The 57,671-nt window shown below is 31.4% G+C and carries 53 protein-coding genes (1 of these 53 running past the window's edge); 25 read left to right on the top strand and 28 right to left on the bottom strand.

Annotation, left to right across the window (positions count from 1 at the left end; all coding sequences use genetic code 11):
• Both F553_RS11750 and F553_RS0106755 read right to left on the bottom strand, forming a co-directional pair.
• Positions 1-96 carry part of the coding region annotated (locus F553_RS11750) for a beta strand repeat-containing protein (protein ID WP_018999506.1) on the bottom strand (this coding region is incomplete at its 3' end). 2,697 nt of the annotated region lie to the left of the window's left edge, so 96 of the 2,793 annotated nt are shown.
• Positions 97-269: 173 nt separating this feature from the next.
• Entirely contained in the window at positions 270-1,217 is a 948-nt protein-coding gene (locus tag F553_RS0106755) for an NAD(P)-dependent oxidoreductase (protein WP_018999505.1), read from the bottom strand.
• 141 nt (positions 1,218-1,358) lie between these two features.
• Between F553_RS0106755 and F553_RS0106750 the strand changes: the two genes are divergently transcribed.
• The 11 genes from F553_RS0106750 to F553_RS0106700 all read left to right on the top strand — a co-directional run bounded on the left by F553_RS0106750 (position 1,359) and on the right by F553_RS0106700 (position 9,571).
• Positions 1,359-2,228 (top strand): LysR family transcriptional regulator, encoded by an 870-nt coding sequence (locus tag F553_RS0106750; RefSeq protein ID WP_018999504.1) that lies wholly within the window; start codon positions 1,359-1,361, stop codon positions 2,226-2,228.
• 156 nt (positions 2,229-2,384) lie between these two features.
• Entirely contained in the window at positions 2,385-2,741 is a 357-nt protein-coding gene (locus tag F553_RS0106745) for a helix-turn-helix domain-containing protein (RefSeq protein ID WP_018999503.1), read from the top strand.
• 71 nt (positions 2,742-2,812) lie between these two features.
• Positions 2,813-3,664, top strand: a complete 852-nt coding sequence (locus F553_RS0106740; RefSeq protein ID WP_018999502.1) for an aldo/keto reductase — start codon at positions 2,813-2,815, stop codon at positions 3,662-3,664.
• Positions 3,665-3,694: 30 nt separating this feature from the next.
• Complete coding sequence (locus F553_RS0106735) at positions 3,695-4,696, top strand: aldo/keto reductase (protein WP_018999501.1); 1,002 nt, start codon at positions 3,695-3,697, stop codon at positions 4,694-4,696.
• A gap of 37 nt (positions 4,697-4,733) precedes the next feature.
• Positions 4,734-5,213, top strand: a complete 480-nt coding sequence (locus tag F553_RS0106730) for a flavodoxin (protein ID WP_018999500.1) — start codon at positions 4,734-4,736, stop codon at positions 5,211-5,213.
• Positions 5,214-5,259: 46 nt separating this feature from the next.
• Positions 5,260-5,976: a DUF4405 domain-containing protein gene (locus tag F553_RS0106725; RefSeq protein WP_018999499.1), complete on the top strand. Its 717-nt coding sequence runs from the start codon at positions 5,260-5,262 to the stop codon at positions 5,974-5,976.
• 20 nt (positions 5,977-5,996) lie between these two features.
• Positions 5,997-6,506 carry a cyclophilin-like fold protein gene (locus F553_RS0106720; protein WP_018999498.1) on the top strand — a complete coding sequence of 170 codons (510 nt, stop codon included), beginning with the start codon at positions 5,997-5,999 and terminating at the stop codon, positions 6,504-6,506.
• Between the two features lie 11 nt (positions 6,507-6,517).
• Positions 6,518-7,183, top strand: coding sequence for a flavodoxin family protein (locus tag F553_RS0106715; RefSeq protein ID WP_018999497.1), 666 nt, complete (start codon positions 6,518-6,520; stop codon positions 7,181-7,183).
• A 29-nt stretch (positions 7,184-7,212) separates the two neighbouring features.
• The gene (locus F553_RS0106710) at positions 7,213-7,917 is read left to right on the top strand and encodes a carboxymuconolactone decarboxylase family protein (RefSeq protein WP_018999496.1); all 705 of its coding nucleotides are present in this window, start codon (positions 7,213-7,215) and stop codon (positions 7,915-7,917) included.
• 133 nt (positions 7,918-8,050) lie between these two features.
• Entirely contained in the window at positions 8,051-8,455 is a 405-nt protein-coding gene (locus F553_RS0106705) for a P-loop NTPase fold protein (protein ID WP_018999495.1), read from the top strand.
• A gap of 171 nt (positions 8,456-8,626) precedes the next feature.
• Positions 8,627-9,571, top strand: coding sequence for a hypothetical protein (locus F553_RS0106700; RefSeq protein ID WP_018999494.1), 945 nt, complete (start codon positions 8,627-8,629; stop codon positions 9,569-9,571).
• 549 nt (positions 9,572-10,120) lie between these two features.
• On the opposite strand, the gene F553_RS0106690 is transcribed toward F553_RS0106700, so the two are convergent.
• A complete protein-coding gene (locus tag F553_RS0106690; RefSeq protein WP_018999492.1) occupies positions 10,121-11,065 on the bottom strand; it encodes an AEC family transporter in 945 nt (314 codons plus the stop codon).
• A 169-nt stretch (positions 11,066-11,234) separates the two neighbouring features.
• On the opposite strand from F553_RS0106690, the gene mqnE (F553_RS0106685) reads away from it, so the two are divergent.
• From mqnE (F553_RS0106685) to F553_RS0106670, 4 genes are read left to right on the top strand one after another with little or no spacing between them, the layout of a single operon-like run.
• Positions 11,235-12,320 (top strand): aminofutalosine synthase MqnE, encoded by a 1,086-nt coding sequence (gene mqnE, locus F553_RS0106685; protein WP_018999491.1) that lies wholly within the window; start codon positions 11,235-11,237, stop codon positions 12,318-12,320.
• A 29-nt stretch (positions 12,321-12,349) separates the two neighbouring features.
• The gene (mqnE, locus tag F553_RS0106680; protein ID WP_018999490.1) at positions 12,350-13,426 is read left to right on the top strand and encodes an aminofutalosine synthase MqnE; all 1,077 of its coding nucleotides are present in this window, start codon (positions 12,350-12,352) and stop codon (positions 13,424-13,426) included.
• Between the two features lie 16 nt (positions 13,427-13,442).
• A complete protein-coding gene (gene mqnC / locus F553_RS0106675; protein WP_018999489.1) occupies positions 13,443-14,474 on the top strand; it encodes a cyclic dehypoxanthinyl futalosine synthase in 1,032 nt (343 codons plus the stop codon).
• 25 nt (positions 14,475-14,499) lie between these two features.
• A complete protein-coding gene (locus tag F553_RS0106670) occupies positions 14,500-15,333 on the top strand; it encodes a phosphorylase family protein (protein ID WP_018999488.1) in 834 nt (277 codons plus the stop codon).
• Positions 15,334-15,401: 68 nt separating this feature from the next.
• Here F553_RS0106670 and F553_RS0106665 read toward each other — a convergent pair whose 3' ends face one another.
• Positions 15,402-16,292 carry a zinc-ribbon domain-containing protein gene (locus F553_RS0106665; protein WP_018999487.1) on the bottom strand — a complete coding sequence of 297 codons (891 nt, stop codon included), beginning with the start codon at positions 16,290-16,292 and terminating at the stop codon, positions 15,402-15,404.
• 260 nt (positions 16,293-16,552) lie between these two features.
• Here F553_RS0106665 and rsmB point away from each other — a divergent pair, with 260 nt between their 5' ends.
• From rsmB to F553_RS0106650, 3 genes are read left to right on the top strand one after another with little or no spacing between them, the layout of a single operon-like run.
• Positions 16,553-17,881, top strand: coding sequence for a 16S rRNA (cytosine(967)-C(5))-methyltransferase RsmB (rsmB, locus tag F553_RS0106660; protein ID WP_018999486.1), 1,329 nt, complete (start codon positions 16,553-16,555; stop codon positions 17,879-17,881).
• A 45-nt stretch (positions 17,882-17,926) separates the two neighbouring features.
• A complete protein-coding gene (rlmN, locus tag F553_RS0106655; protein ID WP_018999485.1) occupies positions 17,927-18,964 on the top strand; it encodes a dual-specificity RNA methyltransferase RlmN in 1,038 nt (345 codons plus the stop codon).
• Positions 18,965-18,986: 22 nt separating this feature from the next.
• On the top strand, positions 18,987-19,751 hold the full coding sequence (locus F553_RS0106650) for an FhaA domain-containing protein (protein WP_018999484.1): 765 nt from the start codon (positions 18,987-18,989) through the stop codon (positions 19,749-19,751).
• 65 nt (positions 19,752-19,816) lie between these two features.
• Here the strand turns inward: F553_RS0106650 and eno are convergent, their stop codons facing one another.
• The 23 genes from eno to F553_RS0106530 form a co-directional block, all read right to left on the bottom strand.
• Complete coding sequence (gene eno, locus F553_RS0106645; protein WP_018999483.1) at positions 19,817-21,118, bottom strand: phosphopyruvate hydratase; 1,302 nt, start codon at positions 21,116-21,118, stop codon at positions 19,817-19,819.
• Positions 21,119-21,331: 213 nt separating this feature from the next.
• Positions 21,332-22,750, bottom strand: a complete 1,419-nt coding sequence (pyk, locus tag F553_RS0106640; protein ID WP_018999482.1) for a pyruvate kinase — start codon at positions 22,748-22,750, stop codon at positions 21,332-21,334.
• Between the two features lie 39 nt (positions 22,751-22,789).
• Complete coding sequence (locus F553_RS0106635; RefSeq protein ID WP_008537945.1) at positions 22,790-23,791, bottom strand: GGGtGRT protein; 1,002 nt, start codon at positions 23,789-23,791, stop codon at positions 22,790-22,792.
• Between the two features lie 29 nt (positions 23,792-23,820).
• Positions 23,821-24,519 (bottom strand): iron-sulfur cluster assembly scaffold protein, encoded by a 699-nt coding sequence (locus tag F553_RS0106630; protein ID WP_008537946.1) that lies wholly within the window; start codon positions 24,517-24,519, stop codon positions 23,821-23,823.
• Between the two features lie 165 nt (positions 24,520-24,684).
• Positions 24,685-26,208, bottom strand: coding sequence for a 2,3-bisphosphoglycerate-independent phosphoglycerate mutase (gpmI, locus tag F553_RS0106625; protein WP_008537947.1), 1,524 nt, complete (start codon positions 26,206-26,208; stop codon positions 24,685-24,687).
• A 137-nt stretch (positions 26,209-26,345) separates the two neighbouring features.
• On the bottom strand, positions 26,346-27,098 hold the full coding sequence (tpiA, locus tag F553_RS0106615) for a triose-phosphate isomerase (protein ID WP_018999481.1): 753 nt from the start codon (positions 27,096-27,098) through the stop codon (positions 26,346-26,348).
• 32 nt (positions 27,099-27,130) lie between these two features.
• The gene (locus F553_RS0106610; protein ID WP_008537949.1) at positions 27,131-28,309 is read right to left on the bottom strand and encodes a phosphoglycerate kinase; all 1,179 of its coding nucleotides are present in this window, start codon (positions 28,307-28,309) and stop codon (positions 27,131-27,133) included.
• A gap of 76 nt (positions 28,310-28,385) precedes the next feature.
• Positions 28,386-29,399 carry a type I glyceraldehyde-3-phosphate dehydrogenase gene (gene gap, locus F553_RS0106605; protein ID WP_018999480.1) on the bottom strand — a complete coding sequence of 338 codons (1,014 nt, stop codon included), beginning with the start codon at positions 29,397-29,399 and terminating at the stop codon, positions 28,386-28,388.
• A 414-nt stretch (positions 29,400-29,813) separates the two neighbouring features.
• Positions 29,814-31,169, bottom strand: a complete 1,356-nt coding sequence (gene scfB, locus F553_RS0106600; RefSeq protein WP_026296953.1) for a thioether cross-link-forming SCIFF peptide maturase — start codon at positions 31,167-31,169, stop codon at positions 29,814-29,816.
• 156 nt (positions 31,170-31,325) lie between these two features.
• On the bottom strand, positions 31,326-31,466 hold the full coding sequence (scfA, locus tag F553_RS12310; protein WP_008537952.1) for a six-cysteine ranthipeptide SCIFF: 141 nt from the start codon (positions 31,464-31,466) through the stop codon (positions 31,326-31,328).
• Positions 31,467-31,595: 129 nt separating this feature from the next.
• Positions 31,596-32,711 (bottom strand): hypothetical protein, encoded by a 1,116-nt coding sequence (locus tag F553_RS0106590; RefSeq protein WP_018999478.1) that lies wholly within the window; start codon positions 32,709-32,711, stop codon positions 31,596-31,598.
• A 25-nt stretch (positions 32,712-32,736) separates the two neighbouring features.
• Entirely contained in the window at positions 32,737-33,468 is a 732-nt protein-coding gene (locus F553_RS0106585) for a polysaccharide deacetylase family protein (protein ID WP_015563396.1), read from the bottom strand.
• 47 nt (positions 33,469-33,515) lie between these two features.
• Positions 33,516-34,475 (bottom strand): DNA-binding protein WhiA, encoded by a 960-nt coding sequence (gene whiA / locus F553_RS0106580; protein WP_018999477.1) that lies wholly within the window; start codon positions 34,473-34,475, stop codon positions 33,516-33,518.
• A 39-nt stretch (positions 34,476-34,514) separates the two neighbouring features.
• Positions 34,515-35,807 carry a gluconeogenesis morphogenetic factor MgfK gene (yvcK, locus tag F553_RS0106575; protein ID WP_018999476.1) on the bottom strand — a complete coding sequence of 431 codons (1,293 nt, stop codon included), beginning with the start codon at positions 35,805-35,807 and terminating at the stop codon, positions 34,515-34,517.
• A 30-nt stretch (positions 35,808-35,837) separates the two neighbouring features.
• On the bottom strand, positions 35,838-36,725 hold the full coding sequence (rapZ, locus tag F553_RS0106570) for an RNase adapter RapZ (protein WP_008537958.1): 888 nt from the start codon (positions 36,723-36,725) through the stop codon (positions 35,838-35,840).
• Positions 36,726-36,782: 57 nt separating this feature from the next.
• On the bottom strand, positions 36,783-37,589 hold the full coding sequence (locus F553_RS0106565; RefSeq protein WP_018999475.1) for a Cof-type HAD-IIB family hydrolase: 807 nt from the start codon (positions 37,587-37,589) through the stop codon (positions 36,783-36,785).
• 72 nt (positions 37,590-37,661) lie between these two features.
• Entirely contained in the window at positions 37,662-39,071 is a 1,410-nt protein-coding gene (locus F553_RS0106560) for a TIGR00341 family protein (RefSeq protein ID WP_018999474.1), read from the bottom strand.
• A 156-nt stretch (positions 39,072-39,227) separates the two neighbouring features.
• Positions 39,228-40,709, bottom strand: a complete 1,482-nt coding sequence (locus F553_RS0106555) for a glycoside hydrolase family 32 protein (RefSeq protein WP_018999473.1) — start codon at positions 40,707-40,709, stop codon at positions 39,228-39,230.
• A 245-nt stretch (positions 40,710-40,954) separates the two neighbouring features.
• On the bottom strand, positions 40,955-42,289 hold the full coding sequence (locus F553_RS0106550) for an S-layer homology domain-containing protein (protein ID WP_018999472.1): 1,335 nt from the start codon (positions 42,287-42,289) through the stop codon (positions 40,955-40,957).
• A 61-nt stretch (positions 42,290-42,350) separates the two neighbouring features.
• A complete protein-coding gene (locus tag F553_RS0106545; protein WP_018999471.1) occupies positions 42,351-42,965 on the bottom strand; it encodes a cytidylate kinase-like family protein in 615 nt (204 codons plus the stop codon).
• Positions 42,966-42,974: 9 nt separating this feature from the next.
• Positions 42,975-44,216: an oligosaccharide MFS transporter gene (locus tag F553_RS0106540; RefSeq protein ID WP_018999470.1), complete on the bottom strand. Its 1,242-nt coding sequence runs from the start codon at positions 44,214-44,216 to the stop codon at positions 42,975-42,977.
• 12 nt (positions 44,217-44,228) lie between these two features.
• Entirely contained in the window at positions 44,229-45,710 is a 1,482-nt protein-coding gene (locus F553_RS0106535) for a glycoside hydrolase family 32 protein (protein ID WP_244263941.1), read from the bottom strand.
• Between the two features lie 206 nt (positions 45,711-45,916).
• Complete coding sequence (locus tag F553_RS0106530) at positions 45,917-46,891, bottom strand: LacI family DNA-binding transcriptional regulator (RefSeq protein WP_018999468.1); 975 nt, start codon at positions 46,889-46,891, stop codon at positions 45,917-45,919.
• 344 nt (positions 46,892-47,235) lie between these two features.
• Between F553_RS0106530 and groES the strand changes: the two genes are divergently transcribed.
• From groES to F553_RS0106495, 7 genes are all read left to right on the top strand, one after another.
• Positions 47,236-47,517, top strand: a complete 282-nt coding sequence (gene groES / locus F553_RS0106525) for a co-chaperone GroES (RefSeq protein ID WP_008538046.1) — start codon at positions 47,236-47,238, stop codon at positions 47,515-47,517.
• A gap of 57 nt (positions 47,518-47,574) precedes the next feature.
• On the top strand, positions 47,575-49,206 hold the full coding sequence (gene groL, locus F553_RS0106520; protein ID WP_018999467.1) for a chaperonin GroEL: 1,632 nt from the start codon (positions 47,575-47,577) through the stop codon (positions 49,204-49,206).
• Between the two features lie 140 nt (positions 49,207-49,346).
• Positions 49,347-50,105 carry a sulfite exporter TauE/SafE family protein gene (locus F553_RS0106515; protein WP_018999466.1) on the top strand — a complete coding sequence of 253 codons (759 nt, stop codon included), beginning with the start codon at positions 49,347-49,349 and terminating at the stop codon, positions 50,103-50,105.
• A gap of 103 nt (positions 50,106-50,208) precedes the next feature.
• A complete protein-coding gene (locus F553_RS0106510; RefSeq protein ID WP_018999465.1) occupies positions 50,209-50,586 on the top strand; it encodes a MerR family transcriptional regulator in 378 nt (125 codons plus the stop codon).
• A 103-nt stretch (positions 50,587-50,689) separates the two neighbouring features.
• Positions 50,690-51,307 carry a DUF4337 domain-containing protein gene (locus F553_RS0106505; protein ID WP_018999464.1) on the top strand — a complete coding sequence of 206 codons (618 nt, stop codon included), beginning with the start codon at positions 50,690-50,692 and terminating at the stop codon, positions 51,305-51,307.
• Positions 51,308-51,390: 83 nt separating this feature from the next.
• On the top strand, positions 51,391-53,991 hold the full coding sequence (locus F553_RS0106500; protein ID WP_018999463.1) for a 3'-5' exonuclease: 2,601 nt from the start codon (positions 51,391-51,393) through the stop codon (positions 53,989-53,991).
• A gap of 174 nt (positions 53,992-54,165) precedes the next feature.
• Positions 54,166-56,748 carry an FAD-dependent oxidoreductase gene (locus F553_RS0106495; RefSeq protein WP_018999462.1) on the top strand — a complete coding sequence of 861 codons (2,583 nt, stop codon included), beginning with the start codon at positions 54,166-54,168 and terminating at the stop codon, positions 56,746-56,748.
• A 104-nt stretch (positions 56,749-56,852) separates the two neighbouring features.
• On the opposite strand, the gene F553_RS0106490 is transcribed toward F553_RS0106495, so the two are convergent.
• Positions 56,853-57,533, bottom strand: coding sequence for a glucose PTS transporter subunit IIA (locus F553_RS0106490; RefSeq protein WP_018999461.1), 681 nt, complete (start codon positions 57,531-57,533; stop codon positions 56,853-56,855).
• Positions 57,534-57,671 lie beyond the last annotated feature (138 nt).

Below are 57,671 nucleotides of genomic sequence, written 5' to 3'. Positions count from 1 at the left end.
ATTTTTTATTTCTTGGCTTGCCCATGTTGGTGTAAAAACAACCATATTACAACTTATCATAAAAAAAATTGCTCTTTTTATTAATTTCTTTTTCATAATAAGTCCTCCTATCTTTTTTAGTATTAATTCATGAAGACTTTTTATGAAAATAATAAAAAGAACAATTTTATTATCGTCATACAAAATTCATCATTATTTAATTCTTCTATATTAATTATACCATAAATACTATAAATAAGATATAGTTCTTATTATTTATTTTAATTATTTTACATAATATTTTGTGGTTTTCCCTCAATCCATTTTGCAATGTTTTCTAAAGCTATAATAGCTCTTTTCTGCATAGCTTCTTGCGTATCAAATCCAATATGTGGAGATAACACAACATTTTTAGCAGTCAACAATGGGTTTTCTGCTCCAATAGGTGGTTCTGTATCAAAAACATCAATGCCTGCACCAGCAATTTTCCCCTTATTTAAAGCATCAGCTAAAGCTTGCGTATCGATAACTTTTCCTCTAGCTGTATTGATTAAAATAGCATTTTTCTTCATTAAAGCAATTTTTTCTGCATTTATCATACATGTAGTTTCTTTTGTAAGTGGCATATGAAGTGAAATAATATCGCATTCTTTTAAAATAGTATCCATATCCACAAATTTAAATTTGCTATTTTCAGGAATATGTCTACGATAACAATACACTTCACAACCAAAAGCTTTAGCTAATTTTGCTACTTTTAACCCAATAGCACCTGCTCCAATAATACCGAATTTTTTACGACAAAGTTCTAACCCGCGAAGACCATTACTTGTTTCATGATTTTTTGTAGCCATACCACACTCAGCTAATTTTCTATATAGACTTATACACATACCGATTACAAGCTCGCTAACAGCTTCATTTGCATATCCTGAACAATTAGAAACTAATATATTATGTTCATGACAATAATCCATATCTACATGGTCTACACCAGTAAAAGCAACAGAGAGCATTTTTAAATTACTACATGCTTTTAAAACATTTTCTCTATATGGTTTATTAGCTATTATCACTGCATCAGCATCTTTACAGCGTTTAATTTTTTCTTCATCGCTATCTGCTAAAGAATTATAATACTTGATTTCTACATCTTGAGGCAAAATATCTTTTGCTAATTCATTCAAGGTTTTTTCATCTATACCTATTGTTTCGGCTATAACTAATTTTAAACTCATAAATCCACTTCCTAACCATAAATTTATCCACTATAAAAATTTATTCGCTATTAAATAATAAATACCTGCAAATTAAATTCTAGCCAAATATATTTATATATCCTATAATTACATCAAATAAAAATTTTAGAAGGTGCTTTTATGGAATTTCGTTTATTAAAATATTTTTTAATGGTAGCTCGCGAAGAAAATATAACAAAAGCAGCTAATTTGTTGCATATTACACAGCCCACTTTATCTAGACAACTTATCCAATTAGAAGAAGAACTTGGAGTAACTTTATTTCAACGAAGTAAACATCGCATTATTTTAACTGAAGATGGTATGTTATTGCGTCGTCGTGCCAAAGAAATAATTTCTCTGATGGAAAAAACACAGCAGGAATTAACAAAAGAATACGATGATTTAGTTGGAGAAATTTCTATAGGTTGTGGGGAAACTCAAAACATGTCATATTTATCTCAAAAAATAAAGGATTTCCATAGAGTTCATCCATTAGTAAAATTCCATATTCATAGTACTACTGCAGATGAAATTAAAGAACGTATAGAAAATGGTCTTTTAGATATGGGATTAGTAACTGAACCAGTTGATATCAGTAAATATAATTTCTTCCGTTTACCTCAAAAAGAACAATGGGGCATTTTAGTCCATGAAAAACATAGATTAGCTCAAAAAACATTTATTACACCTGACGATTTAATCAATGAACCACTAATCATTGCTAAACGCACAGCCGTACAAAATGAATTAATTAATTGGTTTAATAATTCTCCAGAAAAATTAAACATTGTAGCAACGTATAACTTAATTTTAAATGCTGCTAATATGGTAAAACATCAAATAGGTATAGCCCTTTGTTTTAATCTTAATCTTGGTGATTTTTACCATGAATTAAAATTTATACCTTTATACCCAGAAATAAAAACTGGTGCTGTACTCATTTGGAAGAAAAATCATATATATTCACAAACTATGTCTCATTTTATCCAAAGTATTAAAAATGCTTAAAAAGCATTATTTATTATTAAATATAAGTATTAGTCATAATTAAATAAATATATTAAAATGTAGGTGTTCAAAGAAATAGAATACCTACATTTTTATTTTGCAAAATAAAATACTTAATTATTAAATTCAATAAAAACAAAATAAGGAAGTATTAAAATGACAATTGATGAAGCAAGTAAACATTATAATATTCCCCTAGAAATCTTACACGAATATGAAAAATGGGGGTTATGTAATGCAGTAAAAAAAGTCATGGGTTCATGGCAATATGATGATAGTGATTTAGAAAATCTAAGTTTAATCATGACCTTACATGATATAGGTTTTAATATTGAAGAAATTGAAAATTACATGCGTCTATTGCTCGATAAAAACAATCATAGTGATAAATTACAACTATATAGTTTAAATAAAAAACGCAATGAACTTCTTGATGAAATCCATTTTCGTGAAAAACAATTAGAACGCTTAAATTATCTTCGTTACAAAATCGAACATAAATATACTAAATAATTTGAAAAATCTTATTGACTTGGAGTTAGCTACAAGGATTAAGATTAAATTATAAACTGAGGTACTTACAAATGGATAAACTTGCATTAAATAACCAAGTAACAATACCACTTACAGGATTAGGTGTATATCAAATAAACAATCTTGATGAATGTGAACATACTGTATTAAATGCTTTAAAAATGGGTTATCGCTTAATAGATACAGCCGCTTGTTATGGCAATGAAAAAGCCGTTGGCAAGGCAATCAAAAAAAGTCAAATTCCTCGTGAAGATATTTTTATATCGTCTAAAGTTTGGATACAAGATGCTGGTTACCAAAAGACAAAACAATCATTTGCTAAAACATTAGAAAATTTGCAAACAGATTATTTAGATTTATATCTTATTCATATGCCTTTTGGTGATTACCATGGTAGTTGGCAAGCTATGGAAGAATTATATGCTTCTGGAAAAATAAAAGCTATTGGTGTTTGCAATTTTCTACCAGATAGATTAATTGATTTGATTTTAAGTCATAATATTATACCAGCAATTAATCAAATAGAATTTCATTTACTTTGTCAACAACAAGAATTATTAAAACTCATGAAAAAATATGATATAAAACCTATGGCATGGGCTCCATTTATTGAAGGCAAAGAAAAAATTTTTGAAAATCCTTTATTGATTTCTTTAGCTAAAAAATATAACAAAACTACAGCACAGATTATTTTAAAATGGCTAAGACAAAATAATATCATCAGTATTCCAAAATCTACAAATTATACACATCTTCAAGAAAATATACAACTAAATAATTTTACTTTAACAGCAGAAGAATTAGATGCTCTTACTCAATTAGATAAAAAACATAGCATTATTCTTGATTTACACGATATAAACGAAGTTTATCGCTTACACAATATTAAATTTATTCAATAATAGATAATCTACAATAAAGGAGAAATAATTATGCACTATAGATATTTAGGTAAAGATAAATTAAAAGTATCTGCTTTGGGCTTAGGTTGTATGGGATTTACTCAAAGTTATCCGCCATATCTTCCTGAAAATGAAGCTATCTTCGTATTACAGCAGGCCGTTGATTTAGGCATTAACTTTTTTGATACAGCTGAAGTATATGGCCCATATACAAATGAAGAATTATTAGGCAAAGCATTAAAACCATATCGTTCCCAAATTGTTCTCGCTACAAAATTCGGTTTTGATTTAGCTCATAAAATGGATAATGCTAATCGACCAGTGGCGCTTTCTAGTAAACCTAAAGATATTCGCAATGCACTTGAAGGCTCTTTAAAACGATTGCAAACAGATTACATTGATTTATATTATCAACATCGTGTTGACCCGCAAACTCCAATTGAAGAAGTAGCAGAAACTATGAAAGATTTAATCAAAGAAGGCAAGATTTTACATTGGGGATTATCTGAAGCTAGTGTAAAGACTATCCGTAAAGCTCATGCTATCTGCCCTGTAACTGCTGTACAAAGTGAATATTCCATGTGGTATCGTGAAGTTGAAAAAGAATTATTACCTACTCTTGAGGAACTTAATATCGGTTTTGTTCCTTTCAGTCCTTTAGGTAAAGCTATTTTAACAGGACGATTTAATAAAGATACTCATTTTGTTAAAGATGATTTTCGCAGTCAAATACCTCGTTTCAATAGCGAAAATTTAAATCACAATTATATTTTAATAGAATATGTACAAAAATTAGCACAAGAAAAACAAGTTTCACCTGCACAAATTGCTCTTGGTTGGCTTTTAGCTCAAAAACCTTGGATAGTACCTATTCCTGGAACTAAAAAAGTTTCTCGACTACAAGAAAATATCAATAGTATAAATGTAAAATTCTCTGCTGAAGAATTATCCATGATTAACAAACATTTAAATTCAATCAATCTTCAAGGTGCAAGATATCCTCAATCACAAGAAAATTTAATAGATAAATAAATTTATATTAAAAATTTTTATAAAAGAAGGTATTTATATGTCTAATACATTAATAGTTTATTATTCTCATTCTGGTAATACACGCAAAATGGCAAAAATTATTGCCGAACAACTTCATGCTGACTGTTTAGAAATTATTCCACAAAAACCTTATCCCCAAGCCTATAATGCAGTTGTCAATCAAGCTAAACATGAAATTTCTCAAAACTATCAACCTGACATCAAAGATATTCAAATAGATTTAAATAAATATTCCACTATTTTTATTGGCTCACCTAATTGGTGGAGTACTATTGCACCACCTATACTCACTTTCATTATGCAAAATCAAAATCATTTAATAAATAAAGAAGTCATTCCATTCTGTACTCATGGTGGAGGTGGCTTCGGTCATATTCCTCAAGATATAAAGAAATTATGTCCTCAATCAAAAATTCTCACAGGATTAGCTTCTTATGATAGCACTGCTTCAAATACAGATATTCATAAATGGTTAACTAAAATAAATATTTTATAATCATTTTAATTAAATTATCACTTGAATTCTAAGAAAGGAGTAGCTTATGACTTTAAAATTTAAATCAAAAATCGTCTTAGATATCATCATGTTCATACTACTATTATTATGTATGTCATATTCATTAATAGGCACAAAGTGGCATGAATATTTAGGCATTATCCTTTGCATAGGATTTATAATTCATTGTATATTACAAAAAAATTACTTTGCCAAGATAATATCTTTAAAATACACACTTTATAATTCATTTATTTTAATAATTAATCTACTCACTTTCTTAACTATGTTTGGATTAATTATCAGTAGTCTTATATTTTTAGATTATATCCCGCTATTTCTAAAAACCTCTTTTCCAAATTTAATTAGTTTTGCTCGTACATTGCATCTACTGTCAGCTTATTGGGGTTTTATTTTAATATCTATGCATATAGGATTACATTGGCAAATTTTTTATAATCTAATAACTAAACATACAAAAAATAAATTATCTTATTTGCTAAATTCTAAATTAATTTTATGGATAATTTTCCTCTATGGATTAAATAACTTTATGCATTATGATTTAATTTCATATATGTTATTACAAAATAATTTCGTATATTTTAATCCATCTCAATCTTTACTATCATTTTTTGTGGATTACTTATCTATCGTAGCTACTTTCATAATTTTAGCTAACTATTTACGAAAAAGCTTTCTAAATCTTCAAACAAAAGATTGTATTTTATCACATATTTTATATAAATTAGATAAAAAATAAACATACAGGAGGTTATTATCATGAAAAAAATCTTTTTACTGCTAAGTTTATTATTAATGACCTTTTCTCTAACAGCTTGCAATGCTCAAGTAGAACCAACTCAAGATAATACTACAGCTAATACTAATGTAAAAACAACAACTGAAACTACATCGTCATCAACTTCAACACAAACTAAAATTATAAAATTAACAACTACTAATAATCAAACTATTGAAATCGAATTAAATAATAGTCCAGCTGCTAATGATTTATATAATCAATTACCACTATCCATAGATTTAGAAGATTATAGTACAAATGAAAAAATATTCTATCCACCTAATAAATTAAATACAGAAAGCACACCTAAAGCCACACCTAAAATCGGAACTTTAGCTTATTATGAGCCATGGGGAGATGTTGTTATTTTCTATGATGATTTCCGTGCTAACAATGATTTATATGAATTAGGCCATGTTATTTCTGGTGAAGATATAGTATCCGAGCTATCAGGTACAGTAACTATTGAAACTATGCCTAATCAATGAGGTTATTTATCATGAACCGTAGAGATTTTATCAAATTAAGTGGCTCAGGTTTATTGACTCTATTTTTGAGTGGTTGTGGATTATCTGCATTGACAAATAAACCTGAAACAACAGCTAATGCTAATGATCATATAGGAGAAAATAAAATGAAAATTGTAGTTATTACAGGTAGTCCTCATAAAGCAGGAACTTCGGCTCTATTAGCTGATAAATTTATCGAAGGAGCAACAAGTGTTGGACATGAAGTCTTTCGTTTTAATTCTGCATTTGAAGATATTCATCCTTGCCAAGGTTGTGACCATTGTGGTATGAATGGGCCTTGTATTCAAAACGATGCTATTGAACAAACACTCATGCCAAAATTAATTGGTGCTGATTTAATTGTTTTAATTACACCGCTTTATTATTATGGTATGTCTGCACAAATAAAAACTGTTGTTGACAGATTTTATTCACGTACAGGCTCCTTACATCGTAAAAAATCAATTTTAATGGCAACTGCTTATAATAGTGCTGATTGGACTATGGAAGCTTTAGTTCACCATTATGAAACGCTAGTGCGTTATATGGAATGGCAAGATATCGGCAAAGTCTTATCCATTGGTTGTGGCTCTCGTCCTATCATTGAACGTACAGAATTCCCTAATCAAGCATATCAAATAGGCTATAATCTTTAATAAAATTCATTTAAAAGTGAGGGATATTTATGAAATACTTACTATCTATATTGACCTTTTGTTGTGTTTTATTCTTAGGCCTAAATTCTAGTTTTGCTAATTATCAAGCTGGTTCTTTGACAACAAAACAGCAAGCTATCATTCCTATTGCTTCTTATACAGCTACTGGAGATTTAAATAATTTAAAAACAGCTGTAAATGAAGGCTTAGATAGTGGATTAACTATTAATGAAACAAAAGAAATAATGGTTCATCTCTATGCTTATTGTGGTTTTCCTCGTGCTTTAAATGGTCTTGCTACTGTAGATGAAGTTTTATCTGAACGACAAAGCAAAAATATTCATGATACTATAGGCAATGATGCAACACCATTACCAGCAAATACAGATATTTTAGCTCTAGGTACTAGAATTCAAACTCAATTAGCAGGAGCACCAGTGAATATTGCTAGTTCTTCTGGCATTGATTACATGTTGAAAGCACATCTCTTCGGTGATTTATTTGCTCGCGATATCTTGACTTATCCAGAACGTGAAATTGCTACAATCTCTGCTTTAGCAAGTATGAATGGAACAGAAAGTCAACTTTTATCCCATCTAAATATTGGTATCAATGCAGGACTTAGCAAAACTCAATTACAAGATATAATCAATACTTTAGATGCAAAAGTTAATAGCCAATTAGCCCAACATGCCCAAGAAATCCTAGATAACTATCTTGCCTCTTCTAAATAAAATACCATATAAAAAAAGATACACCTTAAAAGTTATTCCAATTAACCTTTAAGATGTATCTTTTTATGTTATAATAATTAATTATATACAAATAAAAAAATAGATTAGAAAAACCTCAAGGAACGTAATAATTATGAATATAAATAATGATGAACTAATAAATATTGTTACAGATTATTTATTAGAAGACAGATATACACAAGCTATTTTAATAGATGGTAAATGGGGTACAGGAAAAACTTTCTTTGTAAAAGAAAAACTTATACCAACTTTGAAAGATAATACTTCTCTAAAATTTGCCAAAATATATTATCTATCCCTATATGATATAAAAGATCTTACTGAACTAACTAACAAAATATATTTAGCTTTATTTGAAAATTTCTTTAAAAATAAATTTGGAAAAAATATAACTAATAAATTAAATTTATTTTCAAAAGCAATAAATATAGGATTAAATGCACTTAATAATTCAAATATTTTAGGATTTAACATAACTAAAGATGATTTACCTAAATTTGAAGATCTTATAGATTAAAAAAATATTTCACTATTTTTAGACGACGTTGAACGATGCAAAATAGATATTAATGAATTACTTAGCTTCATAAATATATTAACTGAACAAAATAATATAAAAGTTATTCTTATTGCTAACGAAGAAGAAATAAATCATATTCAATATTATAATAATCTTCCTGAGAAATATATGTTAGCATTAAATAAAAAAATAAATTTTGACAAACTATCTACTGATGATAATACAAAAAAAGAAAAATTAGATAAAGAACAATTAACAGAACGTATACATTATTTATTTTCTGCTAAAGATCTTTATGCTAAAACAAAAGAAAAAACTATTATGCTAACTATAAATTATAATCCTAATTTTGAAGATTTATACGATACTATAGTTGAAAAATATTGTCGAAATGAACAACTACAAAAAAGACTATTAAAATATAAATCTACTATATTAGATATATTTAAACAAAAAAAACATACAAATATTCGTACACTTATTTTTGGTATCATATCTCTTGAAAAACTATATCCCATACTAACATCCATATCTTATACACCTAGAAAATATCTTAATAAAGAAATTTATAATTGTTTAAAATCTACTTTCACCTTAGCTATTAAAATAAAATCAAAACATATTAATAATCTCAATTATGACAACATTACTGACAGTCAATACATTGATAATAGTTTTATTTTTGAATTTATGCTATATCATCATCTTGACGAAAATAAAATTAAAGAAAATCTTATTTATAAAATAAAACATAAAAACTTGGCTTTTAATAAACTTCAATATTATTCGTATTTAAAATCTGATGAAGAAGTATATTTTTATTTAAAACAATTATATAATGAGTTAACGTCTTCTATATATCCTATTAAAGAATATCCTTCCATAATATCAAGATTATTAAAGTTAAAAAGTATAGGCTTTACTATAGATTTAAAAATATATCAAAATTGTATGATAGATAAAATAGATAGTGAAGAAAACATATCTTTCGATATATTAGAAAACTTTAATAAAAATGCTCGTATTTATAATATTACATCTAACACGTATATAAAAAACTTAAAAAAATCTATATTAAATAAATTAACTTATTTACCACAAGCATTTTTTTAAATAAATGGGATAATGATATAATTACTTACTTTAAAGAACATCAACATATCTTTTATTTGTTTAAGGAATTTTTATCACTTATAAATATAGATATGATTATAAAAAAACTAATAAAAGCTGATAAAAACGAAGTATCTAATTTTAGCACAGTACTATATATTTTTTACCACATAGACAATGCCAATGAATATTTTACCAATGATTTAGATAGTATAAATTACTTATTAAATAAATTACGTAAAAATACAAGTCGTTTTTATATGTTTAATAATTCTCTTAGTTTACTAAAAAAACAAGAAATTGATTATCTTATTAATAATCTTGAATCTTATAAAAATAAATTATCTTCTTCAAAAAATTAAATCTATTTTTTTATATCCTAGTATAATATAAAATAAAATTAAATAATTATACAAAAACCTACTAACAATTTGATAATATAAAAACCCTTAGGGAATAATATTTCCTAAGGGTTTTACATCATATAGAGTTTATAATCTAAAAATATACATTATCTTAAAATGGTAACAAATTTAGATTTAGGTTCTATTATACTAAATTCATACACTTTAACACGTAGAGCCAGAAAGTCAATGAGAACGCACTTCCGAGGGTTGTTAACATTACTGCTCCAGCAGTCAAATTACCATCGTGTCCCATATTCCTTGCCATGATATAGCAGCTTACAGTTGTAGCTGAACCCAACATAATCAATGCTGCGACCAATTTACTTTCTGTAAAGCCCAAATAAATAGCAAATGGCATAAATAATACTACAAATACAACTAATTTCATAACACTACAAACAATAATAGGCTTTATATTTTGACTAAATCCTTGAAACTTAAATGCTGCTCCCATAGCCATAAGCCCCATAGGTGTAGCCAAAACAGCAAGCAAAGATACAGTCTTATGTACAATTAATGGAGTTGGAATTTTCAAAAGTGACCAAATAACGCCCACTACTATACCTAATATAATAGGATTAGTAATAATACCTTTAATAGTTTTTTTCATCAAGGCAAAAGTTAAACTACTTTGACCAGGTTTCAATAAGGCCAATACAACAACCGCCATCACATTATACAAAGGCACCGTACCTATTATCATCAAAGACGCCATACCATAATCACCATAAATATTTTGTACAAAAGCCATACCGATTATAGCAGCACTACTGCGATATGCAGCCTGTACAAATTCACCTTGAGAAACATTTTTTCTAAAAGGTATAGAAATGAAAAAAGAAATCAATATACTGAGCAAAGTTGCCCCAAAACAGTATAAAACATATGTAGTATCCCAAGCTTCATAAAAATTAGCGGAGCCAATATCTTCAAATAATAATGCAGGCAAAGCCACCACAAATACAAATTTATTCATTTTTGTAATAAAAGCTTCATCAAATAATCCTATTTTGCGAAAAATCATACCCAATACCATCATCAAAAAGACTGGTATAGTCGCATTCAAGCTAAAAATCAAATTATCCATAAAAATCCTTCCTCATCAAAATTAATAAGTATTTTTTATTATAGCACAAAATTTTATTCACTAATAATATTTATAAAACTTATTTTCCTATTCAATAATTATAGTTGATACATATATAAAAAAAGAGTAAAATCTAATAAGTGAATTTTTTAACTTAAGAGGTGTTCTCGTGATTAATACATTAGATAAAATAGAACAAAAGATTTTAAATAATGAACGTCTAACAAAAGAAGATGGGTTGGCTCTTTTTGCTTCCAATGACCTTGCTCGCATAGGTTATCTTGCAGATTTAGTACGTAAACGTATCAGCGGAGATTACGTTTATTACAATGTAAATTGTCATTTAAATTTAACTAATATTTGCACAGCTCTTTGTGATTTTTGTGCTTTCGGTTGTGAAGCTACAGATAAAAAAGCATATGCTATGACTATGGAACAAATTTATAATAAAGTAGCTAATGCTTGCAAAGATCCAAATATGAAAAATCTGCATATCGTAAGCGGATTACATCCTGATTGGCCATTTTCTTATTATGTAGATATCATTAAAATGCTCAAAAAAGAATTTCCTCAACTTCATTTAAAAGGTTTTACTGGAGTGGAAATCACTCATTTTGCTAAGATTTCTGGAAAATCCATTCGTGAAGTATTACAAGAATTAAAGGATGCAGGCATTGAAGCTATGCCAGGTGGTGGAGCTGAAATTTTAAATGACCGAATTCGTCAAAAACTCTGCCCTAATAAAGCTACAGCTCAAGAATGGTTAGAAGTTTCTCGCACTGCTCATCAGCTCGGTATCAAGACAAACGCTTCCATGCTCTATGGTCATATTGAAACTATTGAAGAACGTGTCGACCATTTAATCACACTTCGCAATCTTCAAGATGAAACAGGTGGCATTCAGACATTTATTTGCTTCCCATTCCACCCTGCTAATACAAAATTAGGTAAAACTGTTCATCGCACTAATGTTTGGGACGATTTAAAAACTATGGCTATCTGTAGATTAATGCTTGATAACGTTCATAATATCAAAGCATATTGGGTAATGCTCACTTTACCTATCGCTCAATTAGCTTTAGGCTTTGGTGCAAATGATGTGGACGGCACTATCAGCGAAGAAAAAATCATGCACGATGCCGGAGCAAATTCACCAAAAGCACTCACTCGTGATAATCTAATCAATTTAATCAAACAAACAGGCAGAATACCTGCTGAATGTGATTGCAATTTCAATATAATCAGAACATATTAAGCTAATTATTTTGTAAAGGATTTTTATTTATGAATATCAATCAACAAGCTATAACAAAAGCTCAAAATGGAGAGCGTTTATCTTTTGATGAAGCACTATATCTATACAAACACGCTGATATTTTAGACTTAGCTACATGGGCAAGAAAAGCCAAAGAACGTCATAGCCAAAAAGAAGTCTATTATAATATCAACCGCCATATAAATTTATCCAACATTTGCACTGCCAATTGCCCTCTATGTGCTTTTTCTTGCGAAGATGGCGATAAACGAGGTTTTGTCTTAACTAAAGAAGATGTTGAATCTAAAATCAAAGACACTATCGCTCATGTCAAAGGACTAACAGAAATACACATTGTAAGCTCTCTCCATCCTACTAATGATTTTAATTACTATATAGAAATCATTAAATCCATAAAAAAACTTTTGCCTAACGTGCATATTCAAGCTTTCACACCTGTGGAAATAGTTCATTTTGCCAAGATTTCTCAAAAAAGTATTTACGAAGTCTTAACTATTTTACAACAAGCAGGTCTTGATTCCCTCCCAGGTGGTGGAGCAGAAATTTTAGATGATGAAATACGTGCTAAAATCTGCCCAAACAAAGCCAATACACAAGAATGGATTGAAACTATAAAAACAGCTCATAAACTCGGTATGAAAACTAATGCTTCTGAACTCTATGGTCATATTGAAACTATAGAACAAAGATTACAGCATTTATTTACACTCAGAGAAATTCAAGATGAAACACATGGCTTCCAAGCATTTATTTCTTTCCCATTTCATCCGCAAAATACTCAATTAGACAATATAAAACCTATTACATCTTATGAAAGCTTGCGTTTCATCGCTATTTCTCGACTTGTATTGGATAACATTCCTCATATCAAAGCCTTTTGGATGATGCTCACCTTGCCTATCGCTCAATTAGCCCTTGCCTTTGGTGCTGATGATTTAGATGGTACAGTTGAAGAAGAACAAATCATTCATGCTGCTGGCGCTAAAACAGGTCAAAAAATGACTACTGCACAATTGCAAAAAATCATCACCGAAACAGGCTATACACCTGTTCAACGTGATTCTTTATATCGAAAAATAAAATAAATTAGAGGTATGATTAATGAACAGACTTTCTGATAAAGAAGCTATTGACCTTTTAAAACATGGTGATATTTTAGAGTTAGGTCAACAAGCAAATAAAATCCGCCAAGAAAAACATCCTGGCAACACTGTTACCTTCATTGTAGACCGCAATATCAATTACACTAATGTTTGCCTCAATGAATGTCGTTTCTGTGCTTTTTTCCGTCGTGAAAATCACAAAGACGCTTATTTATTGCCAATAGAAACTATTTTACAAAAAGTAAAAGAAACTCAAGAAGCTGGTGGTACTCAAATCATGTTACAAGGAGGACTACACCCTTCTTTACCTTTTGAATATTACTTAAATATGATTAATACCATTAAAACAGCCTTTCCTGATATTGTAATCCATTCTTTTTCTCCTGCGGAAATACTTCATTTTTCCAAGATAGCCAATAAATCTATCAAAGAAACTCTACAAGATTTACGTTCTGCTGGTCTTGCTTCACTTCCAGGTGGTGGAGCTGAAATCTTAGTTGACCGCGTGCGTAAAATTGTAAGCCCTAAAAAAATCATGACAGATGATTGGCTAAATGTAATGGAAACTGCCCATTCTATCGGCATGGAAAGTACAGCTACTATGGTTTTAGGACTCGGCGAAACTATTGAAGAACGCATTGAACATATGCGACGTGTTCGCGACCTTCAAGATAAAACAGGTGGTTTTAGAGCTTTCATCATGTGGACTTTCCAGCCTGGAAATACTCAATTAGGTGGCAATAAATTATCCTCATGGGAATATCTAAAAACTCTAGCAGTATCTAGACTCTATTTTGATAATATCTCTCATATTCAAGGCTCTTGGGTTACACAAGGTCAACAAATTGGACAAATAACATTAGCCTTTGGTGCTGATGATTTAGGTAGTATCATGCTTGAAGAAAATGTCGTTCGTGCAGCTGGTACTGCTTATCAAATGTCTATCGACAAAATGGTAAATACAATCGAAAAAGCTGATTTTAAAGCAGCTCAACGTGATACAGAATATAATATCATTCGTCGATTTTAATAAAATTCAATTAAGGAGATTTTCTATGAATACACAAAACATTCCTCAAGCCGATTTTGCCATTATCGGTGGTTCTGGCACATTATCCAGCAATTTTCCATTAGGTGCTAAATGTGATGATGTAAAAATCATTCAAGACCGCATGGTTTTTGATACACCTTATGGCAAAACTACTGAACTTCGCTTATTTGAAGTAGCCGGTACACGCGTTTTAACTTGTAAAATGCATGGTTGGAAAAGTGGAGTCAATCGTGCTGACGCTTCCCGCCAATTATTCTGGACTTTCCGCGAAGCTGGTGTAAAACGCATTTTCTCTGAAGGTGGCGTAGGTACTATTAATAAATTATTAGATACTAGAGATTTTCTTATTCCTGATGATTATCTTGATATGTCTGTTCGCAAAGATGTTGGACTTGAAGGCAAATATTTACTTGTTATGCGTGATGCACTTTGCCCTCAAATGCGTGAAGAATTAATCAAAAATACACGTAAACATTTCAGCGGTAGAATTTTTACACGTGGAACTTATGCTAACACAGACGGTCGCCATTTTGAAAGCCCTGCGGAAATCGCTATGTTAAATGGTCATGCAGATATTGTAGGTCAATCCATCTGCCCTGAAGTATATCTCGCTCGTGAAATCGGAGCTTGTTATGCTGGTCTTTATTATGTAGTAAATTATGGTGAAGGTATCAAACCATGGTCTCATCAAGTATTAGAAGATATCTTCTATGATGATGCACCTATGATCAGCAAAATTCTGTTAGATACAATTCGTTCTTTAGCCCAGCAAGATAGAAATTGCGAATGTTTATCTTTACGTAAAGAAACTTTATTAAAAGGCATTTATGACGATTAAGATATAAAAATAAGACGTATACATTTATTTGTATACGTCTTTTATATTGCTTTTACTATTTACTTTTATTAATACATTCTAAAAGTCTGTTTATTATTATCCCAATCTACTTTTACATAGCAATCATCAACTTTTTTACCTTCCGCCATAGATTTTCCTTCAGGAACTTCTAAATGAAAACAATTGATGATGAGTTTTCCATTTACAATTTTATTATTCATATTATAATACTTATCTGGATTTATACCAAAACTCTTTAGATTATCCATAGAAATAAATATAGTCCATTCGCCATCTTTTTTGCCTACTAGCCAATAACCTTCTAATTTTGCATGAGCCCCTGCTGTACATATTACTTCATAAAAAAGTTTATCGGAATTTGCCAATTTTATCTCTTTGATACTTATATCCGGCATAGTCGTATTTACATAAAAATTCATTAAAACTTGATTTTTATCATCTAACATAGCTGAATAATTTTTTCCTACTTTTTGAAAATATATTTTACTATCAGGAAAATAAGCTACTTGATTTTCACCTTGTATAAACTTTTTATTTTGAGTATATTCTAAATTAATGATATCCTCTACTGGCTGTTTAACATCTTCTTTAACTGTATTATTTTTATCTTCACTTACAATATTTTCCTTATTTTGCTCTGCCGTTACATTTTGCTCAACTTGTTTCGTATCTTTATGAGCAAAATAACTATATGCACCAAAAGAAACCAATCCTAGTAATAAAATTACAGCGATAAAAATACCTATATACTTATATTTTGTATAATTCTTTTCAGTATCTACATTTTGACTGATATTATCGCTTGTTGTTTTTTCACTTTGCTTCATTTGCTCATTATTATCTTGGCTATCTTGCTTAATTTGATTTCCACATCTAGAACAAAATTTTTCATTATCATTTATCTGATTACCACAATTAGGACAAAAAATAATAATCATCTCCCTTTGTTACACTTACTATGATAAAGTATAACAAAATAGATGAAAATTAACAGAAACATATAGGAAAGTTAATCTTTTCTTGTAAATTAAATTTGATATCATCTTATTTTTACTTTATTTCTTACATAACTTGCATAGCTTCTACCTATATTATATAATAAATTTGTAACCAAGATTATATATTAATATAAATACGTATTCTCAAGGGGCGCTTTTCTTAGCGTCTTTTTTAGTTTACTAAATGCAAAGGAGATTTTATGAACGCTCGTGAAGTTGCTTTAAATATTTTAAATGAAGTATATACTCAACAAGCTTATGCTAATATATCCCTATCACGCCATTTGCAAAAAAATCAATTATCCGACCAAGACCGCCGTTTCATCACTGAATTAGTTTATGGTACAGTAAAAGCAGGCGATACTCTACTTTGGATTTTAAAAAAATTTGTAAATAGACCTTTAAATAAAATTGAACCAACAATTATTAATATATTGCGATTAGGTATTTATCAAATTGTATTCATGGACAAAATTCCTGAATCAGCAGCTTGCAATGAAGCTGTAAACCTTGCTAAAAAATATTCTAATCAAGGTTCTGCAAAATTTGTAAATGGTGTTTTGCGTAATTTAATTCGCCAACCAGAAAAATACGCTATGCCTACAGGCAATAAAGCTAGTGAATTAGCTATTAGAGAACAACACCCTCTTTGGCTAGTAAAAAAATTCATTCATACTTTTGGTAGTGAAGCCGCTATCAAGCTTTGTCAATTCAATAATACTAATGCTCCACTTGTATTGCGTACCAATACTTTGAAAACAACACGACAAGAATTAATCACAGAGCTTATAAATGCAGGTTGTGAAGTTATTCCTTCGAAATTAGCACCAGAAGGAATTATTTGTAAAACGCATACTTCATTAAATCAACTAGCACCATTACAAAATGGTTTTGCCCAAGTGCAAGATGAAAGTTCTATGCTTGTAGCTCATGTAGTTGATCCTAAACCTAATGAATTCATCATTGATACATGTAGTGCCCCTGGTGGTAAAACTACACATATGGCTACTTTGATGCAAAATAAAGGAAAAATCATAGCTTGTGATATCTACGAATATAAATTAAAACTAATTCAAGATAATGCCAATAGATTGGGTATCAACATCATTGAGCCTAAATTATTAGATGCCCGTGAAATCGGCAACCAATATAAAAATCAAGCAGATAAAGTATTAGTTGATGCACCATGTTCTGGAATGGGCGTACTTCGCCGTAAACCTGACTCTCGCTGGAACAAAACAGCGGAAATCTTTAAAGAATTACCACCTCTTCAATTAGCTATCTTAGAGTCAGCTGCTCTTGCTGTAAAACCTCAAGGCGTTTTAGTCTATAGTACTTGTACAATCATGCCACAAGAAAATATAGAAATCATTAATCAATTTTTAGCTAAGCATCCAGAATTTGTTTTAGAAGATATCCGCAAATATCTACCATTTAAAACAAAAAGCAAAGAGAAAACATTACAATTAATGCCATATAAAGATAATACAGATGGCTTCTTTATAGCTCGTATGTGCAAAAAAGTATAAAAATCTTAAACTATTATTTATATTTATTTTAGAAGGGAATTTATAATGACCAATATTTTTGGCTTAAATTTAACTGAACTTACTTCACTAATCACAGATTTAAACCTACCAAAATTTAGAGCAAAACAAATTATTGAGTGGCTCTATCAAAAACATGCTACATCTTTTGATGAAATGACCAATCTTTCCAAAGATTTACGTGAAAAATTGGCACAAGAATTTACTATTGAACGTGCAAAATCTTGTGATAGACTAGACTCTAGTGATGGCAAAACAACTAAATTTTTATTAGAATTTGGCGATGGTATCGGTGTAGAAACAGTCTTAATGCGTCAACCTTATGGCAATAGCATCTGTGTTTCTTCTCAAGCAGGCTGTAATATGGGCTGTAGTTTCTGTGCTTCTACACTTCACGGCATGGCTAGAAACTTATCCACAGGCGAAATTTTAGCTCAAGCAATGTTTATTCAAGAATTATTAAATCAAACAGGCGAACAAATCAATAATATAGTAATCATGGGTTCTGGTGAGCCTATGCTCAACTATGATAATGTATTGAACTTCATTCGTTTAGCACATGAGCCTTATTGCTTAAATTTAGGTTATCGCAATATCACAATTTCCACATCTGGTATCGTGCCCGGAATAAATAAATTAGCTCAAGAAAATCTACCTATTACCTTATCTATTTCCTTACACGCACCGAATAATGAATTGCGTACAGAGCTAATGCCTATTAATAAACGCTATCCTATCGAAGAAGTCATTAAAGCTGCTGTAAATTATGCTAATACTACTAAAAGACGCATAACTTATGAATATATTCTAATTGATAAATACAATGATAACATGACTGAAGCAGTAGAATTATGTAAACTCTTAAAAAATCAATTAGCTAATGTGAACTTAATCCCTATTAATCCAGTCAAAGAGCGTAATTACAATCGTCCTTCTTTAGCTAGAATAAAAGCTTTCGCTAAGTATTTAAATGACCATCATCTCACAGCTACCATTCGTCAAGAAATGGGAACAGATATTCAAGCAGCATGTGGTCAATTGCGTAATAAACATTTAGCAAAATAAAAACTCTAGGAGTTGAATTTTTATGTTTTTTTCACGTATGGAAAATTTTCTTGAAAAAAATATTGAAGGTTTTTTTAATCGTAAATTCTCAAGTAATCTACAGATGGCAGAAATAGAAAAAATCATTGACCGTATTTTAATCCGTCAGAAAAAACGCGTAAATCGTGCTATTTTTGTTCCTGATAAATTTACAATTACTATGAGTGATGAAGATTTTAACCAATTAAATAATATAGAAACACAAAATCATTTAAAATTATTTCTTTATAAATCTGTCATTCAAAAAGATTATTTTATGGAAACATTACCAACTATCCATATTCTAAAATCTCCTAAATTTAAATTAGGCGTTTGTGAAATAACAGCCAAATTTAATAGCGATAAAACTTCTGATACAGAAAATGATAATGTAAATGATTTAGAACAAGGTACAATTATTGTCCCTAACCTTGATATAAAAGAAATAACTAATCCTTCACATAAACAACAAACTTTAAATTTTGCTTCTTTAACTATTATTGAAGGACCAGATAAAGACTCTTATTTAGCTTTTGGTTGTAATCAAATTCATCTTGGCAGACGTGATAAAAATGAATTTCTTTTAACAGATGTAAATGTATCTAGACTTCATGCCTATATTACCTTTGAACATGGTAGACACATTCTTCGTGATGCTAATAGTTTAAATGGCACATCTGTTAATGATAGACCTATAACTAATTTTTGTTTATGCCCTGGAGATATTATTCAAATAGGAAATACTCGTATTGTTTATGACCTTATTTGATAAATTATTTAAATACAAAAAGAAGTGGTATTTATACGTACCACTTCTTTTTTATTTTATCAATATTAATGTTTTTGATTAAATGCATCAAATCCTGGATATACAGCAGATTGTTTTAAATCCTCTTCAATTCTCAATAATTGATTATATTTAGCTACGCGTTCACTTCTGCTAGGTGCTCCAGTTTTAATCTGACAAGTATTTAAAGCCACTGCTAAATCAGCTATAGTAGTATCTTCTGTTTCACCAGAACGATGAGAAGTAACAGCAGTATAACCAGCTTTATGAGCCATTTTAATAGCTTCTAAAGTTTCAGAAATAGAACCAATTTGATTTAACTTAATCAAAATAGAATTTCCTGCCCCTTCTTTTATACCACGAGATAATCTTTCTGTATTAGTTACAAATAAATCATCACCTACAAGCTGAACTTTATCGCCAATAGCATCTGTTAATTTCTTCCAGCCTTCCCAATCTTCTTCATCAAGACCATCTTCTAAAGAAACAATTGGATATTTTTCCACTAACATTTTCCAATGAGCAATTAATTCATCAGTAGTAAATTTTTTACCAGATTTAGGTAAGATATACTCTCCTATTTTATTACCTTTCCATTCACTAGCAGCTGCATCAATAGCAATCATAAAATCTTTACCAGGCTCATATCCTGCTATTTTTACTGCTTCTAAAATTACTTCAATAGTCTCCTCATCACTAGAAAGATTTGGAGCAAATCCACCTTCATCGCCGACAGATGTTGCTAAGTTTCTGTCCTTCAATAATTTTTGTAAAGCATGGAAAACTTCACTACACCAACGAAGTGCTTCTTTAAAGCTTGGAGCACCTGCTGGCATAATCATGAACTCTTGAATATCCACTGTATTAGTAGCATGTGCACCACCATTTAAGATATTCATCATTGGTACAGGTAATCTATTGCCATTAATGCCACCAAAATAGCGATAAAGTGGAATACCTAAAGATTTACTAGCAGCTTGTGCACTAGCTATTGATACCGCTAAAATAGCATTTGCGCCTAAATTAGATTTATCTTTTGTACCATCAGCTTCTATCATAGCATTATCTACAGCATAAATATCAGAAGCATCTTTTCCTACTAAAGCATTATGAATGATAGTATTAATATTTTCTACAGCATTTAAAACACCTTTTCCATTATAACGTGTTTTATCTCCATCACGAAGTTCTAAAGCCTCAAATACGCCTGTAGAGGCACCACTAGGAGCACAACCTCTGCCAACTGTTCCATCTGCCAAAATTACTTCAGCTTCTACAGTTGGATTTCCTCTAGAATCAATAATTTCTCTACCAATTACTTTTTCGATTTTTAATTTATTAAATATCATTTAAATATCTCCTTTGATAATATTTTTAGTAAATGATTTTTATTCTCAATTTATTTATATATTATCACAATCGAGATAGATTATCAATATTTATTATAAATAAAAATCAACTCAATAATTAATAAAAATAAAAAAATAACCTTAGAGCATTTTAGCCCTAAGGTTATTTTAATCATTAACACATGTGTTTAAAATCTACTAAATCTGAATTAATTAGATAGTATGAACACGGATTGTGCTTGTGTTACCTTCACCAAATTTCATACCAGAAGTGATGATTGTTTTATCACCCTGTTTTACAATGCCCTGACGAACAGATGCAGCAGTAGCTGTTGCGATCATTTCATCAACATCGTCCCAAGCTTTACCTTCTACTGGAACAACGCCCCAACGAAGATTTAAGTGACGAGCTACACGATCATTTGGAGTATAAGCGATAATTGTAGCTTTTGGACGATATTTAGATACAACTTTAGAAGTGTAACCGCTTTCAGTTGGAGTGATGATAGCTTGTGCACTAAGTTCATAAGCCATCTGTACTGTAGCATGAGCGATAACATCAGTTGTAGAAACATTGTGATGAGTGAAACCTTTAGATACGAAGATTTCTTTGTATTCAAGAGCTTGTTCTACACGTTTAGCAATAACGTTCATTGTAGAAACAGCTTCTAATGGATAATCACCATTAGCGGATTCACCAGAAAGCATGATAGCGTCTGCACCATCAAAGATAGCGTTAGCAACGTCAGAAGCTTCTGCACGAGTTGGACGTGGGTTAGAAGTCATAGTTTCAAGCATCTGAGTAGCTACGATAACTGGTTTACCAAGTTTGTTACATTTTTTGATGATATCTTTCTGAATAAGTGGAACTTCTTCAGCTGGCATTTCAACACCAAGGTCACCACGAGCAACCATGATAGCGTCGGAAGCAGCGATGATAGCATCAATATTTTTAACAGCTTCAACACATTCGATTTTTGAAATGATTTCCATGTGTCCGCCATGTTCTTTAATAAGAGCACGGATAGCTTCAACGTCTTCAGCACGTTGGATGAAGGAAGCTGCTACGAAATCCATATCATGTTCAATACCGAAAATGATATCGTTTCTATCTTGTTCAGAAATAGCAGGAAGACCGAGGGATACACCAGGAGCTGCAGCACGTTTACGAGTGCTCATAGGACCATCATTTAAAATTGTGCAAACGATGTCTTTACCTACGATTTCGTCAACATGAAGACCTACAAGACCATCAGAAAGTAATAAAGTATTACCTGGTTTAACTTCTGTGTAAAGTTTTTTGTGATTGATGGAAACATGAGTTTCGTCACCTGGAATGTCATCATTAGTTAAAGTGAATTTATTACCTTTTTTAAGGTATACTTTACCTTCAGCAAAATCGCCAAGACGCATTTCAGGTCCTTTTGTATCAAGCATTAAAGATACAGTTTTACCCATTTTTTTGGAAACTTCTTTAACTTTATTAATACGTTCTTCATGTTCTGCATAGTCACCATGAGAGAAGTTGAAACGAGCAACGTTCATGCCGTTTTCAATAACGTTTTCTAAAAGTTCAGTACCATTGTCATAGTTAGGACCCATTGTGCAAACGATTTTTGTTTTCTTTAACATTTTTAAAATCCCCACCTAAATAATAATAATAAATAAATTTTATTTGCTCATTGCTTCTTCAATAGCTACTGCTACTGCTACGCTAGCGCCTACCATAGGGTTGTTACCCATACCGATAAGACCCATCATTTCTACGTGAGCAGGAACAGAAGAAGAACCTGCAAACTGAGCATCAGAGTGCATACGACCCATAGTATCAGTCATACCATAGGAAGCAGGACCTGCTGCCATGTTATCTGGATGCAATGTTCTACCAGTACCGCCACCGGAAGCAACGGAGAAATATTTTTTACCCTTTTCGATACATTCTTTTTTGTAGCAACCAGCTACTGGATGTTGGAAACGGGTAGGATTAGTAGAGTTACCAGTGATAGAGATGTCAACATCTTCTTTGTGCATAATTGCAACGCCTTCTTGAACGCTATCTGCACCATAGCATTTGATAGCAGCACGAGGACCGTTAGAATATGCAGTTTCATTAACTACACTAACTTCACCTGTAGCATAATCAAACTGAGTCTGAACATAAGTGAAGCCGTTGATACGAGAGATGATCTGAGCAGCATCTTTACCAAGACCATTTAAAATAACTTTTAATGGTTCTTTTCTTACTTTGTTTGCTTTTTCAGCAATTTTAATAGCACCTTCTGCAGCAGCAAAAGATTCATGACCAGCAAGGAAAGCAAAGCATTTTGCATCTTCACTTAAAAGCATGGATGCAAGATTACCATGACCTAAACCAACTTTTCTGTTTTCAGCAACAGAACCTGGAATACAGAAAGCCTGTAAACCTTCACCAATAATTTTAGCAGCTTCTACAGCTTTTGTAGTACCTTTTTTAATAGCCATAGCTGCACCTACTGTGTAAGCCCAGCAAGCATTTTCAAAGCAGATTGGCTGTGTATCTTTAACGATTTTAGCTACATCTATGCCTTTATCATCACAGATTTTTTTAGCTTCTTCTAAAGAAGAGATGCCATAGCTGTCTAAAGCTTTGTTAATTTTGTCAATACGACGTTCGTAACTTTCAAACAATGCCATTTATTTTCATTCCTTCCTATTTTCTTGTATTATTCTTTACGAGGATCTACGTATCTTGCAGCGTCAGCAAAACGTCCATAAGTACCTTTTGCTTTTTCTAAAGCTTCCTGTGCAGGAATACCTTTTTTAGTGATCATTTCCATCATTTTGCCGAGGTGAACGAATTCATAACCAATGATACGATCTTCTGCATCAAGAGCAATTCTTGTTACATAACCTTCAGCAAGTTCAAGATAACGAGGACCTTTTTCAAGTGTACCATACATAGTACCAACTTGGCTTCTTAAACCTTTACCAAGGTCTTCGAGGCCAGCACCGATAGGAAGACCACCTTCGGAGAATGCAGTCTGAGTTCTACCGTATACAATCTGGAGGAATAATTCTCTCATAGCAGTGTTAATAGCATCACAAACGAGGTCTGTGTTTAATGCTTCAAGAATAGTTTTACCAGGAAGAATTTCAGAAGCCATAGCTGCGGAATGAGTCATACCAGAGCAACCAATAGTTTCTACTAAAGCTTCTTGGATAACGCCTTCTTTAACATTAAGAGTTAGTTTACATGCACCCTGTTGAGGAGCACACCAGCCAACACCATGAGTTAAACCGCTGATATCTTTAATTTCTTTAGCCTGTACCCATTTGCCTTCTTCAGGAATTGGAGCTGGGCCATGTTTTTCAATGCCTTTTGCCACACATGTCATATTAGACACTTCTTGTGAATAGATCATCTTTGTTTCCTCTCCTTAATATATACATTTTATACACGATATACATTATATCATTATATGATATCATTATTCAAGTTTATGAAACTAAAACTTAAAATAACAATAGTTTTTCTTATTTCAATAATATAATCTTATGTTAAAACTTAATCTGCCAATAAGATAATATTAATCGATTAAAGCTTTTCCAGTCATTTCTGCTGGAACTTCAAGACCTGCTAATTTCAATAAAGTTGGAGCAATATCACATAAAGCACCATCTTTAACTTCTTTTACTTTATCAGAAACTACGATAAATGGTACAGGATTTGTAGTATGTGCTGTAAATGCTTCTTTAGTTTCTTCATCTAACATTTTTTCAGCATTACCATGGTCAGCTGTAATACATACAGTACCGCCAACTTGTTTTATTGCATCTACAAAGCGACCAACACAAGTATCTACAGTTTCTACAGCTTTTACAGCTGCTTCCATAACACCTGTATGACCAACCATATCACCATTAGCATAGTTTAAAATGATGAAATCATATTTTTTAGATAAAATAGCTTCTACAACTTTATCAGTAACTTCAATAGCACTCATTTCAGGTTGTAAATCGTAAGTAGCAACTTTTGGAGAAGGTACTAATATACGATCTTCACCTTCATAAGGCTGTTCAATACCGCCATTAAAGAAGAAAGTTACATGTGCATATTTTTCAGTTTCTGCAATACGAAGTTGAGTATAACCTAGTTTGCTTACATATTCACCTAAAGTATTTGTTAAAGACTCAGGTTTATAAGCAATTTCTACATTCATACCTTTTTCATATTGAGTCATTGTTGCAAATGTAATTTTCAAATCTTCATTGCGAGCAAAGCCATCAAAAGTAGTATCCACAAAAGCATGAGTAAGTTCACGTGCTCTATCAGGACGGAAGTTAAAGAAAATAGCTCCATCATTGCTTGTCATACCTGCATAGTTGCCAACAACAACAGGAACAACAAATTCATCAGTAGTATCTTCTTCATAAGAATTTTTAATTGCAAGTTCGCTAGAAGCTTGTTTTACACCTTCGCCTAAAGCGATAGCATTATAAGCTTTCTGAACGCGATCCCAACGTTTATCACGGTCCATAGCATAATAACGACCAGAAATTGTAGCTATTTTACCAACGCCAATTTCTTTTAATTTAGCTTCAAGCTCAGCTAAATAATCAGCAGCACTAGATGGTGGTACATCACGTCCATCAAGGAAAGCATGAACGAAAACGTTTTCAACGCCTTCTTGTTTTGCAAGCTGTAAGAGTGCATAAAGATGACTATTATGGCTATGAACGCCACCATCGGATAATAATCCCATTAAATGAAGCGCACCATTGTTTTTCTTAACAGCATTAATAACATCCAAAAATACAGGATTTTTGAAGAATGCGCCTTCACGTATAGCTTTTGTAATACGTGTTAATTCTTGATAAACGATACGACCAGCACCAATATTTGTATGACCAACTTCGGAATTTCCCATTTGTCCATCAGGAAGACCTACTGCTTCACCAGAGCAAGCAAGTTGAGCATGAGGATATTTTGCTGTTAAACCATCAATAACAGGTGTTTTACCTACATTAACAGCATTAGTTGTGCTTTGAGCATCGCCAACTCCCCAACCATCCATAATAATTAAAGCAACAGGAGCGTTAAGTTTTGACATTATTACACTACCTCAATCTATTAATTTTAAAATAGCATAGCACACACCAGTTAAAATCATTTTATAATTTACTATGATGTGTGCTTCCTGCATTACAGGCAATCCCCATGTGCCACACGGTTCATCAATAATAAAAATTATTTAAAGTTAACAATAGCACTGAAATCAGCAGCTTTTAAAGAAGCGCCACCAACTAAAGCACCATCAACGTTTGGTTTTTGCATTAAACCATCAATAGTAGCAGGTTTTACACTTCCGCCATATTGAATACGAACAGCATCGCTAGTAGCTTCATCAAACATAGCTTTAACAGTTTCACGAATGCAAGCGCAAACTTCTTCAGCTTGTTCAAATGTAGCAGTTTTACCAGTACCGATAGCCCAGATTGGTTCATAAGCAATAACAAGGCTAGCAACTTGCTGAGCAGTTAAACCTTCAAGTGCAGCTTTGATCTGACCACTAACGAAATCATTAGTTGTACCAGCTTCACGAGTTTCTAAAGTTTCACCACAGCAAACGATAGGAGTAATACCAGCAGCTAATGCAGCTTTTGCACGTTTATTTACATATTCATCAGTTTCACCAAACATTTCACGACGTTCGGAGTGACCGATTACAACATATTCAACGCCAAATTCTGTGAGCATTTCAGCGGAAATTTCGCCAGTGAAAGCACCGCTTTTTTCCCAATGAACGTTCTGAGCACCAACGTGAATGTTAGTACCTTTTACAGCTTCACAAACAGCAGCAAGAGCAGTAAATGTTGGGCATACAACGATATCTACAGCATTGTTATCTTTTACAAGTGAAGCTAATTCTTTTACAAGAGCAGTACCAGCAGCTACTGTATTGTTCATTTTCCAGTTACCAGCAATAATAGGTTTACGCATTATCAAATCAACCTCTTTATAATTTATTTTTATTATTTGTCAGCAATAGCTGCAATACCTGGCATTGGTTTACCTTCGAGGAATTCTAATGTAGCACCGCCACCAGTGGAAATGTGAGTAATTTTGTCAGAAAGACCAGTTTTCTTAAGAGCAGCAATGGAGTCACCGCCACCAACAATGCTGATACCAGTGGATTCAGCAACTGCATGAGCGATATCTTCAGTACCATGAGCGAATGCATCAAATTCGAATACACCCATAGGTCCATTCCATACGATTGTTTTTGCATTTTCTAAAGCTTCTTGGCATTCTTTGCTGAATTTGTTATCAAGAATCATCCAGTCAGCTGGAACTTCATCAACGGATACAGTTTTGTGATTTGCATCTGCTGCAAATTTATCTGCAACAACAACTTCAGCAGGAAGGAATACTTTTACGCCTTTTTCTTCAGCTTTTGCAAGTAATTCTTTAGCAAGTGGTAATTTTTCTTCTTCGAATAAAGAAGAACCAATACCTTTACCTTGAGCAGCGAGGAATGTATTTGCCATACCGCCACCGATTACAACTGCATCAGCTTTTTCTAATAAGTTGGAAATAACACCGATTTTGTCAGAAACTTTTGCACCACCAATGATAGCAACGAAAGGACGTTCTGGATTGGATAATGCTTTACCAATGAACTGAATTTCTTTTTCAATTAAGAAACCGCCAACAACTTCTACATACTGAGCAATACCAGCGTTAGAAGCATGTGCTCTGTGAGATACACCAAATGCATCATCAACAGCAACATCTGCTAAAGAAGCAAGTTGTTTTGCAAATTCAGGATCATTTTTAGTTTCTTCATTGTGATAACGGAGGTTTTCAAGAAGTAATACTTCACCTGGTTTTAAATCAGCAGCAGCTTTACTTGCAGCTTCGCCAACACAATCTTCAGCATATTTAACTTCTTTACCTAAGAGTTCAGAAAGTCTAGCAACGATAGGTTTAACAGATAATTCAGGAACTCTCTGTCCTTTTGGACGACCAACATGGCAAGCAAGAATAATTGCTGCATTGTTTTCTAAAAGATAATTTAAAGTAGGTAATGTAGCACGAATACGTTTGTCATTAGTGATGTTTTGATTTTCGTCCATTGGTACGTTAAAGTCTACACGAATAAAGACTTTTTTACCGTTTACATCAATGTCTCTAATAGATTTCTTATTCATTAAATAAAACCCTCCGTAAATTCAAAATAGGACCGGCCTTTTTAAGACCGGTCCATAAAAGGCTGCACAAATCAAATTACTTAAGTTCAGCGAAGTATTTAATTGTACGAACCATCTGGCTAGTGTAGCTGTTTTCGTTATCATACCAAGAAACAACTTGTACTTGAGTGTTGCCATCTTCCATAGGAGCAACCATAGTCTGAGTTGCATCGAAGAGGGAACCAAATCTCATACCGATAACATCGCTGGATACGAGTTGTTCTTCAGTGTAACCGAAAGATTCAGTTGCAGCAGCTTTCATAGCAGCATTGATTTCATCAACAGTTACATGGCCTTTTACAACTGCTACTAAAATAGTAGTAGATCCTGTAGGGGTAGGAACGCGCTGTGCGGAGCCGATTAATTTACCGTTTAATTCAGGAATAACAAGACCGATAGCTTTTGCAGCACCAGTGGAGTTAGGAACGATATTAACAGCTGCAGCACGGGAACGACGTAAGTCACCTTTACGCTGAGGGCCATCAAGAGTCATCTGGTCACCAGTGTAAGCATGAACTGTAGTCATGATACCGCTCTGGATAGGAGCAAGTTTGTTAAGAGCGTTAGCCATTGGAGCTAAGCAGTTAGTTGTACAAGAAGCAGCGGAAATAACTGTATCGCTAGCTTTTAAAGTTTCATGGTTTACATTGTAAACGATTGTAGGAAGATCGTTACCAGCAGGAGCGGAGATAACAACTTTTTTAGCACCAGCTTTGATATGAGCTTCTGCTTTAGCTTTGGAAGCAAAGAAACCTGTGCATTCTAAAACTACGTCTACATCAAGTTCGCCCCAAGGTAATTCTTCAGGATTTGGTTTAGCATAGATAGTGATTTCTTTACCATTTACAGTAATGGAGTTTTCACCAGCTTCAACGCTGTCAGCATATTCATATCTACCCTGAGTAGAATCGTATTTAAGAAGGTGAGCAAGCATTTTTGGGCTTGTTAAGTCGTTGATTGCAACAACTTCATAACCTTCTGCATCGAACATTTGTCTGAAAGCGAGACGACCAATACGGCCGAAACCATTAATAGCAACTTTAACTGCCATTTTTAAAATACCCCCTAAAAAGTAAAAAAAAATTTTTCCAGTTTACTGGAATAATATTTAACTAAAATATGTAAATACATACTCTAGCTTATAACAACTTAATTAGACCACTAGACGTATAATCATAAATTATCGTTCAAATATATGTCTAAGTTTTTCACTAGGATTATAATACAATAAATTATATCAAATTGTCAATCTAAATCAGCAGTTTTTCCGTTATAAATTTATTATCCTATTAATAAAAATAATTTATCTAACAAAATCTTTACAAAATTTTTATAAAAATATATTTTCTTGTAAAGAAAAAAGAATTTTTCTCCAAGATGTATTTTTTATCTTCTATAGAGAAAAATTCTTTTTCAAAGTGTAAACTGTATATTAATTAAAATATATTACATTTTTATAAATGAATTATAAACCAAATTTTTCAGCAGTTTTTACTACAATAGCACATTCACAACGTTTTTTCTGTAATTCACAACCAAGTTCATATGGTTCATGGATATTGCCATGGAATAAGTCAGCATTAGCATGACAACCACCACTACAGAAGAATTTAGCCCAACAATCACGACATTTTTCTTTGCTTAATACATGAGTTTTTCTAAATTCTTTTGGAAGCTCTTTATTTTTTACGCCTTCAAATACATTTCCAAGCATATAGTTTTCTCTGCCTGCAAACTGATGGCAAGGATACATATTACCATCTGCAGCTACAGCATAATATTCATGACCAGCTCCACAACCACTCAAGCGCTTAGCTACGCAAGGGCCATGTTCTAAATCGATATTAAAGTGGAAAAAGAAGAAACCTTTACCTTCTTTTTTACGTTTTAAATAAATTTCTGTTAATTTATCATATTCAGCAAAGATTTTTGGTAAATCTTCTTTTGTAAAGCCATATGGAGAATCTTTTAATACAACTGGCTCTACAGATAAAATATCAAAACCTTCATCAGCCATGCTGAGTACATCTTTAGAAAAGTCCATATTGCGATTAGTGAATGTACCACGTAAATAATAATTATTGCCATCACGGGAATCAACTAATTTTTTAAAGTTTTTAACAACTTTATCATATGTGCCATGTCCACCAACATCAGGACGCATATAATCATGAACTTCTTTTCTACCATCAAGGCTTAATACCATGCTGATATTATTATCATTGAGCCATTTAATATTTTCATCATTTAATAAAACACCATTTGTAGTAAGTGTTAATTTAAATACTTTTCCTGTTTCTTTTTCTTTTTGACGTACATATTCTGTTACATATTTTACAACAGGCATATTAACAAGTGGTTCGCCACCGAAAAAGTCAATTTCGCAATGTTTACGTTTACCGCTATGTGCAATGATATAATCAACAGCAGCTTTACCAACTTCTTTTGTCATCAAACGACGGTCATGACCCATATCACCTGTACCAGCAAAACAATATTTACAACGTAAATTGCAATCTTCTGCTACAAGAAGGCACATGGATTTTACAAGACCTGTTTCGCCAAAATATGGAGGTACATCAATATCAGGAGCAAATAATTCTCCACGTTCCATTAATTCATGTAATTCTTCTAAAATTTCACGAAGGTCTTTTTCATCATATTTATCAGCCAAATTTTTAATTACTTCTTCATCATTTGTGCCATCAAAATAATCCATTACATCATAAACAGTTTTATCAATTAAATGTACAGTAGAGCTATTTACATCTAATAATATGTACATTCCATTTTGATAAAACTTGTGTATTTTATTACTCATAACCATTATTTAAAATTCACACCTCTAAAAATAAATATAATTTATAATTAAACTCAATATATAAATTTATAATTGAGTTATTTATTACCATAAATTTTAAACTTTTTAAAATCACTAAGAAAGGGACTGTCAATACAGCCCCCTACTTGAGAAATATTAGTGTTTTTCGCAAACCTGATTGCCAACTGTGCAAGAAGTTTTGCAAGCAGACTGACAAGAAGCTTGGCATTCGCCACAACCGCCAGTTTTAATAGTAGCCTGAAGGTAAGGTTTGTTAACAGTTTTAATATGTTTCATACTTATCTCTCCTTTGCGATTTAATATATAATATTGTATATGTTTTTAATCAAATAAGCAAGTCTAGCAAAATATATAAAAAAAACTACCTGAAAATCATCATCTTCAAGTAGTTTTTTTCATTTTCTATTATTTTTCTGGTATTAAAATAATTTGTACTGGTAAATTTGATGCTCCTGGTGGTGTATATAAAAAGCTTAATTTATCACTATTATTATATGTTCCTAAATAAGCATAGTAATTAATATCTTTTTCATGACCAAAGAATGGCAAATCATCTGGTGTAGAAATCATTTTATATTCACCATTTTCACCAACTTTTACTGCCATAGCACCAGCATAAACTCCACCTAAAGGCTTAAGATAAAAACTTGTCTTTCCTTTGCCTTCAAGTTTAGGCTCAAAGTTATATACTATGCCATAATTACCAAAATTTTGTGTAACAGAATTATCGGTATTATCTTTACCATATTTATAAAGGTCTGTTTTATTATCACCTATATAAAAATACGCTTTTCCCATTTCTTCTGGATTATAAGCTCTTCTATTTGTTAAATAGCGTTCTTTTCCCTCATACGTTCCTCTTAAACGATGCTGGTCTTTTTCCAAAATAGGCGCATAATTTACATATCTTAATAAATTTTTATCAGTAGGTGCAATTACTACGCTCACCTTTAATGGTTCTTGCGCATAAAAATCAAAAAGACCATATACTAAACCACCACTTGGCACAATACGTTCATCATCTTCTACACGCAAAAAAGTTTTACTATATGGAGCAAGTTCTATTTCTCTAGTTTCATGACTATTAAAATATCTTTGCATAGTTACTTTTCCTACATAAAGATAATCTTCACTAGGGCCTGCTACAGCTTCTTTTGTTACTTTAACCACATTAGATTTATCAGACATATTCTGAATAACTACAGCTATTTTTTTATCTTCCTTCATTCCATTCAAGTGATAATACAATAATCGTGTATCACCTTTCACTGTATCTTGATATAAAATCCCATCTTGCTCCACAGTTTCAGGAGAATCAGAAAATAAAAGGGTAGTATCATCATCTTTTGTTTCCATAAATAATAATTTATCGGCTTCATATTTTTCTACATCTTTATCTTTATTTGCTAAAACTATTGTGTTTTTTAAATCTTTTTCATTATTATCTTGAGCTTGAGCTAATGTAAAATTACATATCATTGTCAATGATAATATAAATGAAAAAATCTTATTTTTTTTCATAAACAAAAAATACCCCTATCCTTTATTAATGCTGATTAATTCCTAATCTATATAAAATTTTTGTCTTTAATATACGCCATTGAAAACCTATATAGCCAAAACGATAATTTGACACATTTGTTCGTTGTAATAAATATTTATCAGTCTTAAAAGTATTATATCCAGCATCACCTGTTACTGCTGCTAAATAATTATTATCCTTTAAACACTGAATACTTTCCTTTGTATAAACTCCATTAGGATAAGAGAAGAAATATATTGTTTTTAATCCATTCCATTCCATCAATAATTTAGATAATTTAATTTCATTATCCAAATTTTCTACTTCAGTCAATGGTAAATGATTTGCCGTATGACTGCCAATTTCAATATTATTATCCTGCATTTCTTTCAACTGTTGCCAACTAACATAATTTTCTTTACCAATATAATTAGTTGCCATAAACATAGTGGCTTTCATACCCATTGCATTAATCATAGGCATCATATTAGTATAATTATCCTCATAGCCATCATCAAAAGTTATAATAATAGGATTTTCTGGCAATTCTTCACCATATTTTTCAGCACGAATAAAATCCATCATTGAAATTGTATGGTAATTATTTTCCTTAAAATAATCCAATTGTTCTTGAAATTGTTCCCTAGATAAAGAATAATCATCTGTATCTACAGTGTCATCATTGACACGATGATATTCAAAAATCATAACTCCCTTTGGTGGATAAATATATACTGAAGCAATCACTCCACCCATAAATATTACAAATAAAAGTATTATACTCAACGCTATTTTTTTTAAATTCATTCTTCTATACTATTGTCCTTCCTGATTTGCATTGCTAAAGCATCAATCTTACGCATGCGATGATTAATCGCAGAACGACTACAATTTAACAATTCCGCCAACTCGGTAAGCGAAGCCTCTGGATTATTTAAACGTAAATTAGCCGTTTGTTTTAATACTTTCGGTAACTCATCATATTCGTCATATTTTATCAATAAATTTATATTCTCAATTTGCTTCATAGCAGCATTAATCGTTCTTTGTAAATTAGCAGTTTCACAATTAACTAAACGATTAACCTGATTTCTAATTTCTTTTAAATTACGTGCAGATTCAAAAGCTTGCAATAAACTTTCCTCTACACCAATTAAAGCTAATAATTCTAAAATAGCTTCACTTTCTTTTAAATATACAATATATACATTTTTTCTATCTGTAAGCCCTACAGGTAAATATAATTCATGACACAAATCACGTATCAACTTTGCAAAAGTATAATTATCTGTTACAAATTCTAAATGATATTCACCTTCTGGTTTATTGACAGAACCACCACCTAAAAAAGCCCCTCTTAGATAAGCTATCTTACAACAATCATTTTGTAAAATATTGCGGTCAGTACCTGCATCTAATAAATTTTTTGCAGTCAAAAACCCTAATTTCTTCAAAATGCTACTAGCTTCTGGCGATGGTGTAGCTCTAACAGCATAATTATTGTGTTTTCGTAAACGACGAGAACGTCTAACTGTAACTTCTGTATGAATACCTTGTGGTACACTTGCTTTTAACAAAGTCAAAATTTTTCTGGCTACTGCCGCATTTTCAGTAACAAAATTTATACCAAAATCATGTTTGCTATTAAAAGAAATAGTGGCTCCCATACGTAGCAGTGCAGCTAATTCCGCTGTTTTGCAACATACTTGAGAGCCCAACACATGTACCAATTCATTCTTAACTTGACTTGCAAATGATGGCATCTAAAACCAACTTTCAAAATATATTATTCTATTTTAAACTCAATTTTCTTTTAATGTATGATATATTTTCATTACATTTTGTGCTAATTTCATTGAATCATGATGTATCATTTCTGAATCATCAATTATATCTGCTTTAAATAAACCAACACCTAAATCTTCTACAGCTTTTTCGTCAACAAGCACAGGATATTGACCTTTTTGCGCATAATATTCCTGCATTTCTGCAGAAATCTCTTTATTATTAACTAAAACATAATCAACTATACCTGCACCGCCATGTTCAATCAAAGCTTTTACATGCATAGAAGCTGTATAATCATCTGTCTCTCCTGGTTGAGTCATTACATTACAAATATAAATCTTTATAGCTTTACTTTTTTTGATTTCATCAGCAATATTATCCACTAATAAATTAGGGATTATACTTGTATATAAACTTCCTGGACCAAATACAATGACTTCAGCTTCTCTGATAGCTTTTATGGAAGAAGGCACTGGCTCTACATGGTGTGGAAAAATATGCACACGTTTTATGCGTTTATGCACTAACGGAATTTGAGACTCACCTTCTACGATAGTTCCATCTTCCATAGTTGCACTTAAACGAATTTTAGCTGTTGTCGCTGGGAAAACTCTCCCTTTTACAGCTAATACACGGCTTGACTCTTTTAAAGCTTGTTCGATATCGCCAGTAACTTCTGTCATTGCTGTAATAAATAAATTACCAAAGCTATGGCCAGCTAAATCACTATTTCCACTAAAACGATATTGAAATAACTTTTCCATCATTGGTTCTGTATCTGCTAAAGCTACTAAACAATTTCGCAAATCGCCTGGAGGCACAATATTAAATTCTTCACGAAGTCTACCAGAAGAACCGCCATCATCTGCTACAGTAACAATAGCAGTAGCATTTCTAGTTTCCTCTTTCATACCACGAAGAAGCACAGAAAGACCTGTACCGCCACCGACAACAGTAACATTTGGACCTTTATCCAATTTGCGATGTTCATAAATCATATCTACTAATCTTCCAGACTTATCAGGAACAAGCACTGTTATCAATGAACGAATGACCATTCTCGTAGCTAATAACATTATTATCAAGCCAAAGACGATTATAGCTATACCTACGATTGCAGTTATCATATAATCATATGAACCTGTCCATGTATACACAGCATAAAATAAAAATTCTTCAATGCTATCTATATATTTATAATTGAATACTATGGCTAAGCCTAAACCTGTAAGCAGTGCACCAACAGCAAATAAACATAACCAACGCTTAAATCGCATTCCAGGATAAAGCCATTTTAATAAATGCATTTAATCCCCTACTTTCTTATTTTACTATGTTCAATTTGCTCTATGTTCTCTTACTTCATTTTTCATCAAATCACGATGTTCTAAATTTGCCACATAACCTTTTTCATTTAATAAATTATATAAATGATTAGCTATATATACAGAGCGATGCATACCACCTGTACAGCCCACAGCAATTACCAACTGACTTTTTTCTTCATTGATATATTGTGGTATTAAAAATTCTACTAAATCATCTAATTTCTTCTTAAATTCTTTAGTAACTTCATGTTTTTCTATATAAGCTGCCACTTCTGGCACAGTTCCGCTCTTATAGCGAAGTTTTTCATCATAAAATGGATTAGGCAAAAATCTCACATCAAAAACTAAATCAGCATCTAAAGGCAAACCGAATTTAAACCCAAAAGATAAAATACTGATATTCATTTTTCCAGTATCATCAGTTTTAAACATTTTTGTAAGGCGTTCTTTCAATTCAGCGCGTTTTAAACAGCTAGTATCAATAATGAAATTAGCGCGTTTTTTTATTTTATCTAAAGCTTTACGTTCAAGTTCAATAGCATCACTAACTAAAACATTAGGGTCCATTGGATGACGTCTACGAGTTTCTTTATAACGACGAATAATTACTTCATCAGAAGCATCCATAAATAATAAATGATAATTTACTTTTTGTGCATCAATCTCATCTAAAACTTGATTAAATGTATCAAAAAAATCTTTACTACGTGTATCTACTACCAAGACAAATTTCTGCATATTTTCTGTAGAATTACTACATAAATCTACAAATTTTGGTATCAATACAGGAGGTAAATTATCAACACAAAAATAACCCAAATCTTCAAGATTACGACATGCTAATGTTTTCCCAGCTCCAGACATACCAGTAACAATTATCAAACGAAAATCTTTCATATCTAACACCTCTAATCTATAAACTAGGAACATTATCCATTCTTATATAATAATCGCTCAAATATCTTTTTTCAATACATATTTATAAATTGCTTCGGCAACGCCATCATGTTCACAATCGCCCACAACTACATCACCACAAGCCTTGACATCATCTTTAGCACTTCCCATAACAGCGCTAAATCCAGCCACTTTCAACATAGGAACATCATTATTTGCATCACCTATAGCCATCACTTCATCTATACCCAAACCTAATTTTTCTACCAAATGATGAAGACCACTTGCTTTACTTATATTAGGTGCCATTATTTCTACATAATTAAATTGAGATTTCGCAGCATGTGCTTGACCAGAAAATTTTTCATTAAAAAGCCTTGCCACTTCATCACTTTCTTCATTACTAGTAGTGATGACTAAAATTTTAGGAATTCTATCTACTAATTTATATACTTTTTCACCGATGGCATAACCTTTTATATTAATGCCTTCTTCATACCCTTTTGTCTTATCTGTATAAGCTTCATAATATAATTTATCATCTTGATAAGTTTGAAAATAATACTTCATTTCTTTACAATAATCATAAATTTCACTGACAATTTTGGGAGGTAAAAAACCTTCAAAATACACTTTTCCAGATACAGATTTTATTAAAGCACCATTATAAGTAATAATGGGCACATCTAATTCTAATTGTTCAGCAAATCTACGAGAGGCCTCATACATTCTACCTGTTGCAATTGTTGGTATAATACCTTCTTTTGCCATTTCCTTTATAGCTTGTTTATTAGCTGGAGATATTTCACCATTTTTATTTAATAATGTACCATCTAAGTCTGTAGCAAATAATTTTATACTCATAAAACCACACTCTTTTCTCATTAAGAATTTATTCAATTATATCATAAACTTACATAATTTATTTTTTATTTATCACCAAGATATACCATTCCCTGAAATAATATTATCTTCATTATCAGAACTAATTTGAACATTTAAAATCACAGGCATATTAGCTTCGCTTTCCATCCATGATTTCAATTTCACTACATCCTGGCTAGATAATTGTTCTTTTACATATACAATGACCATAAATTTTAAAGCATTTACTTCACCTTTTTCATTGATATTATTAATTGTTCCGCCTTCAATCTTATCAATTTGTGGAAATAAAATCTTTCCTTTTGTATTAAAAGCTTTTAAGATTGCTTGATTATCCGTTATTCTTTGATATGCTGGATAATATTGTACACTTAAATTTTGATATTTCATCAAATCACTATCTTTATTAGCCACATTCAAAACGCCATCACGCTGTTGAATACTACTATTTATCAATTTTTCAATATCTTGCTTTGAATAACCTTCATCATAAACATTTTGAATGATTTTTAAATTTAAATCTTTAAGCTGGCTATAATTTAATAAATCTTTTTTCAGTTTATCAATCTGTGTCTCTTCTAAAGTTTTGCCGATTAAAACTACTTCAAAAGTCTTACTATCTTCTCTTATATGATAAGCAACTACTTGTCTATCATCATAATTAAAATATTCATTTATATAGCTAGTAGCTTGTGCTTTTTCTACATTATCTCTTACACTTTGATAAGCTGTATATACACTAGGAATGATTGTTATAATACCGATAATTGCTAAATAAAATTTCTGTCTACGCAACACTTGAATAGATACATATTGTTTTGCAGGAACTTTAATAAATTTTAAAACTATAAAAGTTGATAAACAAATAAACACACCATTTATACAAAATAAATATAAAGCACCACTAAAGAATTTCAAAGAATGTGTAGCGATACCATATCCCGCAGTACAAAGTGGTGGCATCAAAGCTGTGGCAATGGCTACACCTGGAATTACATTACTTTTTTCTTTACGAGTTATACCTATTATCCCTGCAAGTCCACCAAATAATGCTATCAAAACGTCCCATATCGTAGGTTCTGTACGTGCCAATAACTCTGAAGAAGCCGTAGAAATTGGTGATATATAAAAATAAATAGTTGATGTTAAAATACAAAATCCTACTTGAAATAATAATTTTAAAAATGACTTACGCACATAAGCCGTATCATATGTAGCTATACCATAACCTATAGCCATAATAACGCCCATAAGCGGAGATATTAACATTGCCCCAATAATTACAGCTGTACTATTCATATTCAAACCAATAGAAGCAATAAACATAGCTAAAATTAAAATAGCCATATTCGTGCCCTTTAATAAAGCTCCACTTTCAATTCTCTCGGAAATTTCTTCCATTGATGCCCTATCTGCATTCAAATCGAATACATCTAATAATACTTTTTTCAAATAGTCCATAAATTATCACCCTTTCTCAAAATAAATTTTGTGACTTTTCTTTAATTATAAATAACTTCATAACAATAAGCAAAATATTACTTTTAAATTTTTACATAAAAATAAAGGATAGATAATTTTTATCTATCCTTCTATCAAAATAATTATTTTTTATTATTAAATTTCGTAAAAATCAATCTTAGCTTTTATTTCACCCATAGGCTCAAAGACAATTCCTGTTGCTTCTTGCGTAGGATAAATACGAGAACTGATTACATATTCTCCACCATTGATGAAAATTTCTAAAGAAGAATAATCACTGAATATCTGCAAAGAAATCTTTTCATCTTGTAAATTAACTTTTACTTCACGTTCACCAGTTACACCTTTACCAGATTTATCGCGATTTAATTTAAATATTTTACTATTTTTATCATAGCTAATAACCGTTTCTTCATTTTCAGAAACACGCAATTTTAAGTTAAAACCATTTGCTTTTGTCAAATCAAAAACAGTATTTAATTCATAACAATCGCCATTTATTCCTTCTAAAATACAATTTTGAACTAAGTTTACATCATAATTCACATTATTTTTTCTTAATTTTTTCAACTCTGGTATTGGTAAACTATATACTTTATTGTTTTTCACTTCTAAAACACGAGGAATACTCATCATACCAGCCCAACCTTCTTCTTGTTCTGGCATCTCGCTTTCCCACATAGCAAGCCAACCAATCATTAAACAACGATTATTTTTTTCATCCTGCATTATTTGTGGAGCATAAAAATCAAAACCATAATCTAACATCTCAAAGTCATTTTCACGTTCAAAAATTCCTGTATTATAGTCCATTTTTCCCAAGAAATAACCTGATTGATGTAAATTTAAAAATTTATTACCTTCTGGCTCTACACCTTGCGGAGATAAAATCAATACTTCATGATTATCTATCTCTGCAAAATTAGGGCATTCCCACATAAAACCTAAATTTTCTTCTTCTGTAGACATAGCCATTACATTAACAAATTCCCAATTTAATAAATCCTTGGATTTATAAATTAATGCTTGTCCTGTTTTTTCTGTTGTTTGAGCCCCTACTACTTTATAATACATATCATTATATTTCCAAACTTTAGGGTCTCTAAAATGTTCCTTAAGAATATTTAAATCTTCAGGAAAACTATCTATATTGATAATTGGATTGTTCTCCAATTTTTTAAAATTTATACCATCTTCACTGATTGCTACACATTGAGTTTGCAATTGTGCATCATCTTTATCATTTTCTTTATCCAAAACTACATGTCCTGTATAAAAAAGATATAAAGTATTATCTTTTTCTATTGCACTACCAGAAAAGCAACCATCTCTATCATATTCATCAGTTGGTGCAAGTGCTATCGGCTTTGTTTTCCAATTAACTAAATCCTTACTTGCTACATGTCCCCAATGCATAGGACCCCATTGGCTAGAATATGGATGATATTGATAAAATACATGATATTCACCATTAAAATAACAAAATCCATTAGGGTCATTAATCCAATTTGCAGGAGCACTAATATGATATTGTGGCTTCCAATAACTTTTTTTGGCAATTTTTGCCATTTTACTTTGATATTGTTCTGCTTTTGCTAAAGCTTCTAAATGTGTCAAAATCTCTCTCCTTATATTTCATGTTTATGAAATTAAAATTTCACGAGTATATATAAAACCCGTTTGATGGTTTTATATAATATCACCATCTTCAAAAAAATGCAACCATTTTTTATAAATTATATTAATAACTAAATATGCTTAAAATTTATATTATATATTATGAATGTTAAACAACTATTAAGATTTTATAAAAAAAGAACTACTTAAAAAGTAGTTCTTTTAAATTTATTAATAATATATGATTAGAAATAAAATTCCATTTGTGCACGGAAGATATCTACATCTTGTCTACCTTCTGTACTTGTTGCATTTACTTGTGTACCTGTTGTGTAGAATACTTCTATTGTTGTATTTTCCATTGGTACATAGTCAAAGCCAAGTGTCCATCCTCTTACGTTTTCAGTATAGTCTACTGTTGCATCTATTGTTGAGAATGCACCTACATTTCTATAGTTTGTGAAGATTGCAAAGGAACCTACATCACTTGGATTGTGTTGTTTATAGCGAAGTTCACTAAACCATCCATCATTTACCACTTCACTGCCAACACTATCTGTTACTCCATCTAAATCAGATTTACTATATGCTGCCATTAATGTTAAATTGTCTGCAAGTTTTGTATTAAATCCTGCTTCCCAGAAGTTTACACTATCTTGGAAATTATTGCCTTTTTCTGCTACTGTTACTTCATTTAATCTACCATATGTTGCACCAATTGCTGTTACTGGGCTAAGATTATATTTCAATCTAGCAGAAGAATATTCTGTTCCAAGATATGCTCCATATTCTCCACCTGATTTATTTTCGAATTTAGTTCCAGCTAATGTTCTACTATCTTTTAATCTACCATAAGTTAATGCTCCAGATAAATCGCCAGCTTCAAATGTATATTCTGCACCAGAAATTTCAGTATCGATAATTCTTCCGTATGAAGAAAATTCTCCATAACGACCTAATTTTAACATGCTATCGCCGAAATTACCTTCTGCATATATTTTATTTACTTGCATATCTTTGTCTCCATATGCAGTGATGCTATCGGATTTCATATTGTATTCTGTTTCAATCTGGCTTACACCTGTCCAATTGTCGTTTACTTTTCCTTTAATCCAGTATTCAATATGAGCATGGCTTGCACTATCTTTATCCCAATCAGCTTTTGGGTTAGTTGCATTGATATCGCCATCATCATAACGTAAACGAGCTGTTCCTGTGAATTTTACATTATCACTTTTCTTTTCAAGGTCTGCTACTCTAACACCTAAATTATCTAGTTCTTCTGCAAATTCAGCAGCTAACTTATCTACAATAGCTTTATCTGCTTTTTGTAAATCTTCTTTTGCCATAGCACGAGCTACAATCTGAGCCATTTCATAACGTGTCATTGTTTTATTGCCCTGGTATGTTCCATCTGGGAAACCGTCAATTACGCCATCAGCGGCAAGTGTTGCTACTGCATCATAAGCCCAGCTATCTTGAGGAACATCACTAAATGGATTACTAGCAGCTCCTGCTACTCCCGTACTCATTAAAACCAAAGCAGATGTTGTGATAGTTAATGTAGATTTGTTAAACATAATAAATTCTCTCCTCAATTTATTTAAAATAAATTTTTGCTCAAAATCAAATCAATAAAAATTATTTAGTTCTATTTACTTGAACTTCTTCAATATATTTTATAATCGCTTCAGCAACATCATCTAATGAAAACTTACTTACATTTACAACTAAATTATAGTTTGTAGGATCTCCCCATTCTTTACCTGTATAATAATTGTAATATCTTCCTCTTTTTTTATCTTCAATATTTAATTCTTTTAGAGTTTTACCGCCATAGACATTTTTTCCTCTTTCTATTCTAAACTCATCATCAGCAGTAACAAATATAGAAAAATGATTTGGCAAATCATCAAGCACAAAATCAGCACATCTTCCCAATATGACACAACTTCCACTATTAGCTAATCTTCTAATAGCTTTTGCTTCAGACAAAAATATACCTCTACTTGCTTCGCCTAAATTAATACCAAATGAACGAAATGGGAAAAATGCCATAGTTAATGGATTAACAGTATTTTCTAATTCTAATAAATCATTTTCATTTAAATCATCAGTTTCCAATTTAGCCGCTGCAATATGCACAATTTTTCTATCATATAATTTGACATTTAATTTCTTTGCCAAAATTTGTGCCAATTCACGACCACCACAACCGTATTTACGGCTAATACTGATAACAATATTCTTATCCATCTAACTCACCTATCCTTCATTTTGAATATATTCTTTTAATTCACTTTGTTTTTCCTTTGGTATTCTTTTATCTGAAATCAATACAAATGCACCGAATACAGTAAATACACCTACAACAGCACCTAAGAATAGATATGCCACTTTGAATCCAACAGTATCATAAAGATTTCCTACAATTGGGGATAAAATAGCTGAGCCTAATTGGTTTGATAATTGATAACCTACTAAATACAATACAGAAGACAATCTTGTATCAAAGTTCTTAGCCAAATATTTAAATACAGATACTAATAAGATAGATAATTCAATAGCATGTAATAATTTAATTATAGAAATACTAATTGGGTCATTTGCAAGTCCAGAACCAATCATTCTAAAAGTCATGATAGAACCAGCTAAGATTAAACCATGTTTTGGACCAATTTTATTAACAATAAATGGTGCTATACACATACCGCCAGCTTCAAGGAATATTTGTAAAGAGTTCAAATAACCAAAAGTTTCATTACCTTGTTCAACAGTTGGGAATAAAGAAGCATAGTAAATAGCAAATTGTTGATCAAATACACCATATACGCAAGCAGAACCTAAAATAAAAATCATGAAAAGCCAAACATCTTTAATGCTGAATAAATGTTTTACATTTGTTAAATTAATTGGTTCAGATTTTATAAAATCAGCCTTACTTTCATCAATACGTACTGTTAATAATATTAAAAGAAGAATAATTGCTCCACCAGAAGCCATCCAGAAAATAAGGTCTGGATCATAATTAAATGCACGACCTGCACAAAATACACCTACAGCAGCACCAAGAGAACCCCATGCACGAGCACGACCAAATTCAAAATTATAAATACGACCACATTTTTCTATGAATGATTCAATAACAGCTACACCTGCATAATACGCAAGACTTAAAACAAATGAACCAATAACTGCCCCAACATAAAAGTTATTTATCAATAAAGGTTCATAAACAAATACGAAAAATGGACCTGTTAAAGCAACTAATATAACGATAAAAAATAACAAATATCTTTTCATGCCAATTTTATCTGAAAGATATCCATAAAAAGGTTGTAATACCATACTAAAAATAGCATTTCCAGAATAAATTGTTCCGATTTGCATACCAGTTAATTGAAGTTTTTGACCAAACCATATAGGTAGAAAAGCAAAAAATACCAACCATGAAAAGAAATATACAAAGAAGAATGCACTTAATTTCCAATAAACTGAATTTTTCATTATAAACGCTCCTTAAATTTGATAAAAATCTATATTTGTATTCATACTTCCATTTGGTATAAATACTATACCTTTGGCTTCTTTAGATGGATAAATTCTAGAACTTAAAACACGTTGTCCGCCATTAATAAAAATTTCTAATGATGAATGGTCGCTAAAAATTTGTAAATTTATTTTTTCTCCGATCGGTTCAATAGCAACTTCACGTTCTCCATTTACACCACGACCTGATTTATCGCGATTCAACTTAAATATTTTAGTATCTTTATCATATGAAATTACTGTTTCTTCTGTAGCTGATACACGTAATTTCAATACAAAGCCTTGTGCATTTTTCAAATCAAAATCCACATCTAATTGATAACAATCACCATTTACACCCTCAAAAGAAGTAGCTTCTTCTATTACCTGTTCATAATGTACTTTTGATTTATGTAATTTGCTCAATTCTTCAGCAGGTTTACTATAAATCATATTATTTTTTACTTCAAGAACACGTGGTATACTCATCATACCAGCCCAATGATTTTCTTGTTCTGGCATATTACTTTCCCACATATCGAGCCAAGCAATCATTAAACAACGATTATTTTTTTCATCTTGCATTATCTGTGGTGCATAAAAATCAAAACCATAATCTAATAAATCAAACTTGCTATCTCTATGGAATATACCTGTTTGATAATCCATCTTTCCTAAGAAATATCCAGATTGATGTACATTTAAGAATTTATTACCTTCTGGTTTTACACCTTGTGGAGATAAAATTAACGCCTCATGACCATCGATTTCTGCAAAATTAGGACATTCCCACATAAATCCTAAATTTTCTTTTACACTAGATGTAGCCATAATATTCAAAAATTCCCAATTAATTAAATCTTGAGATTTATATACAACTACTTGCCCACTTTCCTCTTTAGTTTGCACGCCTACTACAGTGTAATACCAATCTCCATGTTTCCAAACCTTAGGATCGCGAAAATGCTCTGTTTTTATATTTAAATTTTCAGGTAAAGATTTAATTACAGGATTGTTTTCTACTTTATCAAAACACAAACCATCATGGCTAACAGCTAAACATTGTGTTTCAATTCTATCATTACCACCATTACTATTATCTAAATCTACATGACCTGTATATAATAGATATAAATTTCCATCTTTTTCAATAGCACTACCAGAAAAACAACCATCTTTATCATATTCATCAGTAGGCGCAAGCGCTATTGGTCTAAGTTCCCAATTTACTAAATCTTTACTAGCTACATGACCCCAATGCATAGGACCCCATTGGCTAGAATATGGGTGATATTGATAGAATAAATGATATTCACCTTTATAAAAACAAAATCCATTAGGATCGTTTATCCAATTAGCTGGTGCAGCTATATGGTATTGTGGTCTCCAATAATCATTCTGTGCAATCGTCTCCATTTTTTGTTGAAATTTTTCAGCTTTTAATAGTGCTTCATTATGTTTCAAATTTTTCACTCCTATTATAATAAATTTATAAAACCGGTTCGATTTTTGATTAAAAATATTTGGAAATATAAAAATCCACTCTATATCAAACGCGTTTTATATTTCCTGAAATAATAATATCACTATCTTTTTAAAAAATCAACATTTTTTTAAAACAACAAAAAAGAATTTATTTTCTGATATTTATATTAATAAAAGGATTTATTCCTTTTATCTTAGCAAGTATCACCATATCGTATAGATATTGGCACAATTACCTCTTTTTCTATATTTTCGTTTTTTATCAAAGAAACTATCATTTCTGCAGTTTTTTGAGCTAATATATTTATAGGTTGAACAATAGCAGTTATATTATAAAAACTACTTTCTGTTATAAAAGTTCCATCATATGCTATAAATTTTATATCTTTTGGTATGTCTAATTTTCGCTTACGTGCTTCACCTAAGCATGCACAAACCACCATATCAGCACCATATACACCATCAATATGGGGATATTTTTCAAATACATCGACAGCAACTCGCTTAAAATAGTTCATGTCAAATTTATTCCATTCCATTTCATAATTTATCACTTCAATTCCATTTCTAGATAATTCATCTTTAAATGCACTATGATGTAAATATGCTGACATTGAACTATTTTTTATACCTGTTATTTGTAGAGGATACTTACAACCAGCCTTTAACATTGCTTGAGCTGCTAATCTTCCACCTTTCTCATGATCTGAACGAATAATCGGTATTTTATTATTAATAATTCTATCAAAAGCCACAATAGGTTTATTGACATTATCATATAAATCAACTTCTAAAGAATGACAACCCATAATAATACCATCTATCATTTGTCTTCTTAACATGTCTACAATTTCATGTTCCGCATTCTCTCTTTCAATCGTTGAACAAACCATTATTTTATAATTATATTTATAAAGTGCTATCTCTAATGCACCAATAAAAGCCCCAAAAAAAGGATGTGCTACATCAGGTACAATAATACCAATTATATTTGTACTATTACGATATAAATTTCTTGCTAACTCATTCGGTACATAATTTAACTTTTCTATTGCATCTAATACTTTTTTTCTTGATGCCTCTGATACATAACCCTTATTATTCAATACCAATGATACCGTACTTGGTGCCACCTGTGCCAATTTGGCTACATCTCTAATACTAGCCATACTATAACCACCTTATAATACAAATAGATAAAATAAATTATAACATAAATCAAATGAAACAAAACAACAATTTTTACTAAATAATTTTGTATTTTTATTTTTCATTAAATACTTAAACATGTTCAAAAATTTTTAAATAATATTTTAATTTAAGCTTATTTATTTAAGATTAAATGATTTTTCCTTAATAAGACAAAAAATCAAATTTTTTCTTAAAAACTATTGATTTTTTCTGTAAAATTGTTTATTATAGGAATTGTGAGTTAGCACTCACTTATAAAGAGTGCTAACAACTATAAATTGACTTAGTTATAAAATCTATTTACGCATAGGAGGAATATACAATGATTAAGCCATTAGGCGACAGAGTTGTTATTAAAGTTTCTGAAGGCGATATTAAAACTGCAAGTGGTATCGTTTTACCAGATACAGCAAAAGAAAAACCACAAGAAGGTACTGTTGTTGCAGTAAGCGACGGCAAATATGTAGAAGGCAAAAAAGTTGCTCTTGATGTAAAAGTAGGCGACAAAGTAATCTTCTCTAAATATGCTGGTACTGATGTAAAATTCGATGGTACTGATTATTTAATCGTTAGAGATAGCGATATCTTAGCTGTTGTTGAATAATTAACAGAAACTAATTAATTACAATTTTAATGTATAATCCTAGGAGGTTCTTTATAAATGGCTAAACAAGTATTATTTGGCGAAGAAGCTCGTCAAGCTCTTGGTAGAGGCGTTGATGCACTCGCTAACGCTGTTAAAGTTACACTTGGCCCAAAAGGCAGAAACGTTGTTTTAGATAAAAAATTCGGTGCTCCAACTATCACTAACGATGGTGTTACTATCGCTCGTGACATTGAACTTGAAGATCCATTCGAAAATATGGGCGCTCAGCTTGTAAAAGAAGTTGCTACAAAAACTAACGATATCGCTGGTGACGGTACAACTACTGCTACATTACTTGCTCAGGCTATGATTCGTGAAGGTATGAGAAACGTAGCTGCTGGTGCAAACCCAATGGTTCTCAAAAAAGGTATTGAAAAAGCTGTTGCTGCATTAGTTGAAGAAATCAAAGCAAAAGCTCAAAAAGTTGAAGGTAAAGAAGCTATCGCTCAAGTTGCTTCCGTATCTTCCGCTGATGAAGAAACTGGTGCATTAATTGCTGACGCTATGGAAAAAGTTGGAAAAGACGGTGTTATCACTGTTGAAGAATCCAAAGGTATGCAAACTAACCTTTCTGTTGTAGAAGGTATGCAATTCGACCGTGGATACATTTCTCCATACATGGTTACTGATACAGATAAAATGGAAGCTGTTATGGATGATCCTTTCATTCTTATCACTGACCGTAAAATCTCTGCAATCGCAGACATTCTCCCAATCCTTGAAAAAGTTGTAAAACAAGGTAAAGAACTCGTTATCATCGCTGAAGATATCGACGGTGAAGCTCTTGCTACTATCGTAGTTAACAAACTTCGTGGTACATTCAAAGCTCTTGCTGTTAAAGCCCCTGGTTTTGGTGATCGTCGTAAAGCTATGCTCGAAGATATCGCTATCTTAACTGGTGGTAATGTAATCAGTGAAGAACTTGGTCGTAAACTTGATAGCGTAGAACTTGAAGACCTCGGTCGTGCTCGTCAAGTACGTGCTTCCAAAGAAGAAACTACAATTGTTGACGGTTTTGGCGACAAAGCTGAAATCGCAGCTCGTGCTGAAATCATCAAAAAACAAATCGCTGAAACTTCTTCCGATTTCGATAAAGAAAAATTACAAGAACGTCTTGCTAAATTATCTGGTGGCGTAGCTGTAATTGAAATCGGTGCTGCTACAGAAGTTGAAATGAAAGATAAAAAACTCCGTATCGAAGATGCTTTAAATGCTACTCGTGCTGCTGTTGAAGAAGGTATCGTTGCTGGTGGTGGTACTACTTTCATCGATATTCAACCTGCTCTTGAAAACATTGAAGCTGAAGGCGATGTAAAAACTGGTGTTGAAATCGTAAAACGTGCTATTGAAGAACCAGTTCGTCAGATCGCAAACAATGCTGGTCTTGAAGGTTCTGTAGTTGTTGAACATGTAAAATCCGCTGGTGTAGGCATTGGTTACAATGCTTTAGTTGGCGAATACATGGATATGATTGCTGCTGGTATCGTTGACCCTGCAAAAGTTACTCGTAGTGCATTACAAAATGCTGCAAGTATTGCTGCTATGGTTCTCACAACTGAAACAATCGTTGCTGATAAACCTGAAAAAGCTGATCCTGCTGCTATGGCTGGTGCTGGCATGGGCGGCGGAATGCCTGGTATGATGTAATTTAACATCTCATATCAAATAAAATTAAATAAACAAATTAAGCCTAGTGAATTTTCACTAGGCTTTTTCTTTTACACTATCACTATTATTTTTTATAATAAAATCTATAATAAAAAATTAAAATTCGAGGTGAATTTTTTATGATATTTTTATCTATGTTATTGCTAGGTACATTAATTGGTTTTGTTGGAGCAGGTGGCGCTGGTGTTACTATTACATTACTTACAGTTGGTTTTAACATTCCTATTCATATAGCATTAGGTGTTGCCTTATCTTCTATGGTTTTTACTATGATATCTGGTGTTGTAAGCCATTTACGTGAAAATGAAGTAGAATTAAAAACTGGTCTAATCATTGGTTTAGGCGGTGTAATTGGAGCTTTCATTGGTGCTAAATTTTCCACATTCATACCCGAAAATATTTTAAGTATTTTTACTGCTTTAATGATTATTCTATCAGCTCTAATTTTGTATATAAAAGTATATCATAATGATTTATTAAATAAATATTTAAAAGTTCCAACTACATCATTAGCTGGCAAAAAATTTTATATCTATGGTATATTAGTCGGTTGTATCAATGGCTTTTTATCTGGTGCTTTTGGCATAGGAGCTGCTGCTTTTATTCAAATTAGTTTATTAATTATATTTGGTGTTCCACTTTTAAAATCCATCGGAACATGTATGTTGATTATTCTTCCTATTTCTGCTTCTGGTGGTCTAGGCTATCTCACTTCTGGAAATTTAGATTTCACTATTTTTCTACAAACAGTATCTGGATTAATGATAGGTGCTTTTGTTGGCTCAAAATTTACACATCTAGCACCAAAACCAATCTTAAAATTTGCCATTGTCGCTATGCCAACAGTTGGGGGCTTAATTCTTTTATTATTCCACTAAACTATATAATTATAATTCCTTTCAAAATAAAAATCATTGACTTAGAGTTTACTTCAAATGCTATTATATTCTTAAGTATAAAACTTAACAAGGACGTGATAATATGACTATTAAAGAAGTAAGTCAAAAATATGATCTCAGCCCCGATACTATTCGTTATTATGAACGTATTGGTTTAATTCCACCTGTACCACGCAAACCAAATGGTATTCGTGATTTTGACCAAGAATCATGTAATTGGATTGAATTTATAAAATGTATGCGTTCTGCTGGCGTTCAAATCGAAGCATTGATTGATTATGTTCACCTCTTTTATCAAGAAAACACAGCAGAAGCTCGCAAAGATATCTTAATTGAACAACGCGACCGCCTACAAAAACAAATTGATGCTATGAATATAGTAATAGAACGTTTAAATAAAAAAGTAGACCGTTATGAAGAAATCATTATTCCTGCCGAGAAAAAATTATTAAGCAAATAAATTAAAATTAAATTATAAACAAATAAAAACATTGCTATTTCTTATCGTTTTAAGTTATAATTAACTATGTATTAAATTTATAAACAAAAGAAAGAGATGATTTATGGACCCCGATAGGAAACAACAAACTAATTTAAATGATGAAGATGATAACTTTATAGCAGAATATAAACAAGAAGTTATCCACAAGCCATGGTCAAAAACTTTAAAATTATTAGTAGCAATTACAACCTTGATTTTAGCCGTTGTCGGCACACTAGCTTCTTTCAAAGCTGCAAGTCTAGGCAACCAAGTAGTAACTACTCAAAATGAAGCTTTTAACCACTGGTCAAACTACCAAGCAAAAACGATTAAGAAAACAACTTTAGAAACTGAACTTTATACTATTGAAATTGAACTTGCCAAACTCAAAGACACAGATAATGCTTTAAAAACTGAACTTTTAGCTAAAAAAGCTATCTATGAACAAGAAATTGCTCAATATAAGCAAGAAGAAATCACTTTAACAGCTAAAGCTCAGGAAGCAGAACAACGTCATTTATTGACAAAAGAGATTTCTACTAACTTTGGTAATGCTTTAATCTTTTTGCAGATAGGTATTTTATTATCTTCATTGACTACACTTAGTAAAATAAAATATTATTGGTATATAGGTTCTATTTCCGGTATCATTGGATTTAGTATCTTTATCACTTCATATTATAGAAATTTAACTATGTAATTAAAAACCTCTTAGTATTATTATGCTAAGGGGTTTTATTTATGTTAAACTACAAATATACATAAATTTATCAGGAGTCTATCATGTCTATTACTTTCAATAAAAAACAACAACAAGTAATCAATGAATTAAATCAAAATATACTCTTAAGTGCAGGAGCTGGCACAGGTAAGACAAATGTACTTTCTTATCGTGTAGCTAATATTTTAAATAAAAATCGTGCCAATGCTGATGAAATTCTCTGCTTAACTTTCACTAACAAAGCTTGTCGAGAATTAAAAAATCGCATCACTTCGCAATTAGATTTTGAAACAGCTAATAAAATCACTATTCGCACCATTCATGGCTTTGCTTATCAAGTGATTACCACTACCGCCAAAAAAGCACAAACAATATTTAAGGAATTCGTCATCTTTGATGATGAAGACCAAAAAACGCTAATCAGACAAACTATCGCTAATTTTCCTAAAGCTAGATCCTTAGATATTCAATATATCGTAAATTGCATTGAGCAATTAAAGCAAGAACGAGCTTTAAAACATATCTATACCGAAGATATCGAAGCCGATTATACTACTATTTTTCATCAACATTTGAAGTTCAATAAAACATTCAATCAACGACAAAGCGATAATTTAACGAAATTTTTTCAATTTGATGGTTTAAATATAATCATCAACTATGAATTGGCTTTACAACAAATGCACGGTTTAGATTATAAAGATTTAATCGCCAATGCTTATCGTTTATTTCAAGACGAAAATATATGCTCATCATGGCGAAAACGCTACAAATGTATCATGATTGATGAAATGCAAGACACTAGTTCTTTTGAATATACTATGCTCGAAAAACTTTTTCCTGCTAATAATATCATGCTCTGTGGCGATGAATTTCAAACTATTTATGAATGGCGTGGCTCTAATCCTCAAAAAATCTTAACTGCCTTCACTGAAAAATATAACCCCTTAATTATTAATTTCAATGAAAATTATCGCTCTACAAAATTACTTTTAGAAATGGCATACAATACCTTGATAAATCTTTTTTGCAAAGAAACTATCCTTCATTCCTATGCCAAAAATCTACTTTCAAAAAGCAGTGAACTCGGTCATAAAATAGAATTAAAACAAGCAAACTCCCTAGCTAACGAAGCCCAATGGATTTTTCAAAATATCGTAAATTTATTACCTTTAGTAAAAACACCTACGCAAATAGCTATTTTAGTTCGTCAAAACAATTATCTACAAAACTTAACATTACATCTAAATTATCTAGCCAATATTTATAATCAAAAAAATCAAGAAGAACCTATTCATTTCATTCAAATAGATAATATCCGCTTTTTCAAACGTCAAGAAATAAAAGATGTTCTATCCATTATGAAATATCTCATTAATCCTAATGATTATCTTAGCCTACAACGAATATTAGTAAATCTAATTCCTAATATTGGTATTCGCACTATCAAGCAAATATCTTCTGCTGAATATCTTCAAAATGGATTGCGTTTATCTGACTTCATCAATGCAAATTTCCAAAATCCAAACTATGAACCTTTTTCTGACTTGATTTCAGCTTATTTATCCAAAGACATCATAGTTTTTGATATTGAAGGTACAGGTACAGATATTTTTGCAGACAATATAATTCAATTATCCGCCATCAAAATTCGCAAAGGGAAAAAAATAGCTGAATTCAATCGTTATCTAAAATCAGATAAACCTGTTGGCGACTCTGAAAAAGTACATCATATTTCTGATGAATATTTACAAACTCATGGCGAAAATCCTAAGCTTGTCCTTCAAGAATTTTGTCAATTCATCCAAGATGCTATCATCACAGGTCATAATATACGCGGTTATGATATGGATATTCTCAATCAAAATCTATTAAAACATAACTTAAAACCTGTAGATTTCTCTAATATAAATTTTGATACCTTAGATTTAGTTCGTCGTTTTTATCCTAACCTACCTAATCATAAACTTGAATTTCTGAGTAATCATTTTCAATTTGAAACAAAATCAAACCATAATTCTCTAGATGATGTTTTTGCTACATGGGAATTATTGCACAAATTGCTCGAAGATAAAATTATTCCTACAGCTAAAAAACGCAGTGAATTAATCAATAAACAAAAAAATAAATTCATTCATGTAGCTCAAATTTTCCAAAAACTGCATAATATTTTAAATGACAATTTACTTTTAGAAAATCTAATCGCTCAAATCGTTGAAGAATTCGATTTAGTAAATATCTATAAAGCTAATGCAACTCAAGATGGAGCTGTTCGCTTAGAAAATATTCGCAATTTATTTAGATTAGCCAAAGCAGAACTCAACTCACATCGAGGAACAAATGGCATCAAAGAATTATTACAATATGCTAGTTTATCTAATACAGATTTAGATGCTCTTACTTCTTCTCATCCTAAAATCCCTATTATAACTATTCATCAAGCCAAAGGCTTAGAATTTGATTATGAATTTTTAGCTGGCATGAATGATGATATTTTTCCATCATATTTCAGCACACGCAATGGCTCTATTACTGAAGAAGAAAAACGTCTTTTCTATGTAGCCATCACTCGTGCCAAAAAAGCTTTATTTCTCTCTAGTTCAGGTAGACCTAGTCGTCTATTAAATTATATACCTGAACAATTCATCACCAAAATTAAATAAAAATAATTACTCTCCATAAAGGCATAATATTTATGCCTTTTACTTTTAACAAAAATTTTATAAATTTTAAAATAATTTCATATACTTTTACTTATATAAGTGCTAAAATAAATATAATTTAATCTATCTATATTTTAGAATAAATTGTATATATTCTATTGGAGGTATCCGCTTATGAAAATACTAATTATCGGCGGTGTTGCAGCCGGAACGAAAGCAGCTGCAAAATTAAAACGAGAAAATCGTGATTTAGATATCACAATCATTGCTAAAGATGGTGATATTTCTTATGCTGGTTGCGGTTTGCCATATTATATTGGAGGATTTATCGAAGACCGCTCTAGTCTAATTGTTAATACTCCACAAAAATATGCTGCTATGACAGGTGTAAACGTCTTAACTAATGTAGAAGCTATTGCTGTGGATAATAATAATCATACTGTTATCGCTAAAAATTTAATCACTAATGAAGAAGCTTCTTATACTTATGATAAATTAATTATTGCTACTGGTGCTTCACCTATCACTCCACCTATTGAAGGTATAAAAAAACAAGGTGTATTCTCTTTGCGCCTTCCTAATGATGCTGTAAATATAAGAGATTATGTTACTAATAATCAAGTAAAAAAAGCTGTTATTGTTGGTGGTGGCTTTATCGGTCTTGAAGTTGCTGAAAATCTTCTAGCTCAAAAAGTTGATGTAACAGTTATCGATTTTGCTCCACAAATCATGCCTAATGTAATTGACCCAGAAATTGCTAGTTATGTACAAAAACATTTACAAAAACATGGTATTCGCGTATTAACTGGCGTTGCTGCTCAAGAAGTTTTAGGTGATGATAAAGTTTCTGCACTCAAAACTTCTGCTGGTGAATTAAGTGCAGATTTAGTAATCTTATCTGTTGGTATCAGACCAAATACTGCCTTTTTGAATGATACAGGTATGGAAATGTTCAAAGGAACTATTCTTGTAAATGAACAATTACAAACAAATTTACCTGATATCTACGCTATTGGCGATTGTGCTATGGTTTCCAACAGAATGACACATTCTGCTCAATGGTCTCCAATGGGTTCTAGTGCCAACTTAGAAGGCAGACTCTTAGCTCAAATTTTAAATAATACACCTAAAAATTATCCTGGCGTATTAGGCACAGGTATTGTAAAACTTCCAGAACTAAACTGTGCAAGAACAGGTCTTAGTGAAAAAGTTGCTCGTGATGCTGGTTACGATGTAGAAACTGTAATGGCAGTCGTTGATGATAAAGCTCATTATTATCCAGATGCAAGCTCTTTCATCACCAAATTAATCGTAGATAAATCCACACATAAAATCTTAGGTTTCCAAGCACTTGGAAGCGGTGCTGTAGACAAAATGGTAGATATCGCTGTAACAGCTATTTCCTTAGATGCTACTATTGAACAATGTGAATGTATGGATTTCTGTTATGCTCCTCCATTCTCCACAGCTATTCATCCATTTGTACAAACAGTTCATATTATGCAAAATAAATTAAGCCATAAATTAATCAGCATCACTCCTGCTGAATATCTAGCTGGTAAAGCAAAGGATTATCGTGTAATTGATGCTGGTTTAGCTCCTAGTATTCGTGGTGCTAAATATGTAGATTTGGCAAAAGTAAATGCACCTATAGAAGGTATTGGCAAAGACGAAAAACTTCTTTTAGTATGTGCTAAAGGTAAACGTGCATATTTCTTACAAAATCGCTTAAGACATCTAGGTTATACAAACACACTTTCCCTTGAAGGTGGTCTTTTCTTCAATGATGTAAAAGTAAAAACTACATCTAAATTAACACCTGAAGAAATAAAAGCTGTAAAAGCTCTAGGTTTCCTTCAAGACAAAAATACAGAAGATAAATTCAATGGTCGTGTAATCACTAGAAATGGTAAAATTACAGCTCAAGAAAGCAAAGTTATAGCTGAAGCAGCAGATAAATTTGGCAATGGCGAAATAACAATGACTTCCCGATTAACTGTGGAAATTCAAGGCGTTCCATATGATAATATTGAACCATTACGCGAATATCTAATGCAAAATGCAGGACTTGAAACAGGTGGTACAGGCTCAAAAGTTCGCCCTGTAGTTTCTTGTAAAGGTACTACTTGCCAATATGGTTTAATTGATACATTTGCTTTATCTGAAGAAATTCATCAACGTTTCTATAAAGGATATAGAGATGTAAAACTCCCTCATAAATTCAAAATCGCAGTTGGGGGCTGTCCTAATAACTGTGTAAAACCAAATCTAAATGATATTGGTATCATCGGTCAACGCGTTCCTCAAATTGATTATGCAAAATGTCATGGTTGTAAAATTTGTCAACCAATGAATAGATGCCCAATGAAAACATTAAATGTCGTAGACAAAAAAATAACTATTGATGAAAAACATTGCAATCATTGTGGTCTTTGCGTAAATAAATGCCCATTCCATTGCTTTGATAATTATACAGATGGTTATCGCGTTTATATCGGCGGTCGTTGGGGCAAACGCGTAAAAGAAGGTCAACCATTATCCAAAATCTTCACATCTAAAGAAGAAGTTTTAGCCATTGTCGAAAAAGCTATTCTTTTATTCCGTGAACAAGGTATCACTGGCGAACGTTTCTCTGATACAATTGATAGATTAGGTTTTGCTAATGTAGAAGCACAATTATTAGCAGATGACCTCTTATCTCGTAAGCAAGAAAACTTAAAAGCACAAAAACATTTAGTTGGTGGCGCTACTTGCTAAATAAAATTAATATTATTTTTTAATTTAAATAAAAAAGATAGAATACAAAAGTGTAATTCACCAAAGTATTCTATCTTTTTATTTTGCTATATTTTATTATTTTGTTATTTTATTGATAAAAGATTTTCGCCAATATTTATATTTGTTTCTTTTGTACAAACAACTTCTGTATAATTCATCATATTTGTTATAACAATAGGGACATCTAAGCAATATCCTTTAGATTTTAATAAATCTATATCAAATTCTATTAAATTTTGCCCAATTTTAATTTCATCACCTTGTTTTACAAAAGCTTTAAAACCTTCTCCTTTTAATTTTACAGTATCCATTCCTATATGAATTAATAATTCCACGCCTTCTTGAGTTGTAATACCTATAGCATGTAATGTAGGTAATAATGCATTTACCACACCATTAACAGGTGATACCAAAACACCTTCTTTAGGATTTATAGCTATGCCATTTCCTAAAATACCAGAAGCAAATGCTTCATCTTTTACTTCATTTAATGGTAAAACTTCGCCTTTTAATGGACTTGCAATTTCTACAACTTTGTTATCTTCATTTAAATCAACTTTATTCATTGTATTATTTTCTTCTTGTTCGACTTTTTCTGTTCCTGTTTCCATTTTGGAATTATAGCCAAAGAACCATGTAATTGTAAAAGCTACAGCAAAAGAAATGACATTTACTAAAATATAAAATGGTAATTGTTCATTTAAATATAATAATGTTCCTGGAATACCTGTAATTGACATACCAGTAGCTTTTAATTTTGACATGCTCCCCATGCCTAAATGCAGGGGATTCTTGGATACAAACGATACTTGCCTACTAAAATAGCAGGTCTTACTATATCTCTCCAAAGAAGGTTGATGCCCCAACCTTCCATATATTTATAGCAGCATTTCTATCTCTAT

It is taken from the genome of Megamonas rupellensis DSM 19944 (genome assembly GCF_000378365.1).
In the GTDB taxonomy this organism is placed as follows: Bacteria; Bacillota; Negativicutes; order Selenomonadales; family Selenomonadaceae; genus Megamonas; species Megamonas funiformis.
Note: the sequence above shows the minus strand (reverse complement) of the source record. Positions and strands in the feature narration are given on the sequence as shown.

Coding starts and splice junctions, on each gene's coding strand:
- F553_RS0106635 (WP_008537945.1), bottom strand. CDS start 23,791: ATGGCATTGTTTGAAAGTTACGAACGTCGTATTGACAAAATTAACAAA.
- F553_RS0106735 (WP_018999501.1), top strand. CDS start 3,695: ATGCACTATAGATATTTAGGTAAAGATAAATTAAAAGTATCTGCTTTG.
- gap (WP_018999480.1), bottom strand. CDS start 29,399: ATGGCAGTTAAAGTTGCTATTAATGGTTTCGGCCGTATTGGTCGTCTC.
- scfB (WP_026296953.1), bottom strand. CDS start 31,169: ATGAGTAATAAAATACACAAGTTTTATCAAAATGGAATGTACATATTA.
- scfA (WP_008537952.1), bottom strand. CDS start 31,466: ATGAAACATATTAAAACTGTTAACAAACCTTACCTTCAGGCTACTATT.
- yvcK (WP_018999476.1), bottom strand. CDS start 35,807: ATGCATTTATTAAAATGGCTTTATCCTGGAATGCGATTTAAGCGTTGG.
- mqnC (WP_018999489.1), top strand. CDS start 13,443: ATGAACAGACTTTCTGATAAAGAAGCTATTGACCTTTTAAAACATGGT.
- F553_RS0106560 (WP_018999474.1), bottom strand. CDS start 39,071: ATGGACTATTTGAAAAAAGTATTATTAGATGTATTCGATTTGAATGCA.
- F553_RS0106740 (WP_018999502.1), top strand. CDS start 2,813: ATGGATAAACTTGCATTAAATAACCAAGTAACAATACCACTTACAGGA.
- F553_RS0106500 (WP_018999463.1), top strand. CDS start 51,391: ATGTCTATTACTTTCAATAAAAAACAACAACAAGTAATCAATGAATTA.
- F553_RS0106720 (WP_018999498.1), top strand. CDS start 5,997: ATGAAAAAAATCTTTTTACTGCTAAGTTTATTATTAATGACCTTTTCT.
- F553_RS0106610 (WP_008537949.1), bottom strand. CDS start 28,309: ATGAATAAGAAATCTATTAGAGACATTGATGTAAACGGTAAAAAAGTC.
- F553_RS0106585 (WP_015563396.1), bottom strand. CDS start 33,468: ATGGGTGGAGTGATTGCTTCAGTATATATTTATCCACCAAAGGGAGTT.
- F553_RS0106565 (WP_018999475.1), bottom strand. CDS start 37,589: ATGAGTATAAAATTATTTGCTACAGACTTAGATGGTACATTATTAAAT.
- F553_RS0106510 (WP_018999465.1), top strand. CDS start 50,209: ATGACTATTAAAGAAGTAAGTCAAAAATATGATCTCAGCCCCGATACT.
- F553_RS0106550 (WP_018999472.1), bottom strand. CDS start 42,289: ATGTTTAACAAATCTACATTAACTATCACAACATCTGCTTTGGTTTTA.
- eno (WP_018999483.1), bottom strand. CDS start 21,118: ATGATATTTAATAAATTAAAAATCGAAAAAGTAATTGGTAGAGAAATT.
- F553_RS0106750 (WP_018999504.1), top strand. CDS start 1,359: ATGGAATTTCGTTTATTAAAATATTTTTTAATGGTAGCTCGCGAAGAA.
- F553_RS0106730 (WP_018999500.1), top strand. CDS start 4,734: ATGTCTAATACATTAATAGTTTATTATTCTCATTCTGGTAATACACGC.
- rsmB (WP_018999486.1), top strand. CDS start 16,553: ATGAACGCTCGTGAAGTTGCTTTAAATATTTTAAATGAAGTATATACT.
- groL (WP_018999467.1), top strand. CDS start 47,575: ATGGCTAAACAAGTATTATTTGGCGAAGAAGCTCGTCAAGCTCTTGGT.
- groES (WP_008538046.1), top strand. CDS start 47,236: ATGATTAAGCCATTAGGCGACAGAGTTGTTATTAAAGTTTCTGAAGGC.
- F553_RS0106755 (WP_018999505.1), bottom strand. CDS start 1,217: ATGAGTTTAAAATTAGTTATAGCCGAAACAATAGGTATAGATGAAAAA.
- F553_RS0106700 (WP_018999494.1), top strand. CDS start 8,627: ATGTTAGCATTAAATAAAAAAATAAATTTTGACAAACTATCTACTGAT.
- whiA (WP_018999477.1), bottom strand. CDS start 34,475: ATGCCATCATTTGCAAGTCAAGTTAAGAATGAATTGGTACATGTGTTG.
- tpiA (WP_018999481.1), bottom strand. CDS start 27,098: ATGCGTAAACCTATTATTGCTGGTAACTGGAAAATGAACAATACAGTA.
- F553_RS0106710 (WP_018999496.1), top strand. CDS start 7,213: ATGAAATACTTACTATCTATATTGACCTTTTGTTGTGTTTTATTCTTA.
- F553_RS0106590 (WP_018999478.1), bottom strand. CDS start 32,711: ATGAAAAAAAATAAGATTTTTTCATTTATATTATCATTGACAATGATA.
- F553_RS0106495 (WP_018999462.1), top strand. CDS start 54,166: ATGAAAATACTAATTATCGGCGGTGTTGCAGCCGGAACGAAAGCAGCT.
- gpmI (WP_008537947.1), bottom strand. CDS start 26,208: ATGTCAAAACTTAACGCTCCTGTTGCTTTAATTATTATGGATGGTTGG.
- rlmN (WP_018999485.1), top strand. CDS start 17,927: ATGACCAATATTTTTGGCTTAAATTTAACTGAACTTACTTCACTAATC.
- F553_RS0106690 (WP_018999492.1), bottom strand. CDS start 11,065: ATGGATAATTTGATTTTTAGCTTGAATGCGACTATACCAGTCTTTTTG.
- F553_RS0106715 (WP_018999497.1), top strand. CDS start 6,518: ATGAACCGTAGAGATTTTATCAAATTAAGTGGCTCAGGTTTATTGACT.
- rapZ (WP_008537958.1), bottom strand. CDS start 36,725: ATGAAAGATTTTCGTTTGATAATTGTTACTGGTATGTCTGGAGCTGGG.
- F553_RS0106505 (WP_018999464.1), top strand. CDS start 50,690: ATGGACCCCGATAGGAAACAACAAACTAATTTAAATGATGAAGATGAT.
- F553_RS0106545 (WP_018999471.1), bottom strand. CDS start 42,965: ATGGATAAGAATATTGTTATCAGTATTAGCCGTAAATACGGTTGTGGT.
- F553_RS0106530 (WP_018999468.1), bottom strand. CDS start 46,891: ATGGCTAGTATTAGAGATGTAGCCAAATTGGCACAGGTGGCACCAAGT.
- mqnE (WP_018999490.1), top strand. CDS start 12,350: ATGAATATCAATCAACAAGCTATAACAAAAGCTCAAAATGGAGAGCGT.
- F553_RS0106705 (WP_018999495.1), top strand. CDS start 8,051: ATGAATATAAATAATGATGAACTAATAAATATTGTTACAGATTATTTA.
- F553_RS0106745 (WP_018999503.1), top strand. CDS start 2,385: ATGACAATTGATGAAGCAAGTAAACATTATAATATTCCCCTAGAAATC.
- F553_RS0106540 (WP_018999470.1), bottom strand. CDS start 44,216: ATGAAAAATTCAGTTTATTGGAAATTAAGTGCATTCTTCTTTGTATAT.
- F553_RS0106650 (WP_018999484.1), top strand. CDS start 18,987: ATGTTTTTTTCACGTATGGAAAATTTTCTTGAAAAAAATATTGAAGGT.
- F553_RS0106725 (WP_018999499.1), top strand. CDS start 5,260: ATGACTTTAAAATTTAAATCAAAAATCGTCTTAGATATCATCATGTTC.
- F553_RS0106630 (WP_008537946.1), bottom strand. CDS start 24,519: ATGATCTATTCACAAGAAGTGTCTAATATGACATGTGTGGCAAAAGGC.
- F553_RS0106665 (WP_018999487.1), bottom strand. CDS start 16,292: ATGATTATTATTTTTTGTCCTAATTGTGGTAATCAGATAAATGATAAT.
- F553_RS0106490 (WP_018999461.1), bottom strand. CDS start 57,533: ATGTCAAAATTAAAAGCTACTGGTATGTCAATTACAGGTATTCCAGGA.
- pyk (WP_018999482.1), bottom strand. CDS start 22,750: ATGTTAAAGAAAACAAAAATCGTTTGCACAATGGGTCCTAACTATGAC.
- F553_RS0106670 (WP_018999488.1), top strand. CDS start 14,500: ATGAATACACAAAACATTCCTCAAGCCGATTTTGCCATTATCGGTGGT.
- F553_RS0106515 (WP_018999466.1), top strand. CDS start 49,347: ATGATATTTTTATCTATGTTATTGCTAGGTACATTAATTGGTTTTGTT.